We start from the raw sequence: 56480 nt of genomic DNA, 5'->3' as shown, positions 1-56480 counted from the left end.
GCCTCAACGAGCTCACGGCCGCCCTCGACACGGCCGGGGCGGACGCGGGGGAGTGCGCGGCCGAGCGGCTTCCCCGGCCGTAGCCGCCCCGGGAGCTACGCCGACGGCCCGGCCGGCGCGGACGCCCCGCTCGCCTCCCGGGCGGCCCGCAGGCCCGGGACCAGGGACAGGGTGACCGCGAGGGAGAGCGCCGCCATGAGGGCCATCGCCGCGGCCGGAGTGCTGAGCTGGGCGGCACCGCCGGCGAGCGCCGCGCCCACTCCCTGCATGGCCAGCAGGCCCGAGGAGTGCAGCCCCAGCGCGTGGCCGGTCAGTTCCCGTGGCGTCAGCGCCATCAGCCGCTCCTGGAGCAGCAGCGTGGCCGCGTAGCCGACCGAGGCCAGCGTGACCGCCGCCACCGCCAGCGGCAGCGAGGGCCGCAGCGCGAAGAGCAGGTACGGCGCGGCCAGCAGCAGCCGCAGCGGTGCCTCGATCCGCTGCCGCCACCGTGACGGCACGAACCGGCCGGCCAGGGTGTCGCCGGCGAGCATGCCGAGCGCGGCGAACGCGAAGAGGAGCCCCGCGTGCCCGGGGGCGTACGGCACGAAGAGGGACTCGCACCCCACGATCAGCCCGTTGGGCACCCACAGGGCGAGGTAGACGTGCCGGCGGTGCGGGCAGGACCAGAGGCGCGCGTTGGCGCGCCGGGTGGCCGCGACCGACGGGCGCCCGGAGGCGCGGGGCGGCCGGTGGCCGAGCCCGCACCGGGCGACCAGGGCGGCCGCCACGTACAGGGCGGCGCCGGTCAGCAGGGTGCCGCGCGGCGACAGCGCGGCCACCAGGACGCCGCCGAGCGCGAACCCGCAGATCTGCGCGGCACCCGTCGTCATGTTGAGCAGCGACCGGCCCAGCACGTAACCGCCTTCGGGCAGCACCTCGTTGAGGAGGCCGTAGCGCACTCCGCCGCCCAGCGAGGCGAGCACGCCCAGCACCAGCAGGACAACGAAGATCACCGGAACGGGCAGGCCGGGGACGGCCTGGACGGCGGTGCCGGCGCCGAACAGCAGCGCCAGCGCGGTCAACGCGGCCCGTGGCGGCAACCGGTCGGCCGCCGACAGCAGGGTGGTGGCGCCGAGCAACTGGGCGAGGGCGGGGCCGAACATGGCCAGCGCCGTCAGGAGCGGGGAGCCGGTCGCGGCGTGGACCAGGGTGCCCAGGGCGAGGCCGCTCACGGTGTGGGCCGTCACCTGGGTGGCGGAGACGAGGAAGAGAGGGGTGTATTCGGGCGTCCGGAACAGCTCGCGGTACGTGTGCATGCCAGGGAGTCTCGGAGCCGCCGGCACACCGGCGTTAGTGTTTCGCGGGGAGGCGAAACATGGGGTGGTGGCAGGTCAACGCGGACACACTGGCGGACAGCCGGTTCGTCGTCTCACCGCTCGCCGAGGCCGTCGCGGGCCTGAAGACGCTGGAGCGGGCCACCGCCGCCCACCCCGGTGAGCGCGCCTGGCTGGACCGGCACCTGCCCGCCTACCGCGAACGGCTGGCCCGCGACCCGATCACTGCGCTGACCGTCCGGGCCGCCCTGGGACGCACCTGGAACGCCGACTTCCTCACCCCCACGCCCACCGGCGAGGGCGCGCCGACCTTCGCCGAGGAGCTCACCCGGATCCGGACCTGGCCGCCCGCGACCGCCCGCGCGGACCTGACCGTGTCGCTCGGCGGCCCGCTGCCGGACGTGCTGTGCCGCGACGACCTCCCGGAGCGGGTCGCCGACCTCGTGGAGTGGGTGTGGCACGAGGCCGTGTCGCCCTACTGGCCGCAGCGTCGGCGCGTCCTGGAGGCCGATGTCGTCGCGCGCACCACCCGGTTGAGTCGGGGTGGCTGGGCCGCGGCGCTGGACGGCATGCGCCCCGGCATGCGGTGGCTCGGCGGGAACAGGCTGCAGATCAACACCCACGCCAACCCGCCCCGGGAGATCTCCGGAGCCCGGCTGATGTTCGTCCCGGTCACCCCCCGCCAGGGCTGGACCTCCTGGGACGCCCCCCACCGGTACGCCCTGGTCTACCCGTGCGCGGGCGCCCTGGCCGGTACGGGCGGGGCCGGGACGGTGCCCAGGGCGCTCGGCAGGCTGCTGGGACCCGGGCGGGCCGGTGTGCTGCACCTCCTCGACACCCCCAGGAGCACCACCCAGTTGGTGGCGCTGACCGGACAGGGCCTGGGGTCGGTGGGCCGCCACCTCAAGGTCCTGCTCGACGCCCGGCTGGTGCTGCGCCGCCGCTCCGGGCGGTCGGTCCTCTACTACCGGACGGAGGCCGGCGAAGCCCTGGTGCGGGCGCAGCGCGACGGATCCGCGCACGCGGCGGGCGAACCGATGTGAGGGCCGCACATGGTAGGTGATCCTGTACTGACGTGATGCGGCCGGCACCCCGGCACCGGACGGCCTCGAACGCCCCGGCGTCACACGATGCCGCGCACGACGCCCAGTTCGACCAGGTCCTGCGGGCGCAGCCGCAACTGCTCGGCCGTGCGCGGCGCCTGGTCGCGCGGCCGTTTCAGGATCGCCGCCGCCAGCTCCGGGGCGATCACCGAGAAATATCCGTCCGGTGTGGCCCAGGTGTTGTCCGGCGCCGCCAGCGCCAGCGCGCCGCCCGAGCCGCCCTCCCCGATCAGCAGTGTCGTCACCGGCACCCGGGCGCTCGCCACGGCCGCGAACGCCTCGGCGATCGCCGCGCCCGCCCCCGCCCGTTCCGCCTCGGCGTCGTTGGCCGCCCCCGGGGTGTCCACGAGCGTCAGCACCGGCAGCCCGAGCCGGTCCGCGAGCCGGATCACCCGCGCGGCCGTGCGGTAACCGGCCGGGCGGGTGGCGGTGCCGCACTGCGCGACGTACGCGATCGCCCGTCCGTCGCGCACCCCGATGCCGCACAGCAACCCCGGGTCCGTACCGCCGCACCGGTCTCCGCTGAGCGGCAGGCGGTCGGCGAAGTAGGCGTCGAGGTAGGCACGCGCCCTGGGCCTGCGCGGATCCCGGGCCCGGCGCACCGCCTCCCAGCCGCTTTCCGGCAGCGACGCCGGTGCCGGCCCAGCGGCCGACGGGGCGGCGGGCGCCCGCGCCTCCGGCGGGGGCGCGGGCTCGGGGGCCGGGCGCGGCCCTCCCAGCGCGGCCAGCCAGCGCGCCAGTGTGCCCCGCAGGCCGTCGGCGGGGACGACCGCGTCGACGTGCCCCGCCGCGAGCTGGCCCTCGGCGGTGTACGCGGCCGGGTCCGCGTCCGGCGGGCGCACCCGCGACCCGGCGAACCCGACCTGGGCACCGGGCAGCGCCAGGATCACGTCGGCGCCCGCGCCGACCGTGGCCCAGCCACCGCCGGTCGTCGGGTCGCGCAGCACCGCGATGTGCGCCACGCCCGCCTCCCGCAGGAGCACCGAGGCGCGCGCCACCCGCTGGAGCTGGGTGAGGGCCGCCATGCCCTCCTGCATCCGGCTGCCGCCGGTCGCCACCAGCGAGACGAGCGGGACACGGCGCTCCCGGGCCAGCCGGTAGGCGGCCTCCAGCCGGTCGCCGGTCCGCTCGCCCAGCGAGCCGCCGAGGAAGCCGAACTCGAAGGCGAGCACCACGAACGCCCGGCCGCCCAGGGAGCCGACGCCGTACACCACCGACTCCTCCTCGCCGGTTCGGGCGGCGGCGCGGGCCCGGGTGGCGTCGTAGCCCTCCCAGGAGAGCGGGCCGTCCGGCGGTATCGGCCGCCACGGAGGCGTGTGCTCGGTGAACCCGTCGGTCACCGAGGAGATCACCGCACGGGCGGCCACCCCGTCAGACACCGAGCGCCCGCTTCATGATCTTGCCCATGTCGTTGCGGGGCAGGGCCTCCAGGTAGCGGACCGCGCGGGGCCGTTTGTGCGGGGCGAGCTGCGCGGCCACATGGTCCGCCAGCTCCTCCTCGCCGGGCGGGCTGTGCGGGTCGGCCGGGACCACCCAGGCCACCACCCGCTCGCCGAGGTCCTGGTCGGGCTCCCCGGTCACCGCCGCCTCCCGCACCCCCGGGTGCTCCAGCAGCGCGTTCTCGATCTCCCCCGCGCCGATCTTGTAACCGCCGCTCTTGATCAGATCGGTGGCCTTGCGGCCCACGATCCGCACCGAGCCGTCCGCGTCCCGCACCGCCATGTCCCCGGTGCGGAACCAGTCCCCGTCGAAGGCGGCGGCGGTGGCGTCCGGCCGGTTCAGGTAGGCGGTGAACAGGTTGGGGCCGCGCACCTGGATCTCCCCGACGCTCTCCCCGTCGTACGCGGTGATCTCCGAGCCGTCCTCCTCGACCAGCCGCAGCCCGACGCCCGGCAGGGGAAGGCCGACCGAACCGGGGCGCGGTTCGCCGTCCACCCGGACGCTGGTGTTCATCAGGGTCTCGGTCATGCCGTACCGCTCGATCACCCGCCGCCCGGTCCGGGCGGTGATCCGCTCGTGGTCGTGCAGCGGCAGCGCCGCCGAGCCGGAGACCAGCAACCGCGCGCCGGCCAGCGCCTTCACCAGCTCCGGGTCGCCGTCCAGGGCGTCGGCCAGCCGGTGGTACATCGTCGGTACGCCGAACAGCACGGTCCCGCCGCCGGCCAGCTCCCGCGCCACGCCCCCGGTGCTGAAGGCGCCCAGGTGGCACACGGCGCCGCCCCGGCGCAGCGGGCCGAGGACGCCCAGGACCAGCCCGTGGACGTGGAACAGCGGCAGGGCGTGCACCACGACGTCGTCGGCGGTCCAGGCCCAGGCGTCCGCCAGCGCGTCGAGCGTCGCGGAGACCGCCCGCCGGGACAGCACCGCCCCCTTGGGCGGGCCGGTGGTGCCGGAGGTGTAGACGACGAGCGCGGGCGCCCGCGGCTCGGGCTCCTCGGGCAGCGGCACGGGCGGGCCCTGTGCGGGCACGCCGGCGGGGACGTCGACGCGGGGCAGGTGCGCCAGCGGGGCGGGCAGTACGTCGTCCGGCCCGGCCAGCACCAGCGCCGGCGCGCTGTCGGTGACGACATGGGTCAGCTCGCGCTCGCCGGTCCTCGGGTTGAGCGGTACGGCCGCGACCCCGGCCAGCAGCGCGGCCACCACCGCCACGGCCGTCTCCGGCGTGGGCGTCGCCCACACCGCGACCCGCTCCGCCCCGGCCAGCCGGGCGGCCAGCGCGCCGGCGGCGGCGCGCAGCCCACCGTAGGTCAGGGCGCCCTCGCCCTCGCCCTCGCGGGCGCGGAAGCGCAGCGCGGTCCGGTCGGAACCGGCCGCCACGGCCGGAAAGAGGGAACTCACTCGTCGTCCTCCTCGCATTGCTGCACGGGGCTGTCCACCTGCTCGGCACAGGCACCGCCATTGTCCCCTCCGGCGCCGGCCGGCCGCGGGGCCCGTGGGTGATCACCGCCACGCCGGCGCCGCGGCCGGTCGCGGCTGCGGCGGGGTCACCCCCATGGCGTACCGGCCCACCGGGGCCGTACCCGCGGGCCACCGGGGCCGTACCCGCTCCTGGGGCACGGCAGCTCCGCGCCCGGCGAGGGCGGGCGTCCACCCGCGGTCCCACCGGTCACCCGGGGCCAGCACCCCCGGCCGCGATCCGGTACCCGGCCGCGATCCGGTACCCGGCCGCGATCCGGTACCCGGCCGCGATCCGGTACCCGGCAGACCGCCCCGTCTGCCACGGGTCTCCCCCGGGTGAGCGCCCCCGGGTGCACGCCCCTCACACCTCTCCGCGCCCCCGGACGCCCTCGCGCGGCGACTGCCAGGTCAGCGTGGTCCCGCGCGTGCCGTCGTCGCGCAACCCGTCGTCCGTGACGGTCAGCCGGACGCCGGCGCTCCCGTCGGGCAGGGTGGCCGCCGCGTCCACCACCACGTCCACCGACGACAGGCCGGGCCGGCGGTGCGCCGCCGCCAGCGCGCCGCGCAGGGCGGCCAGCAGGGGGCCGGCCACCGGGGCGGGGACCAAGGCGTCCACCGCGCCGGTGAAGCGCACCGAGGGCCGGAACCCCAGCAGCGCCGCCGCGCCGCCGGTCTCGCGCAGTACCCGCCCCCGGAAGGAGCGGGGCGCGTCCGCCGGGGGCTGCTGGAGCGCGAAGATCGCCGTCCGCACCTCCTGGACGGTGGAGTCCAGCTCGTCCACCGCCCGCCCCAGCAGCTCCTCCTCGGAGCCGGGGGCGCCGTCTCCCGGGGCGTCGCCGGGCCCGGCGACGGCCGCCCGGCGGCGGGTGGACTCCAGCATCATCCCGGTGGCGAACAGCCGCTGGACCACCAGGTCGTGCAGGTCCCGGGCGATACGGTCGCGGTCCTCGTACACCGCCAGGCGCTCCCGGTCGCGCCGGGCGTCCGCCAGGACCAGCGCCAGCGCCGCCTGCGAGGCGAACTGGGAACCCAGCAGCCGCTCCACCGCCGAGTACGGGGGGTCGCCGCGCCGCCGGGGCAGGGCGAGGGTGCCGATCAGTTTCCCGCCGCTCTGCAACGGCAGCATCATCGACGGCCCGAACCGGGTGCGTACCCGTGTGGTCATCCGGGGGTCGGTCGCGGAGTCGGCCACGAACACCGGCCGTCCGCCGAGCAGTTCGGCCAGCACCGGTGAGCCGGGTTCGATGGTGGTGCCGACCAGGTCGCCCGGGTCGTCGTGGGTGGAGGCGGCCACGATCTCCATCCCGCCCTCGCCGGTGGGCTGGAGGACGACGCCCGCCGCCGCGCCGGCCAGCAGCCGGGCCCGTTCGGCCACGGTCGTCAGCGCGTCGGCCGTCCCGCCGCCGGTCAGCAGGGCGGTCGTCACCGCCGCGGCGCCCTCGATCCAGCGCTCGCGCTGCCGGGCCGTCTCGTACAGCCGGGCGTTGCCGACGGCGATGCCGGCCTGCGCGGCCAGCACCCGCAGCATCGCCAGGTGCTCCTCGGTGAAGGGGCCCCCGCGCCTGCCGGTGAGGCAGAGGTCGCCGTACTCCTCGGTGCCGACCCGGACCGGCACCCCGATGGAGGAGCCCGGCTCGCGGGCCGGCCCGCCGGGCAGCCCGATCCGCCCGTCCGGCAGCCGGCCGACGCGCCGGCGGTCCTCCTCGTCCAGCCCGGTGGTGTACAGCTCGGCGAGCCCGCCGCGCTCGGGGTCGACCACCCCCAGCGCCCCGCACCGGGCACCGGTCAGCTCGGCGGCCGACTCCACGACGCGCTGGAGGGTGGTGCGCAGGTCCAGGTCGGTGCCGACGTTCAGTACGGCTTCCAGCAGGGCCGGCAGCCGTGGCGCGGGCTGGTCCGGGCCCACCTCGCGCCCGCCGCTCAGTCGGCGTCGGCGAGCGGGTTCAGCACCAGCGGCTGGATGCGGCCCTCCAGCATCGCCCCGAGACCGAGCACCGCGCAGATGTCGGGCCGCTCGGCGATGTGCACCGGCATCCGGGTCGCGTCGCGCAGCATCTGGTCCAGGCCGGGCAGCAGCGCGCTGCCGCCGACCATCATGATTCCCCGGTCGACCAGGTCGGCCACCAGGTCGGGCGGGCAGTCGCGCAGGACCTTGCCGATGCCGTCGAGCACGGCGGTCAGCGGGGTGTGGATGGCCTGGCGCACCGCGGCGGTGTCCACCAGGACCGAGCGGGCCAGCCCGGTCGCCACGTCCCGGCCGTGGATCTCGGTGGAGGCCGGGCCCTGCGGAGTGAGGCCGTTGCCGTGCAGGGCGAGCTGGAGGGGGCGGACGGACTGGCTGGGCAGCATCAGTTCGTGGTGGTGGCGCAGGTACTGGATGACCGCGTGGTCGATGGCGTTGCCGCCCACCGGGATGCGCACGGCGGTGACGATCGCCCCCAGTGAGAGGACCGCGACCTGGGTGGTGGCCGCGCCGCACACCATGATCATGGAAGCGGTGGGCTGCTCCACCGGCAGCCCGCAGCCCACCGCCGCCGCGATCAGGGTGTCGACCAGCTCCACGCGGCGGGCGCCCAGTCCGACGAGCGTCTCGATGGTGGCGCGCTGGGCCAGCGGGTCGCTGTCGTGCGGGGTGCAGGCGGCGGCCCGCAGCAGCGGCTTGCGGCGGAGCTGGCGGCGGAGCTTCTCGCCGAGCAGGTGCCGCAGCATCCGCTGGGCCATCTCGATGTCGACGACGGTGCCGCCGGAGACCGGGCGCACGACGCGGATGTAGTCGGGGGTGCGGCCGGTCATCCTCTCCGCGAACTCACCGACGGCGATCAGCGCGCCGGTGCGGGTGTTGACGGCGGCGACGCTCGGCTCGTCGACGACGAGGCCGACACCCTTGACGAAGACCCGGGTCCGGGCGGCCCCCAGGTCGACGGCGACATGGCAGCGGCGCAACTGCTCAAGACTGACGGTCACGGTGCGGATCCTCCTGAGAGCGGTACGTCTTCGCATCGTGCGGCCGCCCGGGGCCCGGCGCGCGCCGGAGGAGCTGACGGGGTGACAGGCCAGGGCCGTACGAGTCGCTGGAGCAGTCCCCAGGTGAACTCGGCGACGCACGGTGCCCCGCCCGGCGGTGCGAACGCCAGTCCCCACCGGGTGGGCGCGCTGCCCTCCAGCGGACGGACCGGGGCGAAGGCCCGGGCCACCTCGTCGACGGTGCAGCTCCAGGGGCGCAGGTCGGCCGCCGTACGCAACTCGGGGCCCGCCGCGCCGGGGGCCCGGACGAGCCACGCGTTCCACACCGCGCCGCCGGGCGCGGCCAGCACCTCGAACCGCAGGTCCGGCCAGAGCGGCACCGGCCACAGCAGCGCGTCGCACTCCAGGTCGCCGATCACGCGGTGGGCGCGCGACTCGGGTTCACCGAGCACCGAGCGGTAGCGGGCGAGCGCGCCACGGCTCCGGCGGGCGCGGGTCATCGCCTGCCAGCGGCGGTTGGCCTCCCGCATCCCGGCGACCGACGCGCCCAGCTCCCGGCGGGCGTCCTCGACCAGTCCCGGCTGGTGGTCGGCCATCCGGCGCAGCAGGACCAGCTGGAAGTCGAGCGGGCCGAAGGGGGCGTCGGTGTCCATGAGGGACATCCTGCCTGTTCCGGCCGAATCGAGCGGGCGCGCCGGGCAGAGGCCCTTTTCACACAAGACCCTCACAGTCCCGGCTGTCTCCGGTGCCCCATCGGCGCATAATCTGCGGGCGCCATGGATTACTGCCACCAGTGCCAGCGGCACCTCAATGGCGCGCTGGCCTGTGCCGGGTGCGGTACCCCCGTCGAGGAGCTCAGGTACGACGACCCGCGGACACCCGGGGCGGCCCACGTCTACGAGCTCGACCGGGACGAGGTGCACCCGCCGACCCCGGGACCCCGCCGTGCGCGCGGCCAGGCCCGGCGGGTCCGCGGGACGCCCGGGGGCGGTGGCCGCCGGGCGCGCCGGCGCCGGGGGCGCAAGCTGCTGATCGGCCTGGCCGCGCTGGTGCTGGCGGCCGGCGCCCTGAGCCTGGCCGAGCTGGCGATCGAGCACCCCGGTGAGGACGGTCCGGCCACCGCCGTCCGGCAGGAGAACCCGGTGGAGACGGAACCGGCTCCCGAGGCGCCGGGTGACACCGACCGGCCGGAGGGGCCGGGACCGGTGAACCGGCCCGGCTCGGCCGTCCCCGTGTCGTCGGATCCGGCCGGCGGTGCCACCGATGCCGCGGCGTCCGCCAGTGCGACGCCCCCGGGCGGCCCGGCCCCTTCTGCCTCCGCCCCGGCGGGCCCGGCCGGAACGGGCCCGTCCGGCTCCGCCCCGGCGCCGGGGCAGCCGGCCCCTGCCGACCCCGGCGGCCCGGGCGATTCCGACGGCGGCCCGGGCGGCGGTGAACCGGGCGACCCCGGCGGCGGCGACGGCGGGAGCGGCGGAGGGGACGCCACCGGCGGCGGTGACGGTGACGGCGGTGACGGCGGCGGTGACAGTGGTGGCGACGGAGGCCCCACCACCTCCCAGCCCGCTCCGGAGCCGCCCCCGCAGGAGCCCGCTCCGGAGCCCACACCGACCGAGGAGCCGTGCGACTGGTGGCTCTGGTGGTGCGTGTAGCCACCCGCCGGCGGCCCGGTGACGCGGGTGGCCGCCCGGCCGCCCGGGGCGCCGTGCCCCCTCGCGCCGTGTGACTCCCGGGCCGGGCGCCCCGCCCCCGTCCCGGCCCAGCCCGGCTCACTCGTGCCGTCGTGCCGTCCTACGGCGCCGGCGTCTCGCCCAGCATGCGGCGCAGCAGGTCGCGCAGGCTGGTCCGCTCCCCGTCGGACAGCGCGGCCAGCGGTTCGCGGGCGAAGTCCAGCGCGTCCCGCAGCCGGCGGGCGGTCGCGCGGCCCTCGTCGGTCGGCGCGGCCAGCTTCACCCGCCGGTCGGCCGGGTCCGGGCGGCGTTCCACCAGGCCGCGTGCCTCCAGCCGGTCCACGATGCCGGTGATGTTCGACGGCTCGCACCGCAGCGACCGCGCGATGCGGCGCATCGGGAGCGGTTCGAGCGTCAGCAGGGTCAGGACGCGTGCCTGCGCGCCGGTCAGGGAGTGCCGCGCGGCGGCCTGCTCGTACTCCTCGTGGTAGCGGGCCACCACCGTGCCGATGAGCTCGACCACTTCGAGAGTGAGCGGGTCGGCTGTGCGTTTGCGGGACATGCCATCAGGATACCCAGTTACTTGACAACCTGAAATATCCAGGAGCATGGTTGTTTCAGGTAGTGAAGCAATTTGGCAGTGCAGCAATCCAGGAGGCACCGCAGCATGTCCGCTCTTCCCGCGTCCGGCCGTGAATGGCACCTCGTCGCCCGCCCGCACGGCTGGCCCAAGCCCGAGGACTTCGCCCTGCGCGAGACCCCGGTCACCGAGCCGGGTGAGGGCCGGATCCTCGTCCGCAACCTGCACTTCTCGGTCGACCCGTACATGCGCGGCCGGATGAACGACGTGAAGTCCTACGTCCCGCCCTTCCAGCTCGACCAGCCCATGGACGGCGGCGCGGTCGGCGAGGTCATCGCGTCCAACGCCGACGGCTTCGCGGTCGGCGACCACGTCCTGCACGGCCTCGGCTGGCGCGAGTACGCCGATGTCAACGCCAAGCACGCCACCAAGGTCGACCCCTCGCTCGCCCCCCTCTCCGCCTACCTCGGCGTCCTCGGCATGACCGGCCTCACCGCCTACGCCGGCCTCTTCGACGTGGCGTCCTTCAAGGAGGGCGACGCGGTCTTCGTCTCCGGCGCGGCCGGCGCCGTCGGCAGCCAGGTCGGCCAGATGGCCCGGCTCAAGGGCGCCTCGCGGGTCATCGGCTCGGCCGGCTCGGACGAGAAGGTCAAGCTGCTGACCGAGGAGTACGGCTTCACGGCGGCCTTCAACTACAAGAACGGCCCCGTCGCCCAGCAGCTCAAGGCAGCCGCGCCCGACGGCATCGACGTCTACTTCGACAATGTCGGCGGCGAGCACCTGGAGGCCGCGATCTCCTCCTTCAACGTGCACGGCCGGGCCACCATCTGCGGCATGATCGCCCAGTACAACAGCACCGAGCCGACCCCCGCCCCGCGCAACCTCGCGCTGGTCATCGGCAAGCGGCTGCGCCTCCAGGGCATGCTCGTGGGCGACCACGCCGACCTGCAGCCGCAGTTCGTGCGGGAGGTCTCGGGCTGGCTGCGCTCCGGTGAGCTCAAGTACGACGAGACGGCCGTCGAGGGCGTCGAGAACGGCGTGGAGGCGTTCCTCGCCATGCTGCGCGGCGAGAACACCGGCAAGATGATCGTCTCGCTCACCCGCTAGGCTCACTCCAGGCCGTCGCGGTCGTGGGCGCGAGCCGCGGCGCTACACAGGAGGAACTCCTCACATGTCCATACAGCAGTCCGACGTCCTGTACACCGCCGTCGCCACCGCCGAGAACGGCCGCGACGGCCGCGTCTCCACCGAGGACGGCAAGCTCGACGTGGTCGTCAACCCGCCCAAGGAAATGGGCGGGTCCGGCGAGGGGACCAACCCCGAGCAGCTCTTCGCCGCCGGGTACAGCGCCTGCTTCCAGGGCGCGCTCGGTGTGGTCGCCCGCCAGGAAGGCGCCGACATCTCGGGTTCGACGGTCACCGCCGAGGTCGGCATCGGCAAGAACGCCGAGGGCTTCGGGATCACGGTCAGGATCTCCGCGAAGATCCCGAAGGTGAGCGCCGCGACCGCCCGGGAGCTCATCGAGAAGGCCCACCAGGTCTGCCCGTACTCCAAGGCCACCCGCGGCAACATCACGGTCGACCTCGCCGTCGCCTGATCGCGCGCGAAGGGCCGCACCCCGCAGCGGGTGCGGCCCTTCGCCGTACCCGGCGGTTACCGCGCCGTGGCCAGCAGCGCCCGTCCGACCTGCGCGTAGAGGCCCTTGGGATGCGCCCGGAACAGCGGCTGGGTGCCGAACAGCACCACCGGCGTCCGGCCCCCGGCCGCCGTTCCGCTGATGACCGACGCCGCACCCGCCGCCTCCAGCGGCCCGCCGCGCCCGTCCTCGCCCGGCCGCCAGTGCCCGGCCACCAGCGCGCCGTAGCGCTGCTCCACCCGCACCCCCGGGCCCGGCCGTGTGAACCACAGCGGTGCGTAGACGAAGGAGTGCCCCGGCGCGCCCGCGGTGAGCGCGCCGCCCGCGCCGGCCACCCGCACCACGCCGTTGGCGTCCGCGCCGCCCCTCACGGGTGTGGCCGCCAGCAGGCCGGCCGCCGTGTTGAACGCCGCCCCGCCCGCCCCGGTGCCGACCACGCCGACGCCGCTCGCGCGGAGGGCGGCCCGGGCGGCCGGAGTCAGCGCGCGGTGGTCGAGACCGGCCGACACGTACAGCACGTCGGCCCTCGACCAGTCGAAGCCGGCGTTGAGCACGGCCGTCGACACCGGCACCACGTCGAAGCCCATCTCCCGCAGCGCGAACAGCTCGCCGGCCGGCACCGCCGCCGCCACCCGGGTCCGCCTCAGGGGCGCGCCGCCCCGCTCCCGCGCCGCCTCGAACCGCACGCCCAGCCGGTCCGCGAGGGCCCGCGCCGTCCCGCGCGCCGACCCCGGCACCACCGCCGCGCCGTCCGCCGTCCCGCGCACCCGCACCCCGCGCGCCAGCAGCGCGTTGACGGCGGCGAGCTCCGCCGGATCGTCCAACCGCAGCCTCAGGTCCCCGCGCGGGGCGACCCGGCCGGTCGGCGCCGCCTTCGACACGAGCGGTCCGGGCACCCGCACCTCACCGCCGCGCACCTCCTCCACCGCCGTGCCCCACAGCAGTCCCAGGCTCCACCCCGAGATGTCGTACATCGCGGAGACGTCCGCGCTGATGTCCCGGCCCTCCGCGAGGATCGCGTTGGCCAGGCCGCGCTTGGGCTGGCGCATGTCGACGACGTACGCGCCGGCCGGGTACGTCCGGCCGCCCAGCCGGAAGGGGGCACTCGCCCTGCGCACCCGCACGTCGTTGGCGAGGAGGTGGTCCACCAGCCGTGCCGCCGCCGGGGTGCGCCCGGCCGGGATGACATAGGCGCGCGGGAAGTCGGTGGTGTACACGTCCTCCGGGCCGATGCCCGGCACACCCGGCACGGTCCTCTCCGACACCGGCCGCTGCGGCTCGCCCGCCGCCCCCCGCCGGAAGGTCTCGATCTGGTCGGCGAGCACCGAGGCGCGGTGCCGGTGGGCGTAGTCGAGCGCGGCCCGCATCGCCGCGCCCGCGACGGCCGAGTTGACGCCGGCCCGGCGGCGCAGCTCGGTGACGGGCAGCGTGTCGTAGGCGGCGTTGTTCACGGCCAGCGGGAACTCGACGGTGTGCGCGGCCACCGCGCCCTGGAACGGCATGTACTGCGGGGTGAAGACCGGCGGCCAGTCGTCCCAGCCCTCCGCCTGGTCCCGGAACGGGATGACGGCCGGCCGCACGCCGTCCCCGGCCGGGGTGAGGCCGAGCCCGTTGACGCCCTTCTCCATCCCCAGCGCGTTGGCGTACGAGTGCTTCAGGAACAGGTCGTACTCGTAGTTCTCGCCGTGCGGCGGGGTGGTGGGCTCGATCAGCGTGCCGTTGACGTACCCGTGCAGATCCAGCATCACGGCGGGCTGCTTGCCGATGGCGATCCGCCGGATCGCGCGGGTCTCGGGCTGGGAGGCGGTGATGAGGTCCCGGTTGAGGTCGAACCCGTTGCCGTTGGCGCGGGTCCCGGCGACCCGCCCGTCCGGATTGGCCGTGAGGTTCACGTACACCCGCGTCCTGGCCAGCAGCGCGGCCGTCCGGGCGTCCCCGGCGGTGGCCAGCTCCTCGATCAGCCTCAGGGCGGCGTCGGTCCCCTCCCACTCGTTGCCGTGGATGTTGTTGTTGATGAACACCGGGGTCTTGTAGGAGGCGGCCAGCCGCGGGTCCCCGGCGGCGGTGGCCGGCGCGTTCTCGATGAGCGCGCGCATCCGCCGCTGTTCGCGCGCCTGCCGGGGACTCTCGGGCGCGGTCACCGTCACCAGGTACAGCTCGCGTCCGCCGACCGAGCGCCCGGCGATCTCCACGCTCACCCGGTCGCCCAGCCGCTGGAGGGCGTTCAGCCGGGGGGCCAGCGCGTGGTACGGGGCCAGGCCGAGCCGGACCGACCTGTCGGCGGGGTCCGCCGGCGGCGCGCGCAGGACGGTACGGCGCGGATAGCCGGCCTCGGTGCGCGGCTCGGCCGGCTCGGCCGCCCCGGCCGGCGCGGTCCGGGCGGCGGCGAGCGGCGCGCCGGCGAGGGCCTCGCCCCCTTCGCGGACCGGGGTCCCGGCGCGGGCCGGGGTCCCTTCGCGGACGGGGCGCGGGCCGTCGTGGCCGGGGGCGGCGGACGCGGGCAGGGGGGCCAGGAGCAGGGCGCCGAGGAGGGCGGCGGGAACGAGGGAGCGTCTGGGTATCGCCATGGACGGAGGGTCTACCCTGTCGCCGCCATGACAACAAGAGGGCCTGTCCGCCCCTATAGGGTGAGCCCATGCGCGATCTCGGGGTGGGCTTCGGCTACGTGATGAAGGGCCAGCGGTGGGTCGGCCGCCATGGCCGCTGGTTCGGCTTCGGGCTGCTGCCCGGCCTGGTGACCCTCGTGCTGTACGCGGGCGCGCTGACCGGCCTGGCGTACGGCGCCGACGACCTGACCGCGTGGGCCACGCCCTTCGCCGACGACTGGACCTCGCCCTGGCAGGGCGCGTTCCGGGGCTTCCTGACCGCGCTGCTCTTCGTCTTCGGGCTGTTCCTGGCCGTCATCACCTTCACCGCCGTGACCCTCCTGGTCGGCCAGCCCTTCTACGAGTCGCTCTCCGAGCAGGTCGACCGCACCGAGGGCGGCGAGGTCCCCGAGTCGGGGCTGCCCCTCTGGCGCGAGCTGTGGATCTCCGCCCGTGACAGCCTGCGGGTGCTGGCGCGGGTCGCGCTGTACGGCGTCGCCCTCTTCGCCCTCGGCTTCATCCCCGTCATCGGCCAGACCGTGGTCCCGGTGATCGGGTTCTGCGTCTCCGGCTTCTTCCTCGCCGAGGAGCTCACCGCGGTGGCCCTCCAGCGCCGCGGTGTGGAACTGAGGGAACGCCTCGCCCTGCTGCGCGGGCGCCGCCTGCTCACCCTGGGCTTCGGTGTTCCGCTGACCCTGGCCTTCCTGGTGCCGTTCGTCGCGGTCTTCCTGATGCCCGGCGCGGTCGCCGGTGCCACGCTGATGGCCCGCGACCTGGCGGGTCCGCCGCAGCCGCGGCCGCGTGACCCCGCCCCGTACACCCTCGGCAAGACCGGCCCCGGCGCCGCCTGACCGGCGCGCGCGGGGCCGGTCGAGCCCGCCGGGCCGGTCAGGCCCGCCGGGCGCCCGTCCCGGCGTCCGATCCCTTCCCGGCGCCCGTCCCGGCGCCCGTCCCGGCGTCCGTCCCCGCGTCCGCGCCGGAGGCGGCGCGCCCGCGCGTCAGGGCCAGGGCGCTGCCCGCGACGCCGATGAGGGAGATCGCCAGGGCGATGCTCACACCGCCGACGCTGTCCCAGTACACGTCCTCCAGACTGATCAGCAGGGCCGCCTCGTCGACCACCAGGGCCAGCCCCGTGCCGTAGGCGAGCCCCATCCAGGCGCGCCAGCGCGCCGAATGGGCGACCAGCCCCGCCGCGGCCACGGCGGCCAGCAGCAGGATGCCCCACACGTAGTGGTGGATGTGCACCCCGCCCGCCTCGACGTCGCCCAGGCCGGCGGCGTCGATGTGCACCAGCCAGGTGAGCAGGCGCAGTCCGCCGAAGGTGAGGGTGAACGCCCACCAGGCGAGGACGAAGCCGCGGCGCTCGGGGGAGATGCCGGGCAGCAGCCGCAGCCAGGGTGACCCGGTACTCCGATCACCGTCCGGCCCGTCCGCGCGGTGGGTGCGGGCAGGGGGCTTCCACGAGGTCATGCGTCCTCTCCTCCGGGCGGCGTCGCCCCGTTCGTGAAGTCCGTGACGAGTGCGGCCACCGCGCCCGGGGCACTGTAGTGCGCGGCGTGCGCGGCGCCCGGCACGACGGCGGTACGGCCGTGGCGGAGCAGCCGCGCCGCGTGCTCGGTCCAGCCACGGGGGGCGAGCGGGTCGTCCGCCCCCCGTACCACCAGGGTGGGGGCCCCGACCCGGGCGAGATGCCGTTCGAACGGGCCGGCGGCGTACCGCCGGGCGTGGCGGAAGGCCGCGGCGAAGCGGACCGGGCCGGTGACGAGGTAGTCCGCCGCCGCCAGGGCCAGCAGCCCGAGCGGTTCACGCGGCACGTCGGCGAGCAGCCGTCCCCCCTGCCGCCAGGGCGACGGGGTTCCCGGGTCGAGCGCGGGGCCGATCAGGACCAGGCTGCGCACGGCCCGCGGGTGCCGGGCGGCGAGGGCCACCGCGACCTGGCAGCCCACCGAGTTGGCCACCAGGTGCACCGGCCCGGGGGCGGCCCGGTCGAGCCACCGTGCCAGCGCCGCGGCCAGCCCCTCGGTGTCGGGCACGCGCCGCACCACGGCCCGTGAGCGCACATGGCCCGGCAGGTCGGGCACCAGGACCGACGCCCCGTCGGCGGCGAGCCTGCGCGCCAGCGGAACGAAGTAGCGGCCCGAGAGCCCGAGGCCGTGCACCAGCACCATCACCGGCCCGCCCGGTCGCGGCGGCGGCCCGAAGCGGCGGGTGAAGAGTTTCGGCTGCCGTCCCGCTCCCGTGGTGACGGCCGGGGAAACCGGGCGGGCCCGGTACTCGGTGCCTCGGCTCTCCATCGTGGGGTGCTCCTCTCCTCGGACACCTTCGCTCCTACCCGGACAAGAACGCGCCCACCGGGACGAAAGTCCCGGTGGGCGCGTGGCCGGCCGGCGGTGTCCCCGGCCGGGATGTGCTCAGCCCGCGGCCACCGCCGCCGCGATGACGGCCCGTACCTGTGCCGTGATGTCGGCCCGGTCGCGCAGGAACTCCGGGTCCGTCACCGCCCCCGTGTCCGTCCCGCCGAACCGCAGCACCGGGGTGTGCACATGGCCGCCCGGCAGGCCGCGCAGGCCCAGGCGGTCGCGCAGCAGCGTGGCCCGGTAGGCGATCTCGTTGGACAGGTAGTCACCGCCGCCGCCCGCGCGGGCGGCCGAGCCGGCGGTCGGACCACCGGGCCGGACCACCGGAGCCGTCCCGCCGGCCGGGATCTCGGTGACCGAGGTGTTGTCGTACACCGGGAAGCGGCCCGTGTCCGCCGCCACGATGTCCCGGTACGGCAGGGTCGTCGTCGTCCACTGCGGCTGTGAAGCCGGGTCGGTGACCGGCACCGGGCCCGTCACGGACGCGTTCTCGTTGTCCGCGAAACCGCCCCGCCAGGCGCCGTTGAAGCGCTCGATGTCGAAGCGGCCGACCCGGCCCTGGCTCACCGTGGTGAAGAGGTCCACCCGGGGCAGCTGCGGGCGCAGCGCCCGCTCGACGGCACCGTCCGCGAAGTCCCGCCAGCGGACAGGGAAGAGGGCCGTCTCGACGCGGGCCGTCCGGCCGTCCGGCGTACGGATCAACGTGCCGTCCAGCGCCAGGGCCGCCGCGCCCGAGGGATTGCTGATCCGGATGTCCCGGTCCAGCGTGAACGGGTCGAACCCGGTCATCAGCACCCGCCCGACCTCCTTGCCCCGGTCGCCGCCGGCGGCGGCCGGGAAGCGGATCGAGTCCTGCCCCCGGGAGGTGGCCTCCAGCCGCCCCAGCAGCCGGTCGCGCTCCGCGTCAGGCAGGGCGAAGCCCGGCCGCCAGGCGCGCAGTTCGCGGGTCATCCCCAACCGAGCCCAGTACAGCGGCCGGTCGTCGTCCCGGCTCAGGTCACCCCCTGCCGGTCCCCGCCCCTGCACCCGGTCCACCGCGCGCCGCCACAGCCGTGACCCGTGCCGTTCGACCGCGCGCTCGGCCGCCGGGTAGGAGCGCGACCGCGCCAGCGCGCCGGCGAACTCCTGGGCCACCGTGTCGAATCCGCTGCGCCGGAGGATCTCCCGGGGTACGGCACGGTCCAGGCGCGCCTCCTCGGCGGTGGGGCCCGGCGGCACCGGGGCGGCCGCCGCGGGGGCGGGCGCCGCGGAGACCGGCGCCGCCCCCAGGGCGAGCGCGACCAGGGCGGTGCCGAGCGTCGTACGTATCCGTGACACGGGCGGGGGTCCTTCCGTCGGGTGCGGGCTGCCGGCAGTATTCCGCCGCACCCGCCCCTCCCGCTACCGCGCCCCCAGCAGTCGCAGGAAGTCGCGGAAGGCCGCCGGCATGTCGACCGCGCCCGGGTCCAGCAGCCACTGGTACTGCAGTCCGTCGAGCACCGCCGTTAGCAGCGGCGCGGCCTGCTCGGGGGTCAGCCCGCCGGGCAGCCGGTCCCCGTACTCGGTGCGCAGCACGTCCGCCATGTCCGCCCGCACCCGGGTGTAGCGCCGGGTGAAGTACTCCCGGGCCGGGTGGTCCTCCGTCACGCTCTCGCCGAGCAGCGCGGAGAAGGTCCCCACGATGCCCGGCCGCATCGCGTTGTACTCCACGAGCGCCTCCAGCAGGTCGAGCCGCCAGCCCTCGCGGCCGCCGCCGGTGTCCCACCGGTCGCGTTCCTCCAGCACCGCGACGAGCAGTGCCTCCTTGGTGGGGAAGTGGTGCAGCAGTCCCTGCTGGGTGAGGCCCACCCGTGCGGCGACCGCGCCCAGCGAAGCGCCCCGGTAGCCGCGTTCGGCGATCACCTCCAGGGCCGCCCGTACGATCTCCGCGCGCCGCTCCGCGCTCCTGGTTCTGCCCGCCATCGCCCTCGCCCCCTTCCGGCACCGCTCCCGCACAGGACCGTACGGCATCACCGAGTAACGAAAACATCACGAAACCTACCGGGCTACTGGTTCGCCCGCCATCATGGGCCGACCACCGACGAGGAGGCACGGCGTGAGCGACACCGCCCGCGAACAGGCCGTCAGGACCGCGCTCGGCACGCTCGGCGAGCTGGGGCTGGACACCAAGACCCGTCTGCTGGCCGGTCAGGACATGTGGACCCTCCCGGCGGTCCCCGAGATCGGCCTGGCCTCCCTGGTCATGTCGGACGGCCCCGTCGGGGTCCGTGGCGTGCGCTGGACCCCGGACGACCCCTCGGTCGCCCTGCCGTCGCCCACGGCCCTCGCCGCCACCTGGGATCCCGCCCTCGCCCGCCGCGCGGGCCGGCTCCTCGCCCAGGAGGCCCGGCGCAAGGGCGTCCACGTGCTGCTCGCCCCGACTGTCAACCTGCACCGCTCACCGCTGGGCGGCCGCCATTTCGAGGCGTACAGCGAGGACCCGTACCTCACCGGCGAGATCGGCACCGGCTATGTGCTGGGCGTCCAGGACGGCGGCGTCGCCGCCACCGTCAAGCACTTCGTCGCCAACGACGCCGAGACCGACCGGTTCACCGTCGACAACGTCGTGGCCCCGCGCCCGCTGCGCGAGCTCTACCTCGCGCCCTTCGAGGCCATCGTGGCCGAGGCCCGCCCATGGGGCGTCATGACCGCCTACAACCAGGTCAACGGCCGCGCCATGACCGAGCACCGCCACCTCGTCGAGGAGGTGCTGCGCGGCGAGTGGGGCTTCGACGGCTTCACCGTCTCCGACTGGATGGCCGCCCGCTCCACCAGGGGCGCCATCGAGGGCGGCCTGGACGTGGCCATGCCGGGCCCGGGGACCGTGTACGGCGAGGCGCTCGCCGCCGCCGTCCGGGCGGGCGAGGTCGAGGAGGCGGCCGTCGACCGGGCGGTACGCCGGGTGCTGCGGCTCGCCGCCCGTGTCGGGGCCCTGGCGGGAGCGCCGCCGGCCGTCGCCGAGCCGCCCGCCCCCGTCGACGGCGAGGCGCTGGCCCGTGAGATCGCCCGCCGGTCCTTCGTGCTGGCGCGCAACGAGGACCGGGCCCTGCCCATCGATCCGGCCGGGGTGCGCCGGGTCGCCCTCCTGGGCGCCGCCGCCCGTGATCCCCGGGTGCTCGGCGGCGGCTCCGCCCAGGTCTTCCCCGGCCGCGCCGTCTCACCGCTGGACGCTCTGACCGCCGCGCTCCCCACCGGCACGCTCGGCTACGCCGTCGGCGCCGACCCGGACGGCGAACCCGCCCCCGCGGGGCCCGGCTTCGCGCTGCGGGCCCGCTGCCGCGACGCCCGGGGCGAGGTGATCGCCGAGGTCCCGCTGGCGCGGGGGCAGGTGCAGTGGATCGGCGGCGACCTGCCCCCCGGCGTCACCCACGAGACCCTGCGCAGCGTCGAGATCACGGGCACCCTCACCCCCCGCGAGAGCGGCGAGCACACCTTCGGCACCCGCGGGCTCGGCGCCCTCAGGCTCACCGTCGCGGGCCGGACCCTCTACGACGGCGTGCAGGCGACGGGCCCGGAGACCGACCCGTTCGAGGCGTTCCTCGGTACCCCGATCCCGCGCGGCACGGTGGCCCTCACCGCGGGGGAGCCGGTCGAGGTGTCGCTGCTCCACCGGCTGTGCGGGCGGGACGCGGCGCCGCTGCCGGCCGTGGTGTTCTCCCTGCTCCACCTCGCCCCGCGCCGCGACCCCGACGAGCTGATCGCCGAGGCCGTCGCCACGGCGCGCGACGCAGACACGGCGATCGTCGTGGTCGCCACCACCGAACGCGTCGAGTCCGAGGGCTTCGACCGTACGAGCCTCGCCCTCCCCGGCCGCCAGGACGACCTGGTGCGGGCCGTGGCCGCCGCCAACCCGCGCACGGTCGTCGTGGTCAACGCGGGCGCCCCGGTGGAGATGGACTGGCGCGACGACGTCGCCGCCGTCCTGCTCACCTGGTTCCCCGGCCAGGAGGGCGGCGCCGCCCTGGCCGACGTGCTGCTGGGCGCGGCCGAGCCGGGCGGCCGGCTGCCCACCACCTGGCCCGCCACGCTGGCCGACGCGCCGGTCACCGAGGTGGTGCCGGCCGACGGCCGCCTCCACTACCGCGAGGGCGTCTTCATCGGCTACCGCGCCTGGGACCGGGCCGGTGCCACCCCCGCCTACCCCTTCGGCCACGGCCTGGGCTACACCGACTGGGCGTACGAGGCGCTCACCGTGACCCCGCGGTCCGCCACGGTCCGGGTGCGCAACACCGGCGCCCGTCCCGGCCACGAGGTCGTCCAGCTCTACCTCGCCCCGACGGCGGGCCCGGTCCAACGCCCGGTGCGCCTGCTGGCCGGCTTCGCGGGCGTCGAGGCGCGTCCGGGCGAGTGCGCCGAGGCCGAGATCCCACTGCCGCGCCGGGCGTTCGAGATCTGGGACGAGTACCTCGGGACATGGACCTTCGTCCCCGGCACATACGAGGTGTGCGCCGGGCGGTCCGTGACGGACCGTCGGCTCAGCTCCGTGCTGGAGGTGTGACGGCCTGCCGCTCCGGCGCCGCGGCCGGCGCGGGCGGCCGTTCCGCCGTGACGGCGCGGTGGGCGATCTCCGCCAGGCGCTGCTGGCCGCCCAGACCGGGGTGGAACCAGTCCCACGGGCTCAACTGCGCGCCGGTGAAGCGGTAAGCGAACACCGCCCCGCCGTCGTACCGGCAGTGGCGGTCCTCGGCGCAGACCTCCCGCAGGACCTCGTTGTACGCCACCACCTGGTCGTGCACCAGGGCGCGGCGCCGTTCGGCGGCCTCGCCCAGGTCGTCCGCGCCGGCCAGCATCGACGCGCACAGGCCCAGCTTCCACACCTGCTTGCCCAGCGGGTTGCCCCGGCCCTCGGACCACAGCCGCTTCAGGTCCGGCACGCTCGACACGTACACCTGAGTCCTGGGCGCGGCCGCCCGCAGCCGGCGCATCGCCTCCTCGAAGGACGCGCGGAAGGCGTCCACCGGCGTCATCAGATCGGTGGTGTCCCGGCAGGCGTCGTTGGCGCCCACCAGCACCGTGACCAAGGCGGGCTTCCGGGCGGCCGCCTGCGCCATCTGGCCGGGCAGTTGGGCCATTCGCGCGCCCGACCGGGCGAAGTTCCAGCTACGGGTGGCCACCCCCCGGGCGCCGAGCAGCCGCAGCGCCAGGCTGTTCACCCGCTCGTCCGAACCCGTCGCCCACGACACCTCCGGGCAGTCCGCGAGCACCGAGCAGGCGTCGTAGCCGCGCGTGATGGAGTCACCCACAGCGGCGATCGACGCGGGGCTGCGGTCCCACGCCGGGGTGGGGGAGGGCGCGGGCCGCCGGGCCGCCGACGCGCCGGGCGCGGAACCCGTGTCACACCCCGTCAGGAAGGCGGCACAGAGCGCGAACAGCGCGGTCCACGTGGCGACGGCGGTGCGCGGGGTTGCCCCGCGCGGCGGTATCGCGGGCATCCTTTCGCCCTTTCGTCGGCGTCCTGGCGAGTGAAAGCTTGGTGTCAACGGCCCATGGGACCGACCGTACGTCATGCCGAGGGCCCCGGCGCACGGTAGCTTTTCCCCGTCGAACCGTAAGGCGCCTTCGCCGATCGGCTCCGGTAAATTACATCACGTCACACGCTGTCCCTTTTGTGGAGTTTTACTCCTGATGCTGTTTACTGAGGCCGCTGGGAAAGGCGAACCTCGTCCCACACTGGAGGTCCCGGTGACGACACGTGGAGTCCTGTACGTACACTCCGCACCTCGCGCGCTGTGCCCGCACGTCGAATGGGCGGTGGCGGGCGTGCTGGGTGCGAGGGTCCAGCTCGACTGGATCCGGCAGCCGGCCTCCCCGGGCACCTGGAGAGCGGAATTCTCCTGGCAGGGGGAACCGGGCACCGCCTCCAAGCTCGCCTCGGCGCTGCGCGGCTGGCAGATGCTCCGCTTCGAGGTGACCGCCGAGCCGTGCCCCACCGCCGAGGGCGAGCGCTACAGCGCCACGCCCCGGCTGGGCATCTTCCACGCCGTCACCGGCATGCACGGCGACATCCTGATCCCCGAGGACCGGCTGCGCGCCGCGCTGGCCCGTTCGGCGCAGGGCGAGACCCAGTTGGAAGCCGAGATCTGCAAGCTCCTGGGCAAGCCCTGGGACGACGAGCTGGAACCCTTCCGGTACGCGGGCGAGGGCGCCCCGGTCCGCTGGCTGCACCAGGTCGTCTGACCCGGTACCCGCGCCCCGCGCCCCCGGCGCCGCGCGTCCCCCGACCCCGTACGACAAAGGGCCCCCACCAAGGCGGTGGGGGCCTCTTCGCTCAGGTGCCGGAGGGTCAGACCGTACGGAAGGCCAGGACCACGTTGTGGCCGCCGAAGCCGAACGAGTTGTTGATCGCGGCGATGGTGCCCTCGGGGAGGGCACGCGGCTCGTCGCGCACGATGTCGGCCTCGACCTCCCCGTCCAGCTCGTCGATGTTGATGGTCGGCGGGGCCGTGCGGTGGTACAGCGCCAGGACCGTCGCGACGGTCTCGATGCCCCCCGCGCCGCCCAGCAGGTGACCGGTCATCGACTTGGTGGCCGAGATGGCGACATGGTCCAGGTCGTCGCCGAGCACCTGGCGCAGCGCCTTCACCTCGGCGACGTCACCCTGCGGGGTGGAGGTGGCGTGCGCGTTCAGGTGCACGACCTCCGACGGCTTCAGGTCCGTGCTGTCCAGCAGGTTCTGCAGGGCGGCCGCGATGCCGCGGCCGCTCGGCTCGGGCTGCGCGATGTGGTGGCTGTCGGCCGACAGGCCCTGGCCCAGGACCTCGCAGTAGACCTTGGCGCCGCGCGCGGCGGCGTGCTCGGCCGACTCCAGGACCACGACACCGGCGCCCTCGCCCAGGACGAAGCCGTCACGGGCCTTGTCGTACGGGCGGGAGGCCTTCTCGGGCTCGTCGTTGTTCTTGGACATCGCCATCATGTTGGCGAACGCGGCGACCGGCAGCGGGTGGATGGCCGCCTCGGTGCCGCCCGCGACGACCACGTCGGCGCGGCCGGTGCGGATCATCTCGACGGCGTACCCGATCGCCTCGGCGCCCGACGCGCAGGCGGAGACCGGCGTGTGGACGCCCGCCCGGGCGTTCACCTCCAGGCCCACGTTCGCGGCGGGGCTGTTGGGCATCAGCATCGGCACGGTGTGCGGGGAGACGCGGCGTACGCCCTTCTCCTTGAGCACGTCGTACTGGTCGAGCAGGGTGGTCACGCCGCCGATGCCGGAGGCGATGACCGAGCCGAGCCGCTCGGGCCGGACCTTGTCGTCCTCGCCGGCGGGCGCGGTGAAGCCCGCGTCGGCCCAGGCCTCACGGGTCGCGATCAGGGCGAACTGCGCCGAGCGGTCCAGCTTGCGGGCGAGCGGGCGGGGCAGCACCTCGCCCGGGTCGACGGCCGCGGGGGCCGCGATACGGACGGGCATGTCGGCGAAGCGGTCACCTTCGAGGGGCTTGACGCCGGAGCGTCCCGCCATGAGACCTTCCCAGGTCGAGGCGGTGTCGCCACCCAGCGGTGTGGTTGCGCCGATACCGGTGACGACCACGGTGCGATTGGTCGGGCTCACAGGAATTCTTTCTCCACGTGTATGAGGTATGGGGAATGCGGCGCCACCGCCGGGTGGCGATCCGGTCAGTCCTGGTGCTTCAGGATGTAGTCGGCGGCGTCGCCGACCGTCTTGAGGTTCTTGACGTCCTCGTCGGGGATCTTGACGTCGAAGCGCTCTTCGGCGGCGACGACGACCTCGACCATGGACAGCGAGTCGACGTCCAGGTCGTCGGTGAAGGACTTGTCCAGCTGGACGTCCTCGACCGGGATACCGGCGATCTCGTTCACGATCTCGGCGAGGCCCTTGACGATCTCGTCCTGAGTGGCGGCCATGTGGCGCTCCTTCGGTGTGTTCTCAGAGGGTGTTTCTCAGAGGATGTGAGGCTGGTCGTCCGGAAAATGATCCGAACGGTGCCTAAGGGAGGGTAACGACCGTCGCGGCGTAGACGAGACCCGCCCCGAAGCCGATGACGAGCGCGGTGTCACCGCTCTTCGCCTGGCCGGTCGCCAGAAGCCGCTCCATCGCGAGCGGAATCGAGGCGGCCGAGGTGTTGCCGGTGGTCTCCACGTCCCGGGCGACCGTGACGTGCTCCGGCAGCTTCAGCGTCTTCACCATCGAGTCGATGATCCGCATGTTGGCCTGGTGCGGGATGAAGACGTCCAGGTCGGCCGCCGGGACACCGGCGGCGTCCAGCGCCTGCTGGGCGACCTTCGCCATCTCGTAGACGGCCCAGCGGAAGACCGCCTGGCCCTCCTGGGTGATGGCCGGAAACTTCTCGACCACGCCGTCGCGGTAGTCCGTCCACGGCACGGTCTGCTTGATGGTCTCGGCCTTGTCGCCCTCGGAGCCCCAGACGGTCGGGCCGATCATCGGCTCCTTGGCGGGGCCCACCACGACCGCGCCGGCGCCGTCGCCGAACAGGAACGCCGTCGCCCGGTCCGCCAGGTCCGTCAGGTCGCTCAACCGCTCGACGCCGATGACGAGCACGTACTCCGCCGAGCCCTCGACGACCATGCCCTTGGCCAGGGTCAGGCCGTAGCCGAAGCCGGCGCAGCCCGCCGAGATGTCGAACGCGGCTGGCTTGTTCGCGCCGATCTGGTGGGCGATCTCGGTGGCCACGGCCGGGGTCTGCTTGAAGTGCGAGACGGTGGAGACGATCACGCCGCCGATCTGCTCCGGGGTGATCCCGGCGTCCGCGATGGCCTTGCCGGCCGCCTCGACCGACATCGCGGTCACGGTCTCCTCCGGGGAGGCCCAGTGGCGGGTGGCGATACCGGAGCGCGAGCGGATCCACTCGTCGGACGAGTCGATCGTCTCCAGGATCACCTCGTTGGGCACGACCCGGGTGGGGCGGTAGCCGCCGACACCCATGATCCGCGCGTACGGGGCGCCCTGGCTGGGCTTGATCTTCGCCATGCTCTACGGCTCCTTGTCAGGCGGCGGGGCGCGCGTGCTCGGCGATGAGCGCGCGTGCCGCGTCGAGGTCGTCCGGCGTCTTCAGCGCGAGCGTCGCGACACCCGGCAGGGCGCGCTTGGCGATACCGGTCAGCGTCCCACCGGGGCACACCTCGACCAGCGCGGTCACCCCGAGCTGCTGGAACGTTTCCATGCACAGGTCCCAGCGGACCGGGTTCGCGACCTGACCCACCAGGCGGGCGACGACATCGGCGCCCGTGGCGACGGTCCGGCCGTCCTTGTTGGAGACGTAGGGCACGGCCGGATCGGCGACCGTGAGCTCGTCCGCGGCCTTCCGCAGGGCCGTGACGGCGGGAGCCATGTGGTGCGTGTGGAACGCGCCCGCCACCTTCAGCGCCACCACGCGGCGGACGCCCTCGGGCTTGTCCGCCTCCAGCGCGGCCAGCTGCTCCATGGTGCCGGCGGCGACGATCTGGCCGGCGCCGTTCACGTTCGCCGCGGTCAGGCCCAGCTTCTCCAGGTGCGGGACGGTCACCTCGGGGTCGCCGCCGAGCAGCGCCGACATGCCCGTCTCGGTGACGGCGGCGGCCTCGGCCATCGCCAGGCCGCGCGTCCGTACGAAGCGGAGCGCCGCGGTCTCGTCGAGCACGCCCGCGAACGCGGCGGCGGTGATCTCACCGACGCTGTGGCCGGCGACCGCGCCGGGCGCGGGGTCGCCGAGCGCCGCGGCGGACAGCAGACCGGCCGCGACCAGGAGCGGCTGGGCGACGGCCGTGTCACGGATCTCGTCCGCGTCCGCCTTGGTGCCGTAGTGGACGAGGTCGAGCCCGATGGCGTCGGACCACTCGGCGACACGGTCGCCCGCGCCGGGGAGGTCGAGCCAGGGAGTCAGGAAGCCGGGCGTCTGAGCGCCTTGGCCGGGAGCGACGAGTACGAGCACCCTCACACTCTCTCTTGTGGACGGTCCGTGACGCCCGTGAGGACAAGGACGAAGAACCGTCAGTCGAATTGTTGATGTCCTACAAAACAGTTAGGACGAGGTGTCCGCTTCGGCCAGACGCCCCAGGATCAGCGCGATCCGCAGCGTAAACGCCGAACGGACGTCGGACGGTGACCACCCGGTGACATCCGTCACACGTCGGAGCCGGTAGCGCACGGTATTGGGGTGCACGAACAACATCCGCGCCGCCCCTTCCAGGCTGCTCGCCTGCTCCAGGTACACGCTCAGGGTCTCCAGCAGCGCCGACCCAGCTTCCTCCAGCGGTCTGTAGATCTCCTCCACCAGTTGCTCGCGCGCGGCCGGGTCCGACGCGATCGCGCGCTCCGGAAGGAGATCGTCCGCCAGCACCGGCCGCGGTGCGTCCTGCCACGCCGAGCAGGCCTTCAACCCGGCCGCCGCGGCCTGCGCGGACCGGGTCGCGGCCAGCAGGTCGGGTACCACGGGGCCCGCCACCACCGGGCCCGCCGCGTACGGGCCGATCAGCGCCTTGGCGACCTGGAGCGGGTTGTCGCTGCCGCCCGCGATCACCACCAGCCGGTCGCCCAGCACGCCGGTGAGCACCTGGAGCTTGGCGGCCCGGGCAGCCCGGCGGATCGCCTCGACGGTCAGCTCGCTGTCCCCGTCCGGGGCGGTGCCCAGGATCACGCACACGTGCTCCGGCGAGTTCCAGCCCAGCGCGGCGGCGCGCGAGACGGCGCCCTCGTCGGCCTCGCCGGACAGCACCGCGTTCACGACCAGCGACTCCAGCCGGGCGTCCCAGGCGCCCCGCGCCTCGGCGGCCTGCGCGTACACCTGGGCCGTCGCGAAGGCGATCTCCCGGGCGTACACCAGCAGCGCCTCGCGCAGCACCGATTCGTCACCGGGCGCCGCGACCTCCTCGATCGCCGACTCCATGACCTCGATGGTGGTGCGCACCATCTCGACGGTCTGGCGCAGGGTGATCGCCCGGGTCAGCTCGCGCGGCGCCGTGCCGAACACGTCCGTCGAGATCGCCTGCGGCGTCTCCGGATGCCGGAACCACTCGGTGAACGCGGCGATACCGGCCTGGGCGACCAGGCCGATCCAGGAACGGTTCTCCGGGGGCATGGCCCGGTACCACGGCAGCGTTTCGTCCATGCGGGCAATGGCGTTCGCGGCGAGCCGTCCGGAGGACTGCTCCAGACGCTTCAATGTGGCGGCATGGGGGTGTTTTTCGTTCGCTGCGGGTTCAGGCACGGGACAAGACTGCCTTATCCGGACGGGTGAGTGCGGTGCCGGGTCTACGGTGGGCTGGTGATATTCGTACAGCGCGCCGAGGAGCGCTACCGCGGCGGCGACCCGGCGGCCGGCATCGAGACCCGGCACGCCCTGTCCTTCGGCCGCTTCTACGACCCGGACAACGTCCGCTTCGGCGCCGTCCTCGCCTGCAACGAGGAGCGGCTCGCACCGGGCGCCGGGTTCGACGAGCACCCGCACAGCCACACCGAGATCGTCACCTGGGTCGTCGAGGGGGAGCTGACGCACCGTGACTCGGCGGGGCACGCCACCCTGGTGCGTCCCGGCGACGTCCAGCGCCTCAGCGCGGCGAGCGGGGTGCGGCACGAGGAGCGCAACGACGGCGACACCCCGCTGGTCTTCGTGCAGATGTGGCTCGCCCCCCTGGCGTCCGGAGGGGAGCCCTCGTACGGGATCGTGCGCGGCCTCACCGACGCCGCGCCCTACGCCCTGCCCGCCGCGGGCGCCGAGCTGCACGTGCGGCGCCCGGCACCGGGAGAGCGCGCGGCCGTCCCGGACGCGGACTTCCTGTACGCGCACGTGGTGCGTGGCCGGGTGGAGCTGGCCGGCCAGGAGTTGGGGCCCGGCGACGCGGCCCGGATCACCGGCGCGCGGGGCCTGGAGCTCACCGCGCGGGCCGCCGCCGAGGTGCTGCTGTGGCGGATGGCGGGCTGACCGCCGTCCCGCCGCCGCGGCTCAGCCGTGGCGCAGCTCCGCCAGCACCGCGTCGGTGAACGGCGGCCACGCCTCGACCGCCCACGGGCCGAAGGCCCGGTCGGTGAGCGCCACGCACGCCGCCCGCGCGTCCGGGTCGATCCACAGGAACGTGCCCGACTGGCCGAAGTGACCGAAGGTGCGCGGCGAGGACGACGTCCCCGTCCAGTGCGGGGCCTTGCCGTCCCGGATCTCGAACCCGAGCCCCCAGTCGTTGGGCCGCTGGTGCCCGTACCCGGGCAGGACACCGGTCAGCCCGGGGTGGACCACCGTCGTCGCCTCCAGCACGGTGCGCGGGTCCAGCAGCCGGGGCGCCTGCACCTCGGCGGCGAAGCGCGCCAGGTCCCCGGCGGTCGAGACGCCGTCCTTGGCGGGTGAGCCGTCCAGTGTCGTGGCCGTCATGCCCAGCGGTTCCAGCACCGCCTGGCGCAGGTACTCCGCGAACGGGATGCCGGTCGCCTCGGCGACACGGTCGCCCAGCACCTCGAACCCGGCGTTGGAGTAGATCCGCCGGGTGCCCGGCGCGGCCGTCGCCCGGTGCTCGTCGAAGGCGAGCCCCGAGGTGTGCGCCAGCAGGTGCCGCACGGTGGCCCCCTCGGGCCCGGCGGGCTCGTCCAGCTCGACGGCGCCCTCCTCGTGGGCGACCAGGACGGCGTACGCGGCGAGGGGCTTGGTGACCGAAGCCAGCGGGAAGGGCCGGTCGGTGGGGCCGTACGACCCGGCGAGGGAGCCGTCCGCACGGACGACGGCCGCCGCGGCGGTGGGGACCGGCCAGTTCTCGATCATTGCCAGGCTCTGCATGCCGAGAGCCTATCCATAGGGTCCGGCCCGCCTCCGGGGTGCGGGGGCCGGGCCCCGGGAACCCCTCACCTCCACTTGCCTGGAGTGCACTCCAGGGTCCTAGCGTGGAGGGCATGACGGTGATCGACAGCACCACTCCCGTACGGCCGCCGGACAGCGGGCCGTGCGCCCCTGCCGCGGCCCCGCGCCCGCACCCGCGTCCCGCGGGACAGGACCGCTACACGATCGGCGAGGTCGCGGCGTGGACCGGGCTGAGCGCGCACACCCTGCGCTGGTACGAGCGGATCGGGCTGATGCCGCACGTCGACCGGTCGCACACCGGTCAGCGCCGGTTCACCAACCGGGACCTGGACTGGCTCGCCCTGGTCGGCAAGCTGCGGCTGACCGGCATGCCGGTGACCGACATGGTGCGCTACGCCGAACTCGTGCGTGAGGGCGAGCACACCTTCGACCAGCGGCAGGAGTTGCTGGTGGAGACCCGCCGGAACGTGCGGGCCCGTATCGCGGAGCTCCAGGACACGCTCGCCGTACTGGATTACAAGATCGACATCTACGCGGGCGCCCGCCGGGCGCCGGAGAGGGCCTGAAGCCCATGAGCAAGGACCAGTCCGAGAACACCCCCGCCGTCGAGAAGATCACCACCGTGCGCCTCGGCGCGAAGGGCCCGGAAGTGGGCGTCCAGGGCTTCGGCGCCATGGGCATCAGCGAGTTCTACGGCGACACCGACGAGGCCGCCGCCCGCGACACCCTGGACGCCGCGCTGGAGGCGGGCGTCACGCTGATCGACACCGCCGACATCTACGGGCGGGGCGCCAACGAGGAGTTCCTCGCCCCGTTCGTCGCCGCCCACCGTGAGGAGATCACCCTCGCGACGAAGTTCGCCGTCGAGCGGACCGACGACCCGCAGTACCGGGCCGTGCGCAACGAGCCGGCCTACATCAGGTCCGCGGTCGAGGGCAGTCTGCGCCGCCTGGGCGTCGACGTCATCGACCTCTACTACATGCACCGGCGCGACCCGGCCGTACCGCTGGCCGAGTCGGTCGGCGCCATGGCCGAGCTGGTCCAGGAGGGCAAGGTCAAGTACCTCGGGCTCAGCGAGGTGACCGGCGCGGAGCTGCGCGAGGCGCACGCCGTGCACCCCATCACCGCGCTCCAGTCCGAGTGGTCGGTGTTCTCGCGGGACGTGGAGCGCAGCGCGGTGGGCGCGGCCGCGGAGCTGGGCGTGGCGTTCGTGCCGTACTCACCGCTCGGCCGGGGCTTCCTGACCGGTGCCTTCACCGACGCGTCCAAGGAGCTGTCGGGCGGCGACTACCGCCGGAACCACCCCCGGTTCAGCGGTGAGAACGCCGAGCGCAACGCCGCGCTCCTGGAGCCGCTGCGCGCCATCGCCGACGCGCACGGCGCGACTCCCGCGCAGATCGCCCTGGCCTGGGTGCACCAGCGGGCCGAGGTGCACGGCCTGGTCGTGGTGCCGATCCCCGGCACCCGCAAGCGCGGCCGGCTCCTGGAGAACGCCGCGGCGACCCGTGTCCGGCTGGACGCCGGGGAACTGGCCCTGCTGGAGCCGATCGCCGAGCGGGTCGCGGGCGACCGGTACGCCGACATGTCCTCCACCTCGGCGGCACGCGACATCTGACCCACCGGGACCGGGCCGGGCCGGGTAGGAGGGGGCGGACGGGGCCGGCCGGACCGGGTGGGTCACCGGGCGCGGGCCTACAGTTCCGCGAGCAGTTCCGCCTTCTTCGCCGCGAACTCCTCGTCCGTCACCAGGCCGGCCTGGTACAGCTCGCCCAGGTGCCGTATCCGTTCGGCCACCGCCGCCGGGTCGCGGCCCGGGCGCGGGGCCGCGGCCACCGCGACGGGTTCCCCGCCGCCCGCGCCGGAGCAGCCGGCGCGGGCCGCTCCCCGTACCGCGGCCAGGACCGCCGCCGCGAACGGCAACGACTCGTGCACCGGCCCGTAGCCGAGGCCGAAGACCACGGCGGCCGGGTCCTGGTCGGCCTGGGCGGGCCGGGTGCCGCCGTCACGCGGCAGCAGCCGCAGGTGGCCGTCGAGCACATCGGGGGAGCGCCACTCGACACCGCTCAGCTCCCGCACCCGGAACGACTGGTCGCCGGCCTTCCACTTGGCGGACGACGCACCCGTCCAGAACCACCGGAAGGCCACTTCGGCACCGTCGAAGGACGCCTTCCCGTCATACGCCTTGAACTGGAGCGGCGCTTCGGGGGCGGCCACCAGGAACCGCTCGGCCGGCCCGGCCGCCCCCGGGCCGGCGAGCCGCGCGCGCAGCTCGTCCGCGTACGTCTCGGCGAGCGCCTCGCGCTCGGCGGACAGCACCAGGCGGTACGGGTCGCTGCCCTCCTTGAGCTGGCCGGCGGCCACCTCCATCAGCGGATCGGCACCCGGTCGCGGCACCGCGCGCAGCACCACCGTGCCCCGCTTGCCCGGGGAGAGGGACACCGACGCCAACGCCTCGTGGGGAATGCGCCGTTCCCGCAGCGCGTGGAAGAGCTTCGGCGTGCGGATCCCCCGTTCGAAGCGGATGAGCACGGCGTCGGGTTCGAATTCCCAGGTGGCATGAATTCCGGCCAGCACATCACCCATGTGCCTCATCGTATGCGGCGGGGGCTCGCGCGTCGCCCCTCGAAGAGTTGCGAAATCCACCACCCCGCACGGGCCTCTACGCGCGTCAGACGGCGTTCCCGCCGGAAATTCCGCTGCGGCAGGCCGAATCGGCGCCCGCGCACCGCACCCCGTCGTACGAACCGACGCCTATGCGCGCCAGGTTGCGCAGGCTCTCGGTGCCCGGCTCGAAATAGCCGGCGTGCCCGGCCGCGCCGTCCGCCGACAGCACCCGGGCGCCGAACTCCGGGGTCACCGGGTCGGCGCCGTGCCCCAGCCCGCCGACCTCCAGGTAGGGCAGGTCGCCGATCCAGTCGTCGGCGTCCCGCATCGCCCACACCCGGGCCCGGGTGCCCAGCGCCGCCGCGCTCTCGGCCCGCATGCCGGGGCTGCCGGCCACCGCGACATCGGTCACCCGAGGAGGCAGTCGCGGCGCGGCCAGGCCGCACACCACCGAGCCGTAACTGTGGCAGAACAGCGAGACCTTGGAGCCGCCGGGCAGCGCGCCGGTCACCCCGGCCAGCCGCCGCGCGCCGTCCGCCGCCAGCCCGCCGGTCGCCGCCTCCACGCCGACGCCCACCGGCGCCGTGTAGTCGGCCCAGGCGACCACGGCGGTACGGGTACGGGGCGCGGCGGCGCGTTCGGCGGCGTACAGCGACTCGGCCATGCCGACCGGCGCGCTGTACCTGCGGGCGGTGCGCTGGAAGGTCAGCAGGTCGGTGTCGACGCCCGGCACGACCACCGAGACGCGCTGAGCCCGTTCCAGGTCGCCGAACACCTCCGCGGCCCGGCCCTTCCCGGTCGGGTCGAAGGCGAGGATCTGGCGCCCCTCGCGCAGCAGGGAGGTGAACCGGTGCAGCCGGCGCACCGCCTCGCGGTGGCCGTCGGGGGAGAGCCGTTCGTCGTCCACCCGCCGGCGCTCGGCGTCACGGGCCTGGCGCAGCGCGTGCCGGTTGGCGCGGTAGCGCAGCCCGACCGGGGCGCCGTCGAGGTTGCCGACGACCAGTGGGTGGCGGGCCGCGAGCCGATCACGCTGGGTGACGGTCAGTGACCGGAAGAACCGGGTGATCGCGCTCGCCGGCGACGCCGGATCGGGCAGCCGGTGCGGCCCCGCCCGGCCGTCGCGCCAGGCGGCCAGCGCTGCCTCGCGCGGTCCGCGCGGCCCGGGCTGGTCGCGCGCGGCGGTCCATCCGGTGGTCATGAGCAGGACGAACACCACCGCGAGAGCGAGCAGGGCACGCCAGGCGAGGAGGGAGGGAGGGGAGTGGAAAGCAGTCACTACGAGACACCTTAGGAGAAGCTCCCGGGGTGCCGTGACCAGCGTGACGCGGATCACGCATGAAACGGAGAATACGGGGTAGCGGCGTGACTCTCCGTGTACGCCGGGTGTGCCGCGGAGCGCGCCCCGGCGCCCCCGGCCGCGACGGTCCGGGGTCAGCCGGTGCGGGGGTGCCGCCCGTCGCGCCAGTCGGCGGCCAGCGCCGGACCGAGGTGGTCGAGGTAGTCCTCGGTCAGGGCGCGGATCGCCTCCAGCGAGGCGTCCGGGCCCCGGCCCCACAGTTGCCCGGTGACCCGCATCACCCCGCTGAACGCGGCCACGGCCACCCGGGGCCGGGGGTCGGCGTCCACGTCCAGGCCCTCGCGATCGGCGATCAGCCGGGCGATGTTCTCCTCCATCTCGGTGGAGCGCCGCAGGTGCACCGCGAGCAGCGCCGGCGTCGACTCGATGAGCCGGAACGTCCGCAGGTACAGCTCGACCGGAACGACCTCCATGATGGCCTCGCCGATGGTGTCCCAGGCCGACAGCACGGCGTTGCGCATGGCTTCGAGCGGCGCCTCGTGCGGCGGCCGGGCGCGCAGGGCGGCCATGAAGTGCCGCTCCACCATGTGCTGGACGGCGAAGGCCACCTCCTCCTTACTGGCGAAGTAGCGGAAGAAGGTGCGCTGGGAGACGTCCACGGTGCCGGCGATCTCGTCGACCGTGGTGCGCTCGTAGCCCTGACTGGTGAACAGCTCCAGCGCGGCGCGCAGCAGGGCGTCGCGGGTGCGCTGCTTCTTGCGTTCGCGCAACCCCGCGCTGGTCCGCTGCTCAACCGTCACTTCATGGTCCTCGGCTTGTCTCTCTCCGGCTCTTTGGGCAGCTCAGCGTACCTGTGAGCTAAGTGACAGTTACCGGCGTGTGAATTGCTTTGTCAATTGTCAGTGGCTGACATTAGCCTCTCGGTATGACTAGTCAGACCACCGTCGACCAGGTGCCGCAGGGCCCGGAGCCCACGCCGGCACAGGCCAAGGGGCTGCGCGGCCACCCCTGGCTCACGCTCTTCGCCGTGGCCATCGGCGTGATGATGGTCGCGCTGGACGGCACGATCGTCGCGATCGCCAATCCCGCGATCCAGAAGGACCTCGGCGCGACCCTCTCCGACGTCCAGTGGATCACCAACGGATACCTCCTCGCGCTGGCCGTCGCGCTGATCACCGCCGGCAAGCTCGGTGACCGGTTCGGCCACCGCCAGACCTTCCTCATAGGCATAGCCGGTTTCGCGGCCGCGTCCGCCGCGATCGGCCTCTCCAGCTCCATCGGCCTGGTGATCGCCTTCCGGGTGCTCCAGGGCCTGTTCGGCGCCCTGCTGATGCCGGCGGCGCTCGGCCTGCTGCGCGCCACCTTCCCGGCCGAGAAGCTGAACATGGCGATCGGCATCTGGGGCATGGTCATCGGCGCCTCGACCGCGGGCGGACCGATCGTCGGCGGCCTGCTCGTGGAGCACGTCAGCTGGCAGTCCGTGTTCTTCGTCAACGTCCCGGTGGGCATCGTCGCGCTCGTCTTCGGCCTGGTGATCCTCCGGGACCACCGCGCCGAGAACGCGCCGCGCTCCTTCGACGTGCTGGGCATCGTCCTGCTGTCTGCCGCGATGGGCGCCCTGATCTGGGGCATCATCAAGGCCGGCGAGTCCTGGGGCTGGGGCAGCGCCAGCACGTGGGGCTTCCTGGGCGGCGCGGTGGTGCTGTTCGCGCTCTTCGCCCTCTGGGAGACCAAGGTCAAGGAGCCGCTCATCCCGCTGGGCATGTTCCGTTCGGTGCCCCTGAGCGCCGGCACCGTCCTCATGGTGCTGATGGCCTTCGCCTTCATGGGCGGCCTGTTCTTCGTCACCTTCTACCTCCAGGGCGTCAAGGGGCTCAGCCCGGTCGACAGTGGCCTCCACCTGTTGCCGCTGACGGCCATGATGATCGTCTCCTCGCCGCTGGCGGGCGCGCTGATCACCAAGTTCGGACCGCGGATCCCGCTCGTCGGCGGCATGGTGTGCACGGCCGCCGCCATGTTCGGCATGATCTCCCTCACCGAGGGCACGGGCACGCTCGCCATGTCGTTCTGGTTCGCCCTGCTGGGCCTGGGCCTGGCCCCGGTCATGGTGGGCGCCACCGAGGTCATCGTCGGCAACGCCCCGCTGGAGCTGTCCGGTGTGGCCGGTGGCCTCCAGCAGGCCGCGATGCAGGTCGGCGGCGCCCTCGGCACGGCGGTGCTGGGCGCGGTGATGTCCTCCAAGGTCAGCTCGGACTTCGCGGCCAACTGGAAGGAGGCGGGCATCCCGGTGCCGGTCGACCCCCGGCTGGAGCAGGCCGCGGAGTTCGGCACCGTACCGGCCGAGCTGGCCAAGGCCCCCGGGATGACGCCGGACCTCCTGGCCAGGATCGGTGGCGTCATCCACGACACGTTCATGTCGGGCATGGGCACGGCCTTCCTGGTCGCCGGTGTCGTGGCGGTCGTCGCGGCGCTGGTCGCCACCCTGACCAAGCGAGGCGAGAACGCCGACGCGGGCGCGGGCGGTGCCCACATCTGACGGCCCGCGCCCGACGGCCCGTGTCCGAGCGACCGCGTCCGGCGGGTCACATCGGGAGGGGGCGGCCACCTCCGGCGGGCCGTCCTCGGCCCCCGCTCCGACACCTTTCGGGTGACCCCGGGCCCCGGCAGCCACGCGCTGCCGGGGCCCTCGGCGTCGCCGGGGCGGCACCCCGGGCGGCGCGTCACCTATCAGAGTGGATCACCGGGCCCCCTCTTCCGGTCCCCGCCCGGCCCGCGCCACGCTGCCCGGGCAGGTGATCGTTTCCATGCACACGGGGGTTCGACATGCGTACCAAGACCGTCCTGGCCGCCGCCGCGCTGGCCGCCACCGTCGCCGGGACCGCGGTGCCGGCCGCGGCCGGGCCGCCGGCCCTGGGGCCCTGCGCCGCCGGGCAGCTGTGCCTCTGGGCCAAGGAGGAGTTCCGGGGCGCCCGCCGGACGTACGAGCTGACCGGCGTCGACATCGAGAGCTGCGTCGTACTCCCCGGCGCCGCCACCGCGACCGCCCTGGCCAACCGCACCGGCCGGCCCGTCACCACCTACCAGTCGGCCGAGTGCGCCGAGACGGCGGAGTTCGAGACGTACCCCGGCACCGGCACCTGGGTGCCCCGGTCGCCGTACCAGGTACGGGCCTTCAAGGTCTGGGAGAACTGAACGTCTGCCCGCCGCGAACCCGGGTACCCGGCAGGCATGAACACCTTCGGGCGGACCCGGCGTACGCGCGTGAGCCCCCGCTCACGCGGCCGAAAGGGGTCGCGGACCGGGACGGAACGCGCGGCGCCGGGCGTCCGGCGAGAGGTGTTCGGCTAAGCCGGAGACCGGTCACCGGCCGGTGCCGCGGTCCCCTCAGGGAGCACGGCGTGCTCCGACAGCCGGCCGACCTCCGCACGCAGCTGCCTGACCTCCTCGGTCAGGGCCTCCAGGAGCGCCGTCTGACGGCGCTCCTGGGCGTCGTCCCGCTCGAAGCGGGAGATGAACCAGGCCGCGATGTTGGCCGTCACCACACCCAGCAGCGCGATGCCCGACAGCATCAGGCCCACCGCCAGGAACCGGCCCAGTCCCGTCGTCGGCGCGTGGTCCCCGTAGCCCACGGTCGTCATGGTGGTGAACGACCACCACACCGCGTCGCCCAGCGTCCGGATGTTCCCCTCCGGCGCGTCCCGCTCCACGTGCAGCACCGCCAGCGAGCCGAACATCATCAGCCCCACCACGGCCCCCGCGACATAGGTCGTCAGGGTGACCTGTGGGGCCATCCGGGCCCGCCGCCCCACCAGCAGCAGCGTGGCGACCACCCGCAGCAGCCGCAGCGGCTGCACCAGCGGCAGCAGCACCGCGAGCAGGTCCAGCGGGTGGCGGCGCACGAAGTGCCACCGGGCGGGCGCCAGCACCAGCCGCACGAGGTAGTCGACGGCGAACGCTCCCCACACCACCCACTCCACCGCCGTGCACGCCGAGTGCACCCAGCGGTCGGCGCCCGGCGCCACGATCGGCACCGCGTAGGCGACACCGAACGCCACGGCGAGCGTCAGCAGGGGTCCGCGCGTGTGGTGTTCCCAGCGTTCTTCCATGCCGGGCATCGTAAAGCGGGTGCGGGGGACGAAACCCCCGCACCCGTACTCGCGCCTTCGCGGCCCCGCGGTCCTGGGCCGGGTCGTCGAAGCCCGGCTGGTCGCCCCGCGGGCGCACGGCGCTACTTCGACGGCACTGCCTAGGCGTCGCCGCCGGCCGCGCCCGGGTCCGCCGCCGCCACGTCCAGCAGGCGGTAGCGGTCCACGGCCTGCTTCAGCGCCGACCGGTCCACCTTGCCCTCGCGCGCCAGCTCGGTGAGCACCGCCAGCACGATCGACTGCGCGTCGATGTGGAAGTAGCGCCGTGCCGCACCGCGCGTGTCCGCGAAGCCGAAGCCGTCCGCGCCCAGCGAGGTGTACGTGCCCGGCACCCAGCGCGAGATCTGGTCGGGAACCGATCGCATCCAGTCGGAGACCGCCACGAACGGTCCCTCCGCGCCGGACAGCTTCCGCGTCACATAGGGCACCCGCTGCTCCTCCTCCGGGTGGAGCAGGTTGTGCTCCTCCACCTCGACGGCCTCACGGCGCAGCTCGTTCCAGGACGTCGCCGACCACACGTCGGCGCGCACGTTCCACTCCTCGGCCAGGATCCGCTGCGCCTCCACCGCCCACGGCACCGCGACACCGGACGCCATGATCTGCGCCGGGATCGCCCCGGCCCGGCCGGGCCGGAAGCGGTGGATGCCGTGCAGGATCCCGTCGACGTCGACGTCCTCCGGCTCGGCCGGGTGCTGGATCGGCTCGTTGTAGACGGTCAGGTAGTAGAAGACGTCCTCGGCGTTCTCGCCGTACATCCGGCGCAGGCCGTCCTTGACGATGTGCGCGATCTCGAAGCCGAACGCCGGGTCGTAGGCGACGCAGGCCGGGTTGGTCGAGGCGAGGAGCTGGGAGTGGCCGTCCGCGTGCTGGAGGCCCTCACCGGTGAGGGTCGTACGGCCGGCGGTCGCGCCCAGGACGAAACCGCGCGACAGCTGGTCGGCCATCTGCCAGAACTGGTCACCGGTCCGCTGGAAACCGAACATCGAGTAGAAGACGTACACCGGGATCAGCGGTTCGCCGTGCGTCGCGTAGGCGGAGCCGGCCGCGATCAGCGACGCCGTGCAGCCCGCCTCGGAGATGCCGTCGTGCAGCATCTGACCGGTGGGCGACTCCTTGTAGGCGAGCAGCAGCTCGCGGTCCACCGCCTCGTACTGCTGCCCCAGCGGGTTGTAGATCTTGGCGCTCGGGAAGAACGAGTCCATTCCGAAGGTGCGGTACTCGTCGGGGGCGATCAGCACGAACCGCTTGCCGATCTCCTTGTCCCGCATCAGGTCCTTCAGCAGGCGCACGAACGCCATGGTGGTGGCGATCGACTGCTGGCCCGAGCCCTTCCGCACCGCCGCGTACGTCTTGTCCTCCGGCAGCGCGAGCGGCTTGGCGCGCACGACCCGGGTCGGGACGTACCCGCCCAGCGCCTTGCGGCGGTCGTGCATGTACTGGATCTCCTCCGACTTCGGACCCGGGTGGTAGTACGGCGGCAGGCCGGACTCCAGCTCCTTGTCGGAGATCGGCAGGTGCAGCCGGTCGCGGAACCGCTTGAGGTCGTCGACCGTCAGCTTCTTCATCTGGTGGGTGGCGTTGCGGCCCTCGAAGTTCGGGCCGAGGGTCCAGCCCTTGACGGTCTGCGCCAGGATCACGGTCGGCTGGCCCTTGTGGGCGCGGGCCGCCGCGTACGCCGCGTAGATCTTCTTGTGGTCGTGGCCGCCGCGCCCCAGGTGCAGGATCTGGTGGTCGGTCATGCCCTCGACCATCTTGCGCAGCCGGTGGTCGTCCCCGAAGAAGTGCTCACGGATGTAGGAGCCGGTCTCGGTGGCGTACGTCTGGAACTGGCCGTCGGGGGTCGTGTTCAGCTTGTTGACCAGCACGCCGTCGCGGTCCTGGGCCAGCAGCGGATCCCAGGAGCGGTCCCAGATGAGCTTGATGACGTTCCAGCCGGCGCCGCGGAACTGCGACTCCAGCTCCTGGATGATCTTGCCGTTGCCGCGCACCGGGCCGTCGAGGCGCTGGAGGTTGCAGTTGACGACGAAGGTCAGGTTGTCCAGGCCCTCACGGGCGGCGATGGAGAGCTGGCCGAGCGACTCGGGCTCGTCCATCTCGCCGTCGCCCAGGAACGCCCACACGTGCGACTTGGAGGTGTCGGCGATGCCGCGCGCCTCCATGTAGCGGTTCATCCGCGCCTGGTAGATCGCACCCAGCGGGCCCAGGCCCATGGAGACGGTCGGGAACTCCCAGAAGTCCGGCATCGACCGCGGGTGCGGGTAGGACGACAGGCTGTCGGGGTACTTCGACTTCTCCTGGCGGAAGCCGTCCAGCTGGGCCTCGCTCAGCCGGTCCAGCAGGAAGGCGCGGGCGTAGATACCGGGCGACGCGTGGCCCTGGAAGAAGATCTGGTCGCCGCCGTCGCCCTCGTCCTTGCCCCGGAAGAAGTGGTTGAAGCCCACGTCGTAGAGGGAGGCGGAGGAGGCGAAGGTGGCGATGTGGCCGCCGACGCCGATGCCGGGGCGCTGCGCGCGGGAGACCATCACCGCGGCGTTCCACCGGGTGGCGTTGAGGATCTTGCGCTCGATCTCCTCGTTGCCGGGGAAGAACGGTTCGTCCCTGGTGGCGATGGTGTTGACGTAGTCCGTGCTGCGCATCTCGGGCACGGCCACGCGCTTCTCGCGCGCCCGCTCGATGAGGCGGAGCATCAGGTAGCGGGCCCGCTCCCGGCCCCGCTCGTCCACGGCGGCGTCGAGCGAGTCGAGCCATTCCTGGGTCTCTTCGGGATCGAAATCCGGGACCTGGCTGGGAAGGCCGCCAATGATGATCGGGTTGCGATCGGATCCGGAAGCCACGCTGTTCCTTCGCTGTTCGGAGGTGCCTAACGGGGATGACTGCGGGGAGGGCAGGGGGTCGGCAGTGCGGTCGCGCCGCCTCCATCGTCTACCCCGATGCGCGCGAACGTCATCTCTACCCGGGGGTAACCCTCGCAGTCGGTCCATCCCGTCCGTCCCCGCTCTCCGGGTCCGGCCGACTTGCCACCTTACGCCCGGTCCGCTCAGGTGTTCCGGTCCGGGCGCCCCTCCCGATCACCCCGAAGGGCATGGGAAGGGCGCGAAGCACCTAAAGTGGGTCAAGAGGTGTGGTCCATACCGTGGGCCGGACCGCGCGGCGCCGGGAGTTGCGGCGAGACGGCCCCAAAAGTCACCGTTTCGGCGGTCTCGGTCCCCGGGTACTTGCGCGATCCGCCCAGCACGTGTGGACTACGGCCAATGCCACGCGTACGCGCGCGGCCAAGCACATCCCAAAAACACGATCAGGAGGCAAGCCGTGAGCGCGACCGCGGACCACGCGGAGGAGCGGACCAACCCGGCCACACGGCTGGGGTTCGAGCCCGGACAGGTGGTCCAGGAGATCGGCTACGACGACGACGTCGAGCAGGAGCTCCGTGAAGGCATCGAGGCCATCATCGGCCAGGAAATCGTCGACGAGGAATACGACGACGTCGCTGACGTCGTGCTGCTGTGGTTCCGCGACGACGACGGCGACCTCACGGACGCGCTGGTCGACGCCATCGGTCTGATCGATGAGGGCGGAGAGATCTGGCTCCTGACGCCCAAGACCGGTCGTGACGGCTACATCGAGCCCAGCGACATCAACGAGGCCGCCCAGACGGCCGGGCTCTCCCAGACCCGGAGCATCAGCGCCGGCAAGGACTGGACCGGCAGCCGTCTGGTCACCCCGAAGGCGGCCAAGACCGGCAAGCGCTGAGCCGCCCCCAGAGTCCCATCGGTCCCACGGCCCCACCGGCCCCTACGGGCCCCGGAAACGCCCAGATCCGCACCGGGCCCCCGCCGAGACGTTCGGCGGGGGCCCGGTGCGTAGGGTGGGAGGCCACCGGACCGCCCACAGAAGGGATGCGTTTGTCATGGCGATCGAGGCGATCGAGGTCGGCACCGAGGCCCCGGACTTCGAGCTGAAGGACAACCACGGGCGCACCGTGCGGCTCAGCGACTTCCGCGGCAAGAACGTGGTGCTCCTCTTCTACCCCTTCGCCTTCACCGGCGTGTGCACCGGCGAGCTGTGCGCTCTGCGCGACGAGCTGCCGAAGTTCGTCAACGACGACACCCAGCTGCTCGCCGTCTCCACCGACTCCATCCACACCCTGCGGGTCTTCGCCGAGCAGGAGGGCCTGGAGTACCCGCTCCTCTCGGACTTCTGGCCGCACGGCGGGACCTCGCGCGCGTACGGGGTCTTCGACGAGGAGAAGGGCTGCGCGGTGCGCGGCACCTTCATCATCGACAAGCGGGGCGTGGTCGGCTGGACGGTCGTCAACGACCTGCCGGACGCCCGGGACCTCGACGACTACCTCAAGGCGCTCGACACCCTGTGACAATTCCGGCCAGGAGCCTGCTCGGGGTGGGAACCGATCACTAGGATCCAGTCGTTCATTCCGATGCCAACGCACGACGGGGGCGCTGCCCCTGGACACCAATGGAGGGACTCGTGGGAGTCAGCCTCAGCAAGGGCGGCAACGTCTCGCTGACCAAGGAGGCCCCGGGCCTGACGGCCGTCACCGTCGGTCTGGGCTGGGACGTCCGCACCACCACCGGGACGGACTTCGACCTGGACGCCAGCGCCATCCTGACGAACGCCGAGGGCAAGGTCCGCAACGACCAGGACTTCGTCTTCTTCAACAACCTCAAGAGCTCCGACGGCTCGGTCGAGCACACCGGTGACAACCTCACCGGTGAGGGCGAGGGCGACGACGAGCAGATCAAGGTCGACCTCTCGGCCGTCCCGGCCGATGTCGCCAAGATCGTCTTCCCGGTCTCGATCTACGAGGCCGAGGGCCGCCAGCAGTCCTTCGGCCAGGTCCGCAACGCCTTCATCCGCGTGGTGAACCAGGCCGGCGGCGCCGAGATCGCCCGGTACGACCTCAGCGAGGACGCCTCGACCGAGACCGCCATGGTCTTCGGCGAGCTGTACCGCCACGGCACGGAGTGGAAGTTCCGCGCCGTGGGCCAGGGTTACGCCTCGGGCCTGCGCGGCATCGCGCAGGACTTCGGCGTCAACGTCTGACCCGTTCCGCGTCGCTACGTCCGGCGCCGCACGGCTTGTCGTGCGGCGCCGGACGTGCCTGTTTTCCGCACATCTCAGGGGAGGAACCACCGTCATGGGCGTCACGCTCGCCAAGGGAGGCAACGTCTCCCTCTCCAAGGCCGCACCCAACCTCACCCGGGTACTGGTGGGACTCGGCTGGGACGCGCGCTCCACCACCGGAGCGCCCTTCGACCTCGACGCCAGCGCGCTGCTCTGCCAGTCGGGCCGGGTGCTCGGCGACGAGTGGTTCGTCTTCTACAACAACCTGACCAGCCCGGACGGCTCGGTCGAGCACACCGGTGACAACCTCACCGGTGAGGGCGACGGCGACGACGAGTCGCTGATCGTGGACCTCTCCCAGGTCCCCGCCCACTGCGACAAGATCGTCTTTCCGGTCTCGATCCATGACGCGGACAACCGCGGCCAGACCTTCGGTCAGGTCAGCAACGCCTTCATCCGGGTGGTGAACCAGGCGGACGGCGAGGAACTGGCCCGGTACGACCTGAGTGAGGACGCCTCCACCGAGACCGCGATGATCTTCGGTGAGCTGTACCGGTACAGCGGGGAATGGAAGTTCAGGGCGGTGGGTCAGGGGTACGCGTCGGGCCTGAGGGGCATCGCTCTAGACTTCGGGGTCAACGTTTCGTAAAGCCGCTTGCGGCGCGGGGGATTCCCGTACTTACACGATGGGGTAGCCAGTGGTTCTGAAAACCTTCGGCTGGTCGTTCGCCGTCACGGCGGTCGGCCTGGCCTTTGCCGCCTGGCAGTGGGGCTGGGAGGCGTTCGGGATCGTATTGATCCTGTCGATCCTCGAAATCTCGCTGTCCTTCGACAACGCGGTCGTCAACGCCGGAATTCTCAAGAAGATGAATGCCTTCTGGCAGAAGATCTTCCTGACGATCGGCATCCTGATCGCCGTCTTCGGCATGCGGCTGGTGTTCCCCGTCGTCATCGTCGCCGTCAGCGCCAAGGTCGGACCGATCGAAGCGGTCCAGCTCGCCATGGACCAGCCCACGCAGTACGAGAACCTGGTCACCGACGCGCACGCGGCGATCGCCTCGTTCGGTGGCATGTTCCTGCTGATGATTTTCCTGGACTTCATGTTCGAGGAGCGCGAGCACAAGTGGCTGGCGTGGCTGGAGCGCCCGCTGGCCAAGCTCGGCAAGGTCGACATGCTGTCGGTCTGCATCGCCCTGATCGTCCTGCTGCTCACCGCCATCACCTTCGCCACGCAGGCGCACACCAGCACCGGGCACGCCGACAAGTCGGCGACCGTGCTCCTCGCCGGCGTCGCCGGCCTCATCACCTACCTCGTCGTCGGGGGGCTGTCCGGCTACTTCGAGGACAAGCTGGAGGAAGAGGAGGAGCGCGAGCACGAGGTGGAGGAGAAGGCCAAGAAGGAGGGCAAGCCGGTCTCCGCGGTCGGCCTGGCCGGCAAGGCCGCCTTCTTCCTCTTCCTGTACCTCGAAGTGCTCGACGCGTCCTTCTCCTTCGACGGAGTCATCGGCGCCTTCGCCATCACCAACCACATCTTCTGGATGGCGCTGGGCCTGGGCATCGGCGCCATGTACGTCCGGTCGCTCACCGTCTACCTGGTCCGCCAGGGCACCCTGGACGACTACGTCTACCTGGAGCACGGCGCGCACTACGCGATCGGCGCCCTCGCCGTCATCCTGCTGGTCACCATCCAGCACGAGATCAGCGAGATCGTCACCGGCCTCATCGGGGTCTTCCTGATCGCGGCGTCCTTCCTGTCGTCGGTCCGCCGCAACAAGCGGCTGGCCGCCGCCGAGGGCGGCTCCGGCGGGAAGGCGAAGGTCTCCTCAGGAGTGTGACCCCCCTCCTGGTGTGACAGCCGGGCCAATGAGGAACGCTTCCCTGCGGGGCGGCCGGGAGCACCCGGCCGCCCCGTCGCCGTCCGGCGACACGGCATCGGGGACATTCGACGACCGGGGTGGGGCATGGGTATCTGGGACAGCCTGTGGCGGGACAGGGCGACCACGCAGTTCGACTCGGGGGCGGCCGCCACCAACTCCATCGACCTGACCAAACGGCGCCCGAGCGTCTCGCTCAGCAAACAGGGCGCGGCCACCGGCAATCTGCGGGTCAACCTGTCGTGGCGGATGCGCACCTCCGACATCGAGGGCAGGTCCAAACAGGCGGGCAGGCTGCTGCGCAACCCCGGCCGGCTGTTCAAGCCCGACGTGGTGCAGGCCCACACCCAGGGCGTGGTCAACGTGGACCTCGACATCGGTTGCCTGTACGAGCTGGCCGACGGCACCAAGGGCGTGGTGCAGCCGCTGGGCGGCTTCTTCGGCGACCTGAACTCGGCGCCGTACGTGAAGCTCAGCGGCGACGACCGGTTCGGCGCGCCGTCCGGCGAGACGATCTTCGTCAACCTCGACCAGCGCGAGAACATCAAGCGGCTGCTGTTCTTCGTCTACATCTACGACCAGACGCCCGCGTTCGACCGGACGCACGCCACGATGACGCTGTACCCCAGCAACGGCCCGCGCATCGAGATAGAGCTCGACGAGCGCGCGCCACAGGCCCGCTCGTGCGCGGTGTTCCTGCTGGAGAACGTCAAGGGTGAACTGGTGGTGCGCCGGGAGGTGCGGTTCGTCTACGGCTTCCAGGCCGAGCTGGACCGGCTGTACGGCTGGGGGCTGCAGTGGGGGCGCGGCTTCAAGGCCGGCAAGGCCTGACCGCCCGCACCCCCACTCCGCCCGGGCGGCGCGGGGCCGGCCCGCCCACCGGGCCGGGGCGGCTCAGTGCCGGGCGAACTGGGGGCCCATGGGCGGCATCGGGAAGTTCGGGTCCGGTGCGGGCGCCGCGCCCGCGGCGGGCTGCGGGTAGCCGTACGCGGGCTGCGGATACCCGTACGCCGGTGCCGGTGCCGGCACCGGGGCGGGCGGGACCGGGGGCGGAGGAGGCACGGGTGCCGGACCGGCCTGCGCGGCCTGTCCGTCGGCCTCGGACGGCGCCGCGGACGGCGCCTCGGACGGGGCCGCGGACGGCGCCTCGGACGGCGCCTCGGACGGGGTCCGGGCGGGCGCGGTGGCCCCCGCCTCCCCGGCCTCCTCGTCGGACTCCTCCACCGAGATGCCGAACGCCGTCGCCAGGCCGATCAGCCCCGTCGGGTAGCCCTGCCCGACCGCGCGGAACTTCCACCCCTCGCCGCGCCGGTAGAGCTCCCCGCAGATGATCGCGGTCTCCTCGCCCGTCTCCGGCCTCACCTCGAAGACGGCCAGCGGTTCCGAGGCGGCGGACCCGGCGTCGTACAGCGAGATCCGCAGATCCCGTACATGCTGGAAGGTGTCCCCGTCCGACGACGCGGCGAGCACCACCTGGTCCACCGTCGCGTCGAGCCCCGTCAGGTCCACCTCGACCGTGTCGGTCAGCCCCTCGGCCACCCGCTTCTTCGGCAGCCTCCGCACCAGCCCCGACGGGTGGCGCGGCTGGTTGTAGAAGACGAAGTCCTCGTCCGAACGCACCCGTCCGCCGGCGCCCAGCAGCAGGGCCGAGGCGTCCACGTCCGGGACCCCCGGGCCGGGCGTCCAGCGCAGTACGGCCCGGACCGCCGCGGCGTCGAGCGGAACGTTCGAGCCTTTCAGCATGGCGTGCGTCATGCCGGTCATCCTGCCTGGCCGCCCACGGTACGGACAACGCGGGGGCCGGGCAGGGGGGCGAGAAGCGGACGAGTTACCTGAAGTTCATGCCCAGGGGGAACCCGGGACACCTGTCCATACGTACTATTACCGGCCACATGTCATCAGGGCCATCACGGCAGTACGGGGGATCCATATGCGTCATTTCGGGCACATCCCGCCCGCTGCCCGCGCCGCGCTGTTCCACCAGGAGCCGTGCGAGTTCGACGCGCAGTCCCCGGCGCGCGTCCTCGCCGCCGCTCTGGGCGCCACGCTGTACTGCCCCGCCACCCGGCCGAGGCTCGGCGAGGACGTGCTCAAGCAGGCCCGGCGCGGTGTGGTGTCCATGGTGCTGTGCCTGGAGGATTCCATCGACGACGCCGAGGTGGAAGGCGCCGAGGCCAATCTGGTCGGCCAGCTCACCGACCTCGCGGCGCGCGGCGCCGACACCCCGCTGCTCTTCGTCCGGGTCCGGGAGCCCGGTCAGATCCCCGACCTGGTGCGGCGGCTCGGCCCCGCCGTACGGCTGCTGTCCGGATTCGTACTACCGAAGTTCACCGAGGAGCGCGGCGCTCCGTTCCTGGAGGCGCTCACCGAGGCCGAGGCCGGGATCGGTGACGGGCAGCGGTTGTTCGCCATGCCCGTCCTGGAGTCGCCGGACCTGCTCCACCTGGAGAGCCGGCGCGACACCCTCGCCGGCATCGCCCGCATCGTCGACAAGTACCGCGACCGCGTCCTCGCGCTGCGTCTGGGTGTCACCGACTTCTGCTCGGCGTACGGGCTGCGCCGCTCGCCCGACATGACCGCCTACGACGTGCAGATCGTCGCCGGCGTCATCGCCGACGTCGTCAACGTGCTGGGCCGCTCGGACGGTACGGGGTTCACCATCACCGGGCCGGTGTGGGAGTACTTCCGCGTCCAGGAGCGCATCTTCAAGCCCCAGCTGCGCCGCAGCCCCTTCATGGCACAGCGCGCCGAGGAACTGCGCACCGCGCTGATCGAGCACGACCTCGACGGGCTGCTGCGCGAGATCGCGCTCGACCGGGCCAACGGCCTGCTCGGCAAGACCTGCATCCACCCCTCCCACGTCCTGCCCGTGCACGCGCTGTCCGTGGTCAGCCACGAGGAGTTCAGCGACGCGCGGGACATCCTGCGGCCCGAGCGGGGCGGCGGGGGAGTGCTGCGCTCGGCGTACACGAACAAGATGAACGAGGTGAAGCCGCACCGCGCCTGGGCCGAGCGGACCCTCCAGCGGGCCGAGGTCTTCGGCGTCGCCAAGGAGGACGTCGGCTTCGTGGAGCTGCTGGCCGCCGGGCTGTGCAAATGAGGGAGGACGGGAACGTGGCGGGCAGCGGCACCTGGACCGGAACGTGGGTCGCCCAGCGGCTCGGTGTCGAGCTGGACGGCGACCCGCGGCTGCCCGAGCTGCTGGGGCTGGCCCTGCGCCGCAACCCCAAGCGGGCCCACCTGCTCGTCTCCAACGTGCTCGGCAAGCACGTGCCGCAGAGCCCCGCGGTGGTGTGGCGCTCGGGGTACGAGCTGGGCGTCCGGGTGCGCGGCCTGCTGGGCGCGGACGCGGAACGGGCCGTGGTCCTCGGGTACGCGGAGACGGCGACCGGCCTGGGCCACTCGGTGGCCGACGGACTGGGCGTCGCCCCGTACCTGCACTCCACCCGGCGCCCGGTCCCGGGCGTCGCGCGGGCGGGCGGTTTCGAGGAGGCCCACTCGCACGCCACCTCGCACCTGCTGCTGCCCGAGGACCCGGCACTGCTGGCCGGGCGCGGGCCGCTGGTGCTGGTGGACGACGAGTTCTCCACCGGCAACACGGTGCTCAACACGGTGCGCGCCCTGCACGAGCGCTACCCGCGTGAACGGTACGTGATCGTGGCCCTGGTCGACATGCGCTCGCCGCGCGACCGGGGGCGGCTGGCGCGGTTCGCGGACGAGATCGGCGCACGGGTGGACCTGGTGACGCTGGCGGCGGGAACGGTACGGCTGCCGGAGGGGGTCCTGGAGAAGGGCCAGGCGCTGGTCGCCCGGTACGAGGCGGCGGCACCGCCCGCGCCGGGCGGCGCCGCCGGGGCGGGCCGGGCGGGCGCCGTGCCGGTACGGCGGGTGGACCTCGGCTGGCCGGCCGGGGTGCCGGACGGCGGCCGGCACGGCTTCACCCCCGAGCACCGCGCCCGACTGGAGGCCGCGCTGCCGTCGATGGCCGCTCGGGTGGCCGGCGCGCTCGGCCTCCCGGCCCGGCCGGACGACGGCCCCGGCCCGGCCGGCCCGGCAGCGGACACCACCCGGCCCCGGCCGCGCGTGCTGGTGCTCGGGTGCGAGGAGCTGATGTACGCCCCGCTGGCGCTGGGCGTAGCGCTGGAACAGCGGGCGGACGCCGACGTGCGGTACTCGACCACCACCCGCTCGCCCGTGCTCGCCGTGGACGACCCCGGCTACGCGATCCGCACCCGGCTGGTGTTCCCCGCCCACGACGACCCGGCCGACGGCCCGGGGGACCGGTACGCCTACAACGTGGCGGGCGGCGGCTTCGACGCGGTGCTGGCCGTGGTCGACTCCGCCGCCGACACCCCCGCACTGCACGCCCCCGACGGCCTGCTGGCCCGGCTCGCCGCGCACATCCCGCGCGTGCTGCTCGCCGTCGTCCCCTCCTACACCCCCCCACCCGAAGGTGCGTCCATGCTGCCCGACCCCCTGCGCGGCCCCGCGTTCTCCTCGTACGCGCCCGAGGAGGTCGGCTGGCTGCTCCAGGACCTGTCGGACGTCGAACTGGAGGCGCCCACCGAGGAGCGCGAGGAGGCCATCCAGAGCGGCGGCGCCCACTACGCGGAGTCCCTGCCCGTCGAGTACCAGCCGAACGCCCGGTACCAGGAGCTGTTCCGCGCCGCCCTCGACACCTCCGCCGCCCGGATCGCCCGGGCCGTCGGCGCCGTCACCGAGACGGTGCTCGCCGAACGCTCCCCGCGCCCGGTGCTGGTGTCGCTGGCCAGGGCCGGCACGCCCGTCGGCGTCCTGATGCGCCGCTGGGCACAGCACCGCCACGGGCTCGACCTGCCGCACTACGCGGTGTCCATCGTGCGCGGCCGGGGCATCGACACCAACGCCGTGCGCTGGCTCCGGCACCACCATGACCCGGCCGACGTCGTCTTCGTCGACGGCTGGACCGGCAAGGGCGCCATCACCCGCGAACTGGCCGAGGCGCTCGCCCCCTTCCCGGGCTTCGACCCGGAGATCGCCGTGCTCGCCGACCCCGGCTCGTGCGTGCGCACCTACGGCACCCGCGAGGACTTCCTGATCCCCTCCGCCTGCCTCAACTCCACCGTCTCCGGGCTCGTTTCCCGGACGGTGCTCCGCGCCGACCTGGTCGGCCCCGGCGACTACCACGGGGCCAAGTTCTACCGGGAGTTGGCCGGCGCCGATGTGTCGAACGACTTCCTGGACGCCGTCACCGCCCGCTTCGACGAGGTCACCGAAGCCGTCGGCGCGGACGTCAAGGAGCTGCTGGCGGCGGACCGTTCACCGACCTGGGAGGGCTGGGCTGCCGTCGAGCGGATCAGCGAGGAGTACGGCATCCACGACGTCAACCTCGTCAAGCCCGGTGTCGGCGAGACCACCCGCGTCCTGCTGCGCCGCGTCCCGTGGAAGGTCCTGGCCGCGCGCGGCGCCGGCGCCGACCTGGACCACGTACGGCTGCTCGCCGAACAGCGCGGCGTACCGGTCGAGGAGGTCGACGGCCTCCCGTACACCTGCGTCGGACTGATCCACCCGAAGTACACCAGGGGCGCCACGGGCGCCGACGGCACGGCGGTGAGCCGCCCGTGACCACCGCCCTGGTCGCCAGCGACCTCGACCGTACGCTCATCTACTCGGCAGCCGCCCTCGGCCTGACCGGGCCGGACAGCGAGGCGCCGCGCCTGCTGTGCGTGGAGCTCTACCGGCAGCAGCCGCTGTCGTACCTCACGGAGACCGCCGCCGCCCTGCTCGCCGAACTCCCGCGCCACGCCCTGTTCGTGCCGGTGACGACCCGCACCCGCGAGCAGTACCACCGCGTCCGGCTCCCCGGTCCGCCGCCGCGGTACGCGATCTGCGCCAACGGCGGGCACCTGCTCGTCGACGAGGTCTCCGACCCCGGCTGGCGGCGCACGGTCGCCGCCCGCCTCGCCGACGAGTGCGCCACGCTGGAGGAGGTGCGCGCCCACCTGCTGGCCGCCGCCGACCCGGCCTGGCTGCTCAAGGAACGCGTCGCCGAGGACCTCTTCGTCTACCTCGTGGTGGAGCGCGCCATGCTGCCCGACAACTGGATGAAGGAGCTGGCCGAGTGGGCCGGACCACGGGGCTGGGCGGTCTCCCTCCAGGGGCGCAAGGTCTACGCCGTACCGCAGCCGCTCACCAAGAGCGCGGCCGTGCGGGAGGTGGCCCGCCGCACCGGCGCCGCCCCGGTGCTGGCCGCCGGTGACTCGCTGCTCGACGCCGACCTGCTGCTCGCCGCCGACCGGGCCTGGCGGCCGGGCCACGGCGAGCTGGCCGAGGCCGGGTGGAACGCCGCCCACGTCGACGTACTGGAGGAACGGGGCGTGATGGCGGGCGAGGAGATCCTCCGCCGGTTCAGCTCCGCCGTGCGTCCGGATCCCGCTTGAGGAGCCGTACGCCCACGAACGCCAGCACCGCGCCGACCGCCACCACCAGCACCACCTTGGAGTACGTCGACACATAGCGGCTGACCTGTTCCCAGTTGTCGCCGAGCGCGTAACCGGCCAGGACGAACGCGGTGTTCCACAGCGCGCTGCCGGCCGTGGTCAACGCCAGGAAGACCGGCAGCGGCATCCGTTCGACCCCGGCCGGGACCGAGATCAGGCTCCGGAACACCGGCACCATCCGCCCGAAGAACACCGCCTTGGTGCCGTGCCGCTCGAACCACGCCTCCGTGCGCTCGATGTCGGCGGTCTTCACCAGCGGCAGCTTCGCCGCGATGGCGACGGTCCGCTCCCGGCCGAGCAGCGCCCCGACCCCGTACAGCGCGAGCGCCCCGACCACCGAACCGGCGGTCGTCCACAACAGCGCCGCGATCAGGTTGATCCGGCCGGTGGCGGAGGCGAACCCGGCCAGCGGCAGGATCACCTCGCTGGGCAGTGGCGGGAAGAGGTTCTCCAGGGCGATGGCGATCCCGGCGCCGGGCGCTCCCAGCGTGTCCATGAGGCTGTTGATCCAGCGTTCCATGGCGCCACGCTAGGGAGGCGGACCTGAAGGCACGCTGAAGGCCAGGATTCCGGGCGCCGCCGCGTCAGCTCCCCCGCTCTCCCGGGTCAGCCGCAGCAGCCTCCGCCGCAGCAGCCGCCCCCGCCCCCGCCGGCGGAGGGCGCGGCCTTGGCGGTGGCCGTGCCGCCGACCGCGACGGCCGACAGCAACTTGACCGTGTCGTCGTGCCCGTCGGGGCAGGTGGCGGGAGCGGCGGACTCGGCCATCGGCCGGTTCAGCTCGAAGGTGTCGCCGCAGGTGCGGCAGCGGTATTCGTAACGAGGCATACGGACAGGTTATCCGCGCGGCGGGTGGCGGCGCCGTGGCGTGGCCCGTGGTCGTGGACGGCCGGCCCGGGCGGGGCACGGCGGCCCGGCACCCCGTGCCCGGCCGGGCGCACCGGATCGGGCGCCGGTTCAGTGCCCGCCGCCCCGGTCCTCCCGGATGAGTTCCACCACGCGGCCCACCGAGGCCCGTACCGCCTCGGTCTCCCGCAGGAAGTGCCAGTAGTCGGGGTGGCGGCCCTCCAGCCCGCCCACCGCCCGGTCCAGCCGCGCCACCGCGTCGTCCAGCGGTCGGGCGTGCCGGGGGTCGGGGGTGCTGCGCCCCGCCATGGCGAGCCGCTGGGCGTCGCGGATCACGAAGCGGGTCCGCTCGATCTCCTGCTGCGGGTCCTCGGCGACGGCGTTCAGCCGCTGGAGGCGGTCACCGGCCGCCGACACGGCCTCGTCGGTGCTGTTGAGGAGCGCCCGTACGGTCGCCAAAAGGGCGGTGGCGTCGGCCCACCGCTGGTCCGCGCGCGCCACGCCCGCCTCCTGAAGCCGTTCCTCCGCCTGGCGGACGGTCGTCGCGGCCTGCTCGGGGACGTGCTGGAGGTCCTGCCAGCACGCGACGGTGAAACGGCGCCGCAGCTCGCTCAGGACCGGCTCCACCGTGGTCGCGCGGTGGGCGAGGGCCTGGGCGCGGGTACGCAGGGAGACCAGGCGCTTGTCGATGTCGGCCGCCCGTTCCGGCAGACGCCGGGCCTCGGAACGCACGGATTCGGCGTCGCGCAGCACCCGGTCGGCGCGCTGGAGCGTGTCGGGCACGCCGTGCCGTCCGGCGCCCTCGTTGAGCTTGGTCAGTTCCGGGCCCAGGGCGGCGAGCCGGGCCGCGAGATCGTCCGCCCGCAGACCGGAGGCGCGCGCCGTGTCGAGGGCGTCACTGGCGGCCAGCAGCGCCGCGCGGGCCCGCTCCACCGCCGGAGCCAGACGCGCCAGCTGGGTCTCCGCCTTGCCCAGCAGCGGCCCGAGCCCCTGCTCGAACCGGTCCAGCTCCGCCTTGACCCGTACGAGGTCGTCCTTGGCCCGGTTCAGCTCGCCGCGCGCCCGGGAGGCGACGGAGGCTTCGAGGCCGTCCCGGTCCAGGTCGTACGCGTCGACAGCGGTGATGTAGGCGTGGCTCACCTCGTCGATGCGCCGCCCCAGGGCGGCGAAGTCGTCGGCGACCCGGCGGGCGGGCGGCGAGCCGTCCACCGCCGTGATCGTCTCGATCGAGATCCGAAGGTCCCGCTGGGCGGTGTCCAGCTCGTAGAACGCGGCCGCGGCGGCGTCCCTGGCGGCCTGGGCGTCGGCCCGCTGGCTCTCCCCGCGCCCGCCGAACCACCGCCGGGTGCCGCCGCCGGCGAAGGCGCCGGGCACCACGGCGGCCAGGACCGGCAGCGGCAGCAGCACCAGCGCGAGCACGTCCGTCACGTACCGCCGCGCGCGTGTCGCCGTCACATCCCGCTCCCGTGCCGTGTCCGCCCCTGACCGGTTCATTCTCCCACCAGTAAGGACGAACACACGGGCCCTTTAGTTCGCGCCGCGCACCGTGACTTCCCCGTTGTCGCTGCGCGCGTTCACCACATGGGCACTGCGCGGATCGGTGGCCACGTCCACGTCGACCTCCCCGTTGCCGCTCTCGGCGTCGACCGCGTACGCGGCCCCGGCGGGCAGCTCGATGGTGACGGCGCCGTTGTCGCTGACGGTGTCCACACGGTCCGGCGCCGCCCCCAGCGCGAGGCTCACCTCCCCGTTGTCGGCCCTCGCCACCACACGCTTCGGCGTGGACCGCGTCACGGCTATCTCCCCGTTGTCACTGCGCAGGTCCAGAGGTCCACTGCTGTTGCGAACGGTCACCCTGCCGTTGTCCGACGTCACCTTCAGCGCCGTGGCGAACCCGTCCGCCGTCACGTCCCCGTTGTCGTCCTCCGCCGTGACGGCCACTCCGCGCGGCACCTCCACCTCGTGCCGCGCCCGGCAGTCGCCGGCCAGGGCCTTGCAGGTGACGCCCAGCGTGAGCCGGCCGTCCTCCAGCTTCCAGTGCGGCACCGGCCCCTCCCCGAAGGCCACCCACCCGTCCACCTGCCGGGCCACCCGCACGTCCTTCACATCGGCCGGCACCACGACGAGCTCGGAGTCGTCCGCGTCGATGGTGAGCGTCGCCCCGCTGAACGGAAACGCCTTCCGCTCCACCGGTGCCCCCGCCACATCGGTGTTCCCGCACCCGGTGACCAGCCCCACCAGCACGGACGCGCCGACGGCGAAGACGAACGTACGGCTGCGGCGGCGCTTGGGTACGGCCACGGTGTTTCCCCCACTCGGTCTGTGCTGTCTCTCGGTCCTCACTCTACGTATCCGCCGCGCCGCTCAACGATCCGGCCACCCCCCGCACCGAAGGTAGGGACAACCCCCGCCCCCGGCCCGCCCGGCGCTCCCGCCGCGCACGGGTTTGCGGGACCCACCGGTGGGCCATGTACGCTGTTGCCCAATCCACGGGTGCGTAGCTCAGGGGTAGAGCGCTGCTCTTACAAAGCAGATGTCGGCGGTTCGAAACCGTCCGCGCCCACCAGGACGAAGACCCCCAGCCGATCATGGCCGGGGGTCTTTCGCCATCCGTACCCGACATCAACGGTCGTGGTCACCGCCGGCTGTGGTCACCGCCGACCGGGGTGCCCCCTGAGCGGCCGGTCCATGTGACCGACCGCCTCTCCGTACCGGGCAACCGGAGGCTGGCGGCGGTACGGCAACCGTTCCCGACTCTGCGGCAACTGTTGAGCAGCCCGTTCCTCACGGGCGCCCCCACGGACGTACAGATCGGGAAACACACATGAGTGAGCTGCACAGCCACGGCAAGGCGCGGCACCGCAGAAAGAAGACGGCCCTGCTGTCGGGGATCGCACTGGCGCTGGCCGCGGCAGGGGCCATGGCCTACGGCACGGCTTTCGGAGTGTTCGGAGAGGGCGCGCAGTCGAAGGCCGCGGCGGCGCCGTCGAGGGCGTCCGCCTACCCCGGCCCCGGGAGGGTGACCGGCGACGTCGTCGTCCACGACCCGACCATGCTCCGCGCGCCCGACGGGCGCTACCTGCTCCATTCCACCCACGGCTACCTGGAGTCCCGCACCTCCACCGATCGCGTCGCCTTCAGCCGCAACGGCAACGCCTTCTCCGCGCCGCCCCGTTGGTGGTCGCGCTACTCGGCCGAGAACGATCCGTGGGCACCCGACCTCTCCTACCACGGCGGGCGGTACCTGATGTACTACTCCGTCTCCCGTTTCCATTCCAACACCTCGGCGATCGGGCTCGCCACCTCCACGACCGGGACGCCGGGCAGTTGGAAGGACCAGGGCATCGTCCACTCCTCCACGGCCGGCAGCGACCACAACGCCATCGACCCCGACCTGTTCGTCGACGACGACGGCAAGTGGTGGCTGGCCTTCGGCTCCCACTGGAGCGGCATCAAGATGATCCGCCTCGACCCGCGGACCGGCAAGCAGTACGCGGGGGACACCACCCGCCACTCGCTCGCCTCGCGCTCCACGGCGCCGAGGGCGGTGGAGGGCCCGACCGTGGTCAAGCGGAAGGGGTACTACTACCTCTTCGCCTCGTACGACACCTGCTGCAGCGGTACCGCCTCCACGTACAGGATCAAGGTCGGCCGGGCCACCAGCCCCACCGGGCCCTACTACGACCGCAACGGCGTCGCGATGAACAAGGACGGCGGCACCGTGGTCATGGCGTCACAGAAGTCCGTGATCGGTCCCGGCGGGCAGGACATCATGCGCGACGGCGGCGAGGACCTGCTCGTCTACCACTACTACGACGGCAGTGACGGCGGTGCCCCCAAGCTCGGCCTCAACCTGCTGAAGTGGAGCGACGGCTGGCCCACCGCGTACTGACGCCGTGGACGTTCCCCCGTCGACCTGGTGCGGTGAGCCCGGGCCTGCCGGGACGGGGGACGCGGCCGGCCGGGAGCGGTCTCAGGCCGGCTCACCGTTCGGCGCGGCCTCGATGACCCGCTCCGGATGATGCCACCAGGTCCTCCGCCCGCGGGCCGTCACCGTCAGCCCGAAGTCACGGACCTCGGGCGAGCCGAGCTCGCTGAAGGGGTGATGAGGCAATCTCAGCGGTCTTCGGCCCCGGGATGACCGGGGCTGGCCCCCCGATCCGCCTTCGGGTTGCCCCTACCAGGAGCCGGGCTGGCCCGGCCTGCGCCGCGACCCGCGAGTTCAGCCGCCCGGTCGCGATGTCGTGGGTGGCCGCGTCGAGGACGCGTACCGGCTTGAGCACCCATCCGGTCAGGCGGAA

General features: G+C 73.7%; 51 protein-coding genes, 1 tRNA gene and 1 pseudogene (1 of these 53 running past the window's edge). 24 read left to right on the top strand and 29 right to left on the bottom strand.

The annotated features are described in order from the left end of the window. Window positions 1-83, top strand: partial view of a MarR family transcriptional regulator gene (locus AB0H53_RS26340; protein WP_362118209.1) — the 3' portion only. Its footprint begins 418 nt before the window's first position; the window shows 83 of its 501 coding nt (coding positions 419-501); its start codon lies off the left edge, out of view; the stop codon is at window positions 81-83. 12 nt (window positions 84-95) lie between these two features. Here the strand turns inward: AB0H53_RS26340 and AB0H53_RS26335 are convergent, their stop codons facing one another. Beyond that, window positions 96-1295, bottom strand: a complete 1200-nt coding sequence (locus AB0H53_RS26335) for an MFS transporter (RefSeq protein ID WP_362118206.1) — start codon at window positions 1293-1295, stop codon at window positions 96-98. 59 nt (window positions 1296-1354) lie between these two features. On the opposite strand from AB0H53_RS26335, the gene AB0H53_RS26330 reads away from it, so the two are divergent. Then, the gene (locus AB0H53_RS26330) at window positions 1355-2356 is read left to right on the top strand and encodes a helix-turn-helix domain-containing protein (RefSeq protein ID WP_362118204.1); all 1002 of its coding nucleotides are present in this window, start codon (window positions 1355-1357) and stop codon (window positions 2354-2356) included. 80 nt (window positions 2357-2436) lie between these two features. Here the strand turns inward: AB0H53_RS26330 and AB0H53_RS26325 are convergent, their stop codons facing one another. From AB0H53_RS26325 to AB0H53_RS26305, 5 genes and pseudogenes are all read right to left on the bottom strand, one after another. Then, window positions 2437-3795 carry a carboxyl transferase domain-containing protein gene (locus AB0H53_RS26325; RefSeq protein ID WP_362118201.1) on the bottom strand — a complete coding sequence of 453 codons (1359 nt, stop codon included), beginning with the start codon at window positions 3793-3795 and terminating at the stop codon, window positions 2437-2439. Further along, window positions 3788-5254: an acyl-CoA synthetase gene (locus AB0H53_RS26320; RefSeq protein WP_362118198.1), complete on the bottom strand. Its 1467-nt coding sequence runs from the start codon at window positions 5252-5254 to the stop codon at window positions 3788-3790. The genes AB0H53_RS26325 and AB0H53_RS26320 overlap by 8 nt, the downstream gene beginning before the upstream one ends. Before the next feature lie 421 nt (window positions 5255-5675). After that, window positions 5676-7220 (bottom strand): GAF domain-containing protein, encoded by a 1545-nt coding sequence (locus tag AB0H53_RS26315; protein ID WP_362118195.1) that lies wholly within the window; start codon window positions 7218-7220, stop codon window positions 5676-5678. A gap of 14 nt (window positions 7221-7234) precedes the next feature. Continuing rightward, a complete protein-coding gene (locus tag AB0H53_RS26310) occupies window positions 7235-8278 on the bottom strand; it encodes a rod shape-determining protein (RefSeq protein WP_362118193.1) in 1044 nt (347 codons plus the stop codon). A 98-nt stretch (window positions 8279-8376) separates the two neighbouring features. Beyond that, window positions 8377-8931 (bottom strand): annotated as a pseudogene (locus tag AB0H53_RS26305) (hypothetical protein); the annotation flags it as partial. A gap of 123 nt (window positions 8932-9054) precedes the next feature. Here AB0H53_RS26305 and AB0H53_RS26300 point away from each other — a divergent pair. After that, a complete protein-coding gene (locus AB0H53_RS26300) occupies window positions 9055-9927 on the top strand; it encodes a hypothetical protein (RefSeq protein ID WP_362118190.1) in 873 nt (290 codons plus the stop codon). Window positions 9928-10066: 139 nt separating this feature from the next. On the opposite strand, the gene AB0H53_RS26295 is transcribed toward AB0H53_RS26300, so the two are convergent. Next, complete coding sequence (locus AB0H53_RS26295; protein WP_362118187.1) at window positions 10067-10507, bottom strand: MarR family transcriptional regulator; 441 nt, start codon at window positions 10505-10507, stop codon at window positions 10067-10069. A gap of 105 nt (window positions 10508-10612) precedes the next feature. Here AB0H53_RS26295 and AB0H53_RS26290 point away from each other — a divergent pair, with 105 nt between their 5' ends. Both AB0H53_RS26290 and AB0H53_RS26285 read left to right on the top strand, forming a co-directional pair. Continuing rightward, window positions 10613-11632, top strand: coding sequence for an NADP-dependent oxidoreductase (locus AB0H53_RS26290; RefSeq protein WP_362118184.1), 1020 nt, complete (start codon window positions 10613-10615; stop codon window positions 11630-11632). A gap of 64 nt (window positions 11633-11696) precedes the next feature. Next, window positions 11697-12122, top strand: a complete 426-nt coding sequence (locus AB0H53_RS26285; protein WP_362118182.1) for an organic hydroperoxide resistance protein — start codon at window positions 11697-11699, stop codon at window positions 12120-12122. Window positions 12123-12178: 56 nt separating this feature from the next. Here the strand turns inward: AB0H53_RS26285 and AB0H53_RS26280 are convergent, their stop codons facing one another. Continuing rightward, the gene (locus AB0H53_RS26280) at window positions 12179-14728 is read right to left on the bottom strand and encodes a M14 family zinc carboxypeptidase (protein ID WP_362118179.1); all 2550 of its coding nucleotides are present in this window, start codon (window positions 14726-14728) and stop codon (window positions 12179-12181) included. A gap of 68 nt (window positions 14729-14796) precedes the next feature. Between AB0H53_RS26280 and AB0H53_RS26275 the strand changes: the two genes are divergently transcribed. Then, on the top strand, window positions 14797-15597 hold the full coding sequence (locus AB0H53_RS26275) for an EI24 domain-containing protein (RefSeq protein ID WP_362118176.1): 801 nt from the start codon (window positions 14797-14799) through the stop codon (window positions 15595-15597). A 37-nt stretch (window positions 15598-15634) separates the two neighbouring features. On the opposite strand, the gene AB0H53_RS26270 is transcribed toward AB0H53_RS26275, so the two are convergent. From AB0H53_RS26270 to AB0H53_RS26255, 4 genes are all read right to left on the bottom strand, one after another. Then, window positions 15635-16216, bottom strand: coding sequence for a hypothetical protein (locus AB0H53_RS26270; protein ID WP_362118173.1), 582 nt, complete (start codon window positions 16214-16216; stop codon window positions 15635-15637). Next, complete coding sequence (locus tag AB0H53_RS26265) at window positions 16213-17040, bottom strand: alpha/beta fold hydrolase (protein ID WP_362118170.1); 828 nt, start codon at window positions 17038-17040, stop codon at window positions 16213-16215. Before AB0H53_RS26265 ends, AB0H53_RS26270 begins: the two co-directional genes overlap by 4 nt. A 117-nt stretch (window positions 17041-17157) precedes the next feature. Beyond that, the gene (locus AB0H53_RS26260; protein ID WP_362118167.1) at window positions 17158-18420 is read right to left on the bottom strand and encodes a pyroglutamyl peptidase; all 1263 of its coding nucleotides are present in this window, start codon (window positions 18418-18420) and stop codon (window positions 17158-17160) included. 63 nt (window positions 18421-18483) lie between these two features. Continuing rightward, window positions 18484-19044 (bottom strand): TetR/AcrR family transcriptional regulator, encoded by a 561-nt coding sequence (locus AB0H53_RS26255; RefSeq protein WP_362118164.1) that lies wholly within the window; start codon window positions 19042-19044, stop codon window positions 18484-18486. Window positions 19045-19177: 133 nt separating this feature from the next. Between AB0H53_RS26255 and AB0H53_RS26250 the strand changes: the two genes are divergently transcribed. Next, window positions 19178-21619, top strand: a complete 2442-nt coding sequence (locus AB0H53_RS26250) for a glycoside hydrolase family 3 C-terminal domain-containing protein (protein ID WP_362118161.1) — start codon at window positions 19178-19180, stop codon at window positions 21617-21619. On the opposite strand, the gene AB0H53_RS26245 is transcribed toward AB0H53_RS26250, so the two are convergent. Then, window positions 21597-22553, bottom strand: coding sequence for an SGNH/GDSL hydrolase family protein (locus AB0H53_RS26245; RefSeq protein WP_362118158.1), 957 nt, complete (start codon window positions 22551-22553; stop codon window positions 21597-21599). The genes AB0H53_RS26250 and AB0H53_RS26245 overlap by 23 nt on opposite strands. A 250-nt stretch (window positions 22554-22803) precedes the next feature. On the opposite strand from AB0H53_RS26245, the gene AB0H53_RS26240 reads away from it, so the two are divergent. After that, a complete protein-coding gene (locus AB0H53_RS26240) occupies window positions 22804-23298 on the top strand; it encodes a DUF3145 domain-containing protein (RefSeq protein ID WP_362118155.1) in 495 nt (164 codons plus the stop codon). A 106-nt stretch (window positions 23299-23404) separates the two neighbouring features. Here AB0H53_RS26240 and fabF read toward each other — a convergent pair whose 3' ends face one another. The 5 genes from fabF to AB0H53_RS26215 form a co-directional block, all read right to left on the bottom strand. After that, window positions 23405-24667, bottom strand: coding sequence for a beta-ketoacyl-ACP synthase II (gene fabF, locus AB0H53_RS26235; RefSeq protein WP_362118152.1), 1263 nt, complete (start codon window positions 24665-24667; stop codon window positions 23405-23407). A gap of 65 nt (window positions 24668-24732) precedes the next feature. Beyond that, a complete protein-coding gene (locus AB0H53_RS26230; RefSeq protein ID WP_362118149.1) occupies window positions 24733-24981 on the bottom strand; it encodes an acyl carrier protein in 249 nt (82 codons plus the stop codon). Window positions 24982-25063: 82 nt separating this feature from the next. After that, window positions 25064-26065: a ketoacyl-ACP synthase III gene (locus AB0H53_RS26225; RefSeq protein WP_362118146.1), complete on the bottom strand. Its 1002-nt coding sequence runs from the start codon at window positions 26063-26065 to the stop codon at window positions 25064-25066. Between the two features lie 16 nt (window positions 26066-26081). After that, window positions 26082-27005 carry an ACP S-malonyltransferase gene (locus AB0H53_RS26220; RefSeq protein ID WP_362118215.1) on the bottom strand — a complete coding sequence of 308 codons (924 nt, stop codon included), beginning with the start codon at window positions 27003-27005 and terminating at the stop codon, window positions 26082-26084. Between the two features lie 90 nt (window positions 27006-27095). Next, window positions 27096-28280, bottom strand: coding sequence for a helix-turn-helix domain-containing protein (locus tag AB0H53_RS26215; protein ID WP_362118143.1), 1185 nt, complete (start codon window positions 28278-28280; stop codon window positions 27096-27098). 57 nt (window positions 28281-28337) lie between these two features. Between AB0H53_RS26215 and AB0H53_RS26210 the strand changes: the two genes are divergently transcribed. Next, window positions 28338-28994, top strand: coding sequence for a pirin family protein (locus AB0H53_RS26210; protein ID WP_362118140.1), 657 nt, complete (start codon window positions 28338-28340; stop codon window positions 28992-28994). A 21-nt stretch (window positions 28995-29015) separates the two neighbouring features. Here AB0H53_RS26210 and AB0H53_RS26205 read toward each other — a convergent pair whose 3' ends face one another. Next, window positions 29016-29834, bottom strand: coding sequence for a serine hydrolase domain-containing protein (locus AB0H53_RS26205; protein WP_362118137.1), 819 nt, complete (start codon window positions 29832-29834; stop codon window positions 29016-29018). A gap of 113 nt (window positions 29835-29947) precedes the next feature. Between AB0H53_RS26205 and AB0H53_RS26200 the strand changes: the two genes are divergently transcribed. Further along, a complete protein-coding gene (locus tag AB0H53_RS26200) occupies window positions 29948-30421 on the top strand; it encodes a MerR family transcriptional regulator (protein WP_362118134.1) in 474 nt (157 codons plus the stop codon). A gap of 5 nt (window positions 30422-30426) precedes the next feature. Next, complete coding sequence (locus AB0H53_RS26195; protein WP_362118131.1) at window positions 30427-31470, top strand: aldo/keto reductase; 1044 nt, start codon at window positions 30427-30429, stop codon at window positions 31468-31470. Window positions 31471-31547: 77 nt separating this feature from the next. On the opposite strand, the gene AB0H53_RS26190 is transcribed toward AB0H53_RS26195, so the two are convergent. From AB0H53_RS26190 to AB0H53_RS26180, 3 genes are all read right to left on the bottom strand, one after another. Continuing rightward, window positions 31548-32438 (bottom strand): DUF4429 domain-containing protein, encoded by an 891-nt coding sequence (locus tag AB0H53_RS26190; RefSeq protein ID WP_362118128.1) that lies wholly within the window; start codon window positions 32436-32438, stop codon window positions 31548-31550. A gap of 85 nt (window positions 32439-32523) precedes the next feature. Next, on the bottom strand, window positions 32524-33735 hold the full coding sequence (locus AB0H53_RS26185; RefSeq protein ID WP_362118125.1) for an alpha/beta hydrolase: 1212 nt from the start codon (window positions 33733-33735) through the stop codon (window positions 32524-32526). A 155-nt stretch (window positions 33736-33890) separates the two neighbouring features. Continuing rightward, a complete protein-coding gene (locus AB0H53_RS26180; RefSeq protein WP_362118122.1) occupies window positions 33891-34556 on the bottom strand; it encodes a TetR family transcriptional regulator in 666 nt (221 codons plus the stop codon). Between the two features lie 125 nt (window positions 34557-34681). Here AB0H53_RS26180 and AB0H53_RS26175 point away from each other — a divergent pair, with 125 nt between their 5' ends. After that, a complete protein-coding gene (locus AB0H53_RS26175; protein WP_362118119.1) occupies window positions 34682-36292 on the top strand; it encodes an MFS transporter in 1611 nt (536 codons plus the stop codon). 287 nt (window positions 36293-36579) lie between these two features. Continuing rightward, window positions 36580-36948 carry a peptidase inhibitor family I36 protein gene (locus AB0H53_RS26170; RefSeq protein ID WP_362118116.1) on the top strand — a complete coding sequence of 123 codons (369 nt, stop codon included), beginning with the start codon at window positions 36580-36582 and terminating at the stop codon, window positions 36946-36948. A 152-nt stretch (window positions 36949-37100) separates the two neighbouring features. On the opposite strand, the gene AB0H53_RS26165 is transcribed toward AB0H53_RS26170, so the two are convergent. Next, on the bottom strand, window positions 37101-37862 hold the full coding sequence (locus AB0H53_RS26165) for a potassium channel family protein (RefSeq protein WP_362118113.1): 762 nt from the start codon (window positions 37860-37862) through the stop codon (window positions 37101-37103). A 140-nt stretch (window positions 37863-38002) separates the two neighbouring features. Then, window positions 38003-40735 (bottom strand): pyruvate dehydrogenase (acetyl-transferring), homodimeric type, encoded by a 2733-nt coding sequence (gene aceE / locus AB0H53_RS26160; RefSeq protein ID WP_362118110.1) that lies wholly within the window; start codon window positions 40733-40735, stop codon window positions 38003-38005. A gap of 475 nt (window positions 40736-41210) precedes the next feature. Between aceE and AB0H53_RS26155 the strand changes: the two genes are divergently transcribed. The 6 genes from AB0H53_RS26155 (at window position 41211) to AB0H53_RS26130 (ending at window position 45688) form a co-directional block, all read left to right on the top strand. Further along, window positions 41211-41651 carry a DUF3052 domain-containing protein gene (locus AB0H53_RS26155; protein WP_362118107.1) on the top strand — a complete coding sequence of 147 codons (441 nt, stop codon included), beginning with the start codon at window positions 41211-41213 and terminating at the stop codon, window positions 41649-41651. Window positions 41652-41808: 157 nt separating this feature from the next. Further along, window positions 41809-42273 (top strand): peroxiredoxin, encoded by a 465-nt coding sequence (locus tag AB0H53_RS26150; protein ID WP_362118104.1) that lies wholly within the window; start codon window positions 41809-41811, stop codon window positions 42271-42273. Window positions 42274-42386: 113 nt separating this feature from the next. Next, a complete protein-coding gene (locus tag AB0H53_RS26145) occupies window positions 42387-42962 on the top strand; it encodes a TerD family protein (RefSeq protein WP_362118101.1) in 576 nt (191 codons plus the stop codon). 94 nt (window positions 42963-43056) lie between these two features. Beyond that, entirely contained in the window at window positions 43057-43632 is a 576-nt protein-coding gene (locus AB0H53_RS26140) for a TerD family protein (protein WP_362118098.1), read from the top strand. Window positions 43633-43681: 49 nt separating this feature from the next. Beyond that, window positions 43682-44818: a DUF475 domain-containing protein gene (locus AB0H53_RS26135; RefSeq protein ID WP_362118095.1), complete on the top strand. Its 1137-nt coding sequence runs from the start codon at window positions 43682-43684 to the stop codon at window positions 44816-44818. A 126-nt stretch (window positions 44819-44944) separates the two neighbouring features. Continuing rightward, the gene (locus AB0H53_RS26130; RefSeq protein WP_362118092.1) at window positions 44945-45688 is read left to right on the top strand and encodes a Tellurium resistance; all 744 of its coding nucleotides are present in this window, start codon (window positions 44945-44947) and stop codon (window positions 45686-45688) included. Window positions 45689-45751: 63 nt separating this feature from the next. On the opposite strand, the gene AB0H53_RS26125 is transcribed toward AB0H53_RS26130, so the two are convergent. Then, a complete protein-coding gene (locus AB0H53_RS26125; protein WP_362118089.1) occupies window positions 45752-46621 on the bottom strand; it encodes a TerD family protein in 870 nt (289 codons plus the stop codon). Window positions 46622-46787: 166 nt separating this feature from the next. On the opposite strand from AB0H53_RS26125, the gene AB0H53_RS26120 reads away from it, so the two are divergent. The 3 genes from AB0H53_RS26120 to AB0H53_RS26110 are packed head-to-tail and all read left to right on the top strand — an operon-like array spanning window position 46788 to window position 51276. Next, complete coding sequence (locus tag AB0H53_RS26120; RefSeq protein ID WP_362118086.1) at window positions 46788-47957, top strand: HpcH/HpaI aldolase/citrate lyase family protein; 1170 nt, start codon at window positions 46788-46790, stop codon at window positions 47955-47957. Beyond that, window positions 47954-50461, top strand: coding sequence for a phosphoribosyltransferase (locus AB0H53_RS26115; protein WP_362118083.1), 2508 nt, complete (start codon window positions 47954-47956; stop codon window positions 50459-50461). Before AB0H53_RS26120 ends, AB0H53_RS26115 begins: the two co-directional genes overlap by 4 nt. Continuing rightward, the gene (locus AB0H53_RS26110) at window positions 50458-51276 is read left to right on the top strand and encodes an HAD family hydrolase (protein WP_362118080.1); all 819 of its coding nucleotides are present in this window, start codon (window positions 50458-50460) and stop codon (window positions 51274-51276) included. The genes AB0H53_RS26115 and AB0H53_RS26110 overlap by 4 nt, the downstream gene beginning before the upstream one ends. Here AB0H53_RS26110 and AB0H53_RS26105 read toward each other — a convergent pair. From AB0H53_RS26105 to AB0H53_RS26090, 4 genes are all read right to left on the bottom strand, one after another. Next, complete coding sequence (locus AB0H53_RS26105) at window positions 51245-51856, bottom strand: DedA family protein (RefSeq protein WP_362118077.1); 612 nt, start codon at window positions 51854-51856, stop codon at window positions 51245-51247. The two genes, AB0H53_RS26110 and AB0H53_RS26105, sit on opposite strands and share 32 nt — an antisense overlap. Window positions 51857-51942: 86 nt before the next feature. Beyond that, complete coding sequence (locus AB0H53_RS26100; RefSeq protein WP_362118074.1) at window positions 51943-52161, bottom strand: zinc ribbon domain-containing protein; 219 nt, start codon at window positions 52159-52161, stop codon at window positions 51943-51945. A 129-nt stretch (window positions 52162-52290) separates the two neighbouring features. Then, window positions 52291-53634, bottom strand: coding sequence for a hypothetical protein (locus AB0H53_RS26095; RefSeq protein ID WP_362118071.1), 1344 nt, complete (start codon window positions 53632-53634; stop codon window positions 52291-52293). A gap of 72 nt (window positions 53635-53706) precedes the next feature. Further along, entirely contained in the window at window positions 53707-54480 is a 774-nt protein-coding gene (locus AB0H53_RS26090) for a DUF4097 family beta strand repeat-containing protein (RefSeq protein WP_362118068.1), read from the bottom strand. A 190-nt stretch (window positions 54481-54670) separates the two neighbouring features. Between AB0H53_RS26090 and AB0H53_RS26085 the strand changes: the two genes are divergently transcribed. Next, window positions 54671-54745, top strand: a tRNA-Val gene (locus tag AB0H53_RS26085). A 258-nt stretch (window positions 54746-55003) separates the two neighbouring features. Continuing rightward, the gene (locus AB0H53_RS26080; RefSeq protein ID WP_362118065.1) at window positions 55004-56071 is read left to right on the top strand and encodes an arabinan endo-1,5-alpha-L-arabinosidase; all 1068 of its coding nucleotides are present in this window, start codon (window positions 55004-55006) and stop codon (window positions 56069-56071) included. Window positions 56072-56480: the final 409 nt, after the last annotated feature.

Origin of the sequence: Streptomyces sp. NPDC050856, assembly GCF_040653855.1 — a bacterium.
Taxonomy (GTDB): domain Bacteria; phylum Actinomycetota; class Actinomycetes; order Streptomycetales; family Streptomycetaceae; genus Streptomyces.
The sequence above is the reverse complement of the archived record's forward strand: the minus strand, read 5'-3'. Positions and strand labels throughout refer to the sequence as shown.

Coding starts and splice junctions, on each gene's coding strand:
- AB0H53_RS26195 (WP_362118131.1), top strand. CDS start 30,427: ATGAGCAAGGACCAGTCCGAGAACACCCCCGCCGTCGAGAAGATCACC.
- AB0H53_RS26120 (WP_362118086.1), top strand. CDS start 46,788: ATGCGTCATTTCGGGCACATCCCGCCCGCTGCCCGCGCCGCGCTGTTC.
- AB0H53_RS26175 (WP_362118119.1), top strand. CDS start 34,682: ATGACTAGTCAGACCACCGTCGACCAGGTGCCGCAGGGCCCGGAGCCC.
- AB0H53_RS26255 (WP_362118164.1), bottom strand. CDS start 19,044: ATGGCGGGCAGAACCAGGAGCGCGGAGCGGCGCGCGGAGATCGTACGG.
- AB0H53_RS26190 (WP_362118128.1), bottom strand. CDS start 32,438: ATGGGTGATGTGCTGGCCGGAATTCATGCCACCTGGGAATTCGAACCC.
- AB0H53_RS26330 (WP_362118204.1), top strand. CDS start 1,355: ATGGGGTGGTGGCAGGTCAACGCGGACACACTGGCGGACAGCCGGTTC.
- AB0H53_RS26080 (WP_362118065.1), top strand. CDS start 55,004: ATGAGTGAGCTGCACAGCCACGGCAAGGCGCGGCACCGCAGAAAGAAG.
- AB0H53_RS26105 (WP_362118077.1), bottom strand. CDS start 51,856: ATGGAACGCTGGATCAACAGCCTCATGGACACGCTGGGAGCGCCCGGC.
- AB0H53_RS26125 (WP_362118089.1), bottom strand. CDS start 46,621: ATGACCGGCATGACGCACGCCATGCTGAAAGGCTCGAACGTTCCGCTC.
- AB0H53_RS26150 (WP_362118104.1), top strand. CDS start 41,809: ATGGCGATCGAGGCGATCGAGGTCGGCACCGAGGCCCCGGACTTCGAG.
- AB0H53_RS26170 (WP_362118116.1), top strand. CDS start 36,580: ATGCGTACCAAGACCGTCCTGGCCGCCGCCGCGCTGGCCGCCACCGTC.
- AB0H53_RS26275 (WP_362118176.1), top strand. CDS start 14,797: ATGCGCGATCTCGGGGTGGGCTTCGGCTACGTGATGAAGGGCCAGCGG.
- AB0H53_RS26230 (WP_362118149.1), bottom strand. CDS start 24,981: ATGGCCGCCACTCAGGACGAGATCGTCAAGGGCCTCGCCGAGATCGTG.
- AB0H53_RS26200 (WP_362118134.1), top strand. CDS start 29,948: ATGACGGTGATCGACAGCACCACTCCCGTACGGCCGCCGGACAGCGGG.
- AB0H53_RS26245 (WP_362118158.1), bottom strand. CDS start 22,553: ATGCCCGCGATACCGCCGCGCGGGGCAACCCCGCGCACCGCCGTCGCC.
- AB0H53_RS26270 (WP_362118173.1), bottom strand. CDS start 16,216: ATGACCTCGTGGAAGCCCCCTGCCCGCACCCACCGCGCGGACGGGCCG.
- AB0H53_RS26335 (WP_362118206.1), bottom strand. CDS start 1,295: ATGCACACGTACCGCGAGCTGTTCCGGACGCCCGAATACACCCCTCTC.
- AB0H53_RS26140 (WP_362118098.1), top strand. CDS start 43,057: ATGGGCGTCACGCTCGCCAAGGGAGGCAACGTCTCCCTCTCCAAGGCC.
- AB0H53_RS26100 (WP_362118074.1), bottom strand. CDS start 52,161: ATGCCTCGTTACGAATACCGCTGCCGCACCTGCGGCGACACCTTCGAG.
- AB0H53_RS26280 (WP_362118179.1), bottom strand. CDS start 14,728: ATGGCGATACCCAGACGCTCCCTCGTTCCCGCCGCCCTCCTCGGCGCC.
- AB0H53_RS26225 (WP_362118146.1), bottom strand. CDS start 26,065: ATGGCGAAGATCAAGCCCAGCCAGGGCGCCCCGTACGCGCGGATCATG.
- AB0H53_RS26130 (WP_362118092.1), top strand. CDS start 44,945: ATGGGTATCTGGGACAGCCTGTGGCGGGACAGGGCGACCACGCAGTTC.
- AB0H53_RS26165 (WP_362118113.1), bottom strand. CDS start 37,862: ATGGAAGAACGCTGGGAACACCACACGCGCGGACCCCTGCTGACGCTC.
- AB0H53_RS26205 (WP_362118137.1), bottom strand. CDS start 29,834: ATGCAGAGCCTGGCAATGATCGAGAACTGGCCGGTCCCCACCGCCGCG.
- AB0H53_RS26300 (WP_362118190.1), top strand. CDS start 9,055: ATGGATTACTGCCACCAGTGCCAGCGGCACCTCAATGGCGCGCTGGCC.
- AB0H53_RS26290 (WP_362118184.1), top strand. CDS start 10,613: ATGTCCGCTCTTCCCGCGTCCGGCCGTGAATGGCACCTCGTCGCCCGC.
- AB0H53_RS26285 (WP_362118182.1), top strand. CDS start 11,697: ATGTCCATACAGCAGTCCGACGTCCTGTACACCGCCGTCGCCACCGCC.
- AB0H53_RS26265 (WP_362118170.1), bottom strand. CDS start 17,040: ATGGAGAGCCGAGGCACCGAGTACCGGGCCCGCCCGGTTTCCCCGGCC.
- AB0H53_RS26295 (WP_362118187.1), bottom strand. CDS start 10,507: ATGTCCCGCAAACGCACAGCCGACCCGCTCACTCTCGAAGTGGTCGAG.
- AB0H53_RS26115 (WP_362118083.1), top strand. CDS start 47,954: ATGAGGGAGGACGGGAACGTGGCGGGCAGCGGCACCTGGACCGGAACG.